Source organism: Rhizobium sp. NFR07 (genome assembly GCF_900111905.1).
GTDB lineage: Bacteria > Pseudomonadota > Alphaproteobacteria > Rhizobiales > Rhizobiaceae > Neorhizobium.
This window is the reverse complement of record NZ_FOKM01000012.1, coordinates 1-56709: the sequence shown is the minus strand read 5'-3', so window position 1 is coordinate 56709 and position 56709 is coordinate 1. Positions and strand designations below refer to the sequence as shown.

The following is a 56709-nucleotide window of genomic DNA, read 5'->3' as shown; positions in this document are numbered from 1 at the left end:
AACACAAGACCACGTTGGTCAGCCTAGCCCCGCAGTTTTAACATTTGACTAAATGTGATCCTCAAATGTGGCCAATCGCGCAAAGGTCGCATTTTTTCGAATTCGCGTGCCTCAAGCCATTGAAAAACAAGGCACTAGTAGAGGCGCGCTCTGCTCAAAAACTGGATAATATGTCGGCCGCTGTGCAGGAATGAGACAACAGATGGACCATTTTGCGAGCCTTTTTCGCTAAATCATTGTCAGTGAAAGGATAGTTCCGTTTGCTCCGACGGCGAGCGTCGCCGAGCCCGAATGGCCGAAAGTCAGCGTATCGCCCTGCTGTAGCTGGGAGATGCCGGATGCCGAGAGCGTTGCGAGCGAACCTGCCGCTCCGTTGGTCGCCAGAAGGGGCTGACTACCATTGCGCGAAACCGTGACGCCGTAGGCGGATGTCGCCGCGGCTACGGACACCGTCAGTGCAATGAAATAAAGCCCGGTCGCGGGGACGACCAATGCATTTCCGCCTGCCGCTGCGGCCGCTCCGAGAGTGAAGCCGCCCTGATTGATCGCGAAGTCGGTCACACCGCTTTGCTGGCCGGCCGCGGGTGTGAAATTGCTGCCGCTGCGATGGACGCGCGCTGCCGGCTGGTTCGGGCGCGTCACCCGGCCTGCGCCGTCGATGGTGAGCCCGGTCTTCCAATCGGTCCCGTTGCTTGTCTTGATGGAGAAATCGTTGTTGCCGGCTAGGCCCATCTCGGCATGGCCTATCCAGCCGGATTGGAAGAGCAGCGTCGCTGTGTCCGCTTGGACGGCCTTGTTGACCTTGATCTGATGGCCGCCGCCGGCATGGCTGAAAAGACTGGCTGGAGAGGAGACCGCGATCCGGTTCGTTGCATCGGCGCTCGTCGAGATGCCAAGGGTCGCGACCTCCGCGTCGTCCGGCAATGACGTGGCGTGCCAGGCTTCGCCGTCGAAGACCTTCAGCGCGCTGCCAGTCTCGAACCATGCGTGCCAGCCCGGATTGGGGCTGGCGAATGCCCAATAGCCATCCTGCCAGATGGCGATGTCGCCCGTATAGCCGCTCCAGGTGCCGGCAGCATCCGCGCCGACGAGATAGCGGCTGCCGGGGGAGGGCTCTGACGGAGGCGACGCGCGCTCGTCGACGATCGAAAGCTGCACGATCGCATCAAGGCGAAGCAGGGCTTCGTTATGGGTCACATGCTTCTGCGCCTGGGACGGCATGAGGAAGGGCATGTCGAGATTTACGGTCCGGTCGTTCATCGCGTTCTCCAGCAATAGCGTTTGCCGAAGTGTAGACGCCGGTTGTCCGGGTGGGGATCAAGTCGAACTTAAGTCATTGATGCTGCTTGCCTCGCGCCGCGTTATGTCCCCGCATTGGGTGTCGCGCCGATGCCTCGCTGTGGACAAGCCTAGCGTCGTGTCGCGAACGGGCCTTTTGATGTCCTGATTGCGCTTGTCCTTTCTCCCGCATATGCGAAGGTGGGGCAAAGAAGAGACGGGAACGGGCATGCGATATTCGGCATATTCGATTTTCAAGCAGGCGCTTTCGGGCAACCGGCTGTGGAAGCCGGCTTGGCGCGAACCGGAGCCCATGCCGCATTACGACGTGATCATCGTCGGCGGTGGCGGGCACGGTCTTTCGACGGCCTATTACCTTGCCAAGGAATTCGGCATCACCAATGTGGCGGTGATCGAGAAGGGCTATATCGGCTCCGGCAATGTCGGCCGCAACACGACGATCATCCGTTCCAACTACATGCTGGAAGGCAACAATCCGTTCTACGAGCTGTCGTTGCAGCTGTGGGAAGGGCTGGAACAGGACTTCAACTACAATGCGATGGTCTCCCAGCGCGGCGTGCTGAACCTTTTCCATTCCGATGGTCAGCGCGATGCCTATGCGCGGCGCGGCAACGGCATGCGGATGCACGGCGTCGATGCCGAACTGCTCGACCGCGAGCAAGTACAACGGCTCGCGCCCTATCTCAACTTCGACCATGCGCGTTTCCCGATCCTGGGCGGGCTGATGCAGAAGCGCGGCGGCACGGTTCGCCATGATGCGGTCGCCTGGGGCTATGCCAGGGGCGCCGACATGCGCGGCGTCGACATCATCCAGCATTGCGAAGTCACCGGCATCCGTCGCGAAAACGGCGTCGTCACCGGCGTCGAGACGACGAAGGGCTTCATCGGCTGCAACAAGCTGGCACTTGCGGCCGCCGGTAACACGACGACGGTCGGCCGCATGGCGGACCTGCGATTGCCGATCGAGACCCATGTCCTGCAGGCCTTCGTTTCCGAAGGGCTGAAGCCGGTGATCGACCAGGTCATCACCTATGGCGCGGGGCACTTTTATATCTCTCAGTCGGACAAGGGCGGCTTGGTCTTCGGCGCGGATATCGACTACTATTCCTCCTATGCCCAGCGCGGCAATCTGGCGACCGTCGAGCATACGATGCAGGAGGGCGTCTCGCTCATTCCGGGGCTTTCGCGCGCAAAGGTGCTGCGCGCCTGGGGCGGGGTGATGGACATGTCGATGGACGGATCTCCCATCATCGACCGTACCTCGATCGACAATCTCTACCTCAATTGCGGCTGGTGCTACGGTGGGTTCAAGGCAACGCCGGCCTCCGGTTTCTGCTTCGCCCATCTGATCGCCAAGAACGAGACCCATCACGTGTCGCGCTTTATGCGGCTCGACCGTTTCGAGCGCGGCTACGTGCTCGACGAGACGGGCAAGGGCGCCCAACCGAACCTGCATTGAAGCCGATTTTTCGCTGAGATATCCCATGGCAAGCCTCATCACCTGCCCCCATTGCGGGACAAGACCCAAGGAAGAGTTCTCCATTCGCGGTGCGGCGCTCAGGCGGCCGGATCCCGCCGCGTCGGACGAGGTCTGGCAGGCCTATGTCTATGTGCGGGACAATCCGAAGGGGCGCTACCAGGAATACTGGCACCACGCCGCCGGCTGCCGCCGCTGGCTGGTGGTCGAGCGCGACAATTTCAGCCACGAGGTTTTTGGCGTGGTCGATGCCGGTGGCGCTGCCGAGACAAAAAGCCAGGCGAGGGCGGGCGAATGACATCCTATCGTCTCGGAGCGCCCGCCGATGGATCGGGCAATGGCCTCAACCGCGCCCACCCGCTGACCTTTACTTTCGACGGCCGGAGCTACAAGGGGTTCGAGGGCGATACACTCGCCTCGGCGCTGCTGGCCAACGACCAGATGCTGATGGGCCGCAGCTTCAAGTATCACCGCCCTCGCGGACCGGTGACGGCAGGCTCCTCCGAGCCCAATGCGCTGATGACGATCGGGACCGGCGCGCGGGGCGAACCGAACGTGCGCGCGACCGTTGCCGAACTCTATGAGGGGCTGACGGCCGTCAGCCAGAACCGTTGGCCATCGCTCTCGACCGATTTCGGCGCGGTCAACGGCCTGTTCGGGCCGCTGCTCGGAGCCGGCTTCTACTACAAGACCTTCATGTGGCCGGCGATGTTCTGGGAAAAGATTTACGAGCCGCTGATCCGCAAGGCGGCCGGCCTCGGCAAGCTTGCCATGCAGGCCGATCCCGACCGCTACGAAAAGGCGTGGGCGCATTGCGACCTGTTGGTCATCGGCTCCGGTCCCGCGGGGCTGATGGCAGCGCTCGCCGCCGGGCGGGCCGGTGCGCGTGTCATCATCGCCGATGAAGGTTTCCAGCTCGGCGGCTCGTTGCTCTCCGAGAGCGTCTCGGTGGGCGGGGTTTCCGCAGCCGATTTCGCCCGCAGCACGGTCGAGGAGCTGACATCGCTTGCCAATGTCACGCTGATGCCGCGCACCACCATTTTCGGCTGGTACGACGACATGGTGTTCGGCGCGGTCGAGCGCGTACAGAAGCATGTGGGAACGCCGTCGCCCGACCTGCCGATGGAACGGCTGTGGCGCATCGCCGCCAAGCGCGCCATCCTCGCTTCGGGTGCAGAAGAGCGGCCGCTGGTCTTCGGCGGCAATGACAAGCCCGGCGTGATGACCGCGAGCGCGATGCGGACCTATCTCAACCGTTACAGCGTATCGGCGGGTACCAAAGTTGCCGTCTTCACCAATGGCGGATCCGGCTACCGGACCGCGGCAGACCTTTCCGCAAGCGGCGTCACGGTCAGCGCGATCATCGATGCGCGGGCGCAGTCGAGTGATGTCGTGCCAGAAGGGGTACGCGTCATTCGCAGCGGCGCCGTCGTCGACACGAAAGGGCGTCTGCGCCTCGACGGACTGATCGCCGAACGGTCCGGCTTCCAGGAACAGATCGAGTGCGATGCACTGGCCATGGCCGGCGGCTGGTCGCCCGTCGTGCACCTCATGTGCCAGCGCGGCGCCAAGCCCGTCTGGTCCGACGACGCGCAGGCCTTCATGGCGCCTGATGTCGGCGCGGCGTTTATTGCGGCCGGCTCGGCTGCCGGATGCGATACGATTGCCGCCTGCCTCAAGGATGGTGCCGAGAAGGGGGCGGCCCTCTGCCTGGCGCTCGGTTTTTCCTCCTATGCGGCCAACATTCCCGAGGTCGAGGGCGATTACGATCCGGCCTTTGCACCGCTCTGGTATGTGCCCGGCGCGAAGGACAAGGCCTTTGTCGATTTCCAGAACGATGTGCATGTGAGCGATCTCGGCATCGCACAGCGCGAAGGCTTTGGCCATATCGAGCATACCAAGCGCTACACGACCGCCGGCATGGCGACCGACCAGGGCAAGCTCGGCAATGTCAACACGATCGGCATCGTCGCCGGCATGCGTGGCGTCTCGCCGGCCGAGATCGGCACGACCACGTTCCGGCCGTTCTATACGCCAGTTTCCTTCGGCGCTCTGGCGGGCACGTCTCGCGGCGAGCATGCCGCGCCAGTCAGGACCTCGCCGCTGCACGACTGGGCGAAAAAGAACGGCGCGACCTTCGTCGAGGCCGGTCTCTGGCATCGCTCGGCCTGGTTCGCCCGCGAAGGCGAAAAGGGGTGGCGCGATAGCGTCGACCGCGAGGTGCTGAATGTCCGGCATAATGCCGGGCTGTGCGATGTCTCGACGCTTGGCAAGATCGAGATTTTTGGCACGGGAGCGGCGGAATTCCTCAACCGTGTCTATTCTAACGCCTTCCTCAAGCTGCCGGTCGGCAAGGCCCGCTACGGCCTGATGCTGCGCGAGGACGGGATGATCTTCGACGATGGCACGACCAGCCGGCTTGCCGAGAACCACTATGTCATGACCACGACGACCGCCTATGCCGGCGAAGTGATGGCGCATCTGGAATTCGCCAGCCAGACCTTCTGGCCGGAGCTCGATGTCCGCTTCGTCTCGGCGACCGACCAGTGGGCGCAGATGTCGCTGGCCGGACCCAAGGCACGCGCGATCATGAGCCGCGTGGTGGAAGACGACATTTCCGACGCCGCCTTCCCCTATCTTGCGGCAAAGACGGTGACATTGCGCGGTGGGTTGAAGGCGCGCCTGTTCCGGATTTCCTTCTCGGGCGAACTGGCCTATGAGCTGGCAGTTCCCGCCGGTTACGGCGAGGCTGTCGCCGATGCGATCATGGAGGCCGGCCGGGACGAGGGGATCTGCGCCTACGGCGTCGAGGCCCTCAACGTGCTGCGCGTCGAGAAAGGCTTCATCACCCATAGCGAGATCGATGGCCGCACCACTGCCGACGACCTTGGCTACGGCAAGATGATGGGCATGAACAAGCCGGATTTCATCGGCAAGCGCCTGTCCAGCCGCTTCGGCCTCACCGCCGCCGACCGGGCGCAGCTCGTCGGCTTGAAGCCGATTGAGGCTGACAAGGAATTCAAGGCAGGCGCCCATCTCCTGAAGGAGGGCGCAAGCCCTTCAATGGCGAGCGACCAGGGCTGGGTGTCCTCCGTCTGCCATTCGCCGACGCTCGGTCATATGATCGGCCTCGCGATGCTGAAGTCCGGCCGAGAGCGCTATGGCGAGAAAATACTCGTTTGGGATGGACTGCGCGGATCCGAGGTGGTGGCGGAGGTCTGCTCGCCGGTCTTCGTCGATCCCGACAACAGAAAACTGCAGGGTTAGGATCGCCATGTCGCTTGCTCTCTTCCATCGGCATGTGCTCGAAGACCATCTCTCCGGCTTCGAAGCCAATGCCAATCCCAACCACCTTTCGGTGGTGCGTCGTCCGGCGATCTTCTCCGTTCTGGCGCATCGCGGGCAGGGCGCCGCCGTCAGGACGGCGCTGTCGTCGGTCGCGGATACGCACATCCGCGATTGCGGGCCCGAAGAATGGCTGCTGGTGTCGCGGACCTCAGGTGCCGCTGCCGTCGAAACGGGCGTCGCAGAGATTGCCGGTGCGTCGCATGTCGACCAGAGCGATGGCCGCGTGCTGATCGAGATCCACGGGCCGAGCGTACGCAGGATTTTGGCGAGATGCGTGGCGCTCGATCTGCATTCCGACGTCTTTGTCATCGGCGCATCGACGAACGCTCTGTGCTGCCACGTGGCGGTCAATCTTGCCCGCACTGGCGACGACAGGTTCGAGATCGTCGCGCCACGCTCGTTCGCCGGTTCGCTCTTCGAGGAACTGATGGAGATGGGACGCGAATTCGCGCTTACCGCCTCCTTCAGCCGCGACTGATCGCGTCGATATCGATGCCTCATCATGCTGGTGCCTTGATCCGGGTGCATGCGGGCTTGCAGTTTCATTCGAAGGGATACGCGGTTTGAAAAGCGCGACCAGATCCGCTGCCGGACGCCCGCCGGCATTGACCGATGAGGCGCGCAAGGCACTGATCCTGCAGGCAGCCGAGCGGGTGTTCGACGAGCTCGGCTACGGCGAGGCGACCATGGAAGAGGTGGCGCGTGCCTGCGGCATGGCGAAGAAAAGCGTCTACAAGCTGTTTCCCGACAAGGCGGCGCTGTTCGGCGCGTTGATCGACAGCCACGACATTCCCAAGCTGAAGGTCTCCGGCCGCGCCCGGCCGGCACAGACGCCGGAAGAGCAGCTGTCGCGTGTCCTGAGTCAGATGTGCGCCTATGTTCTCTCGCCCCGCCAGATCCTGTTGACGCGGTTGGTCATTTCGGAGGCCGGCAAGGCGCCGGAACTGTCCGAGCGCTTCTACCGGGACTGCGTGGTGAAGGGAAAAGCCTTCATCGTCGGCGAACTCGAGCGGCAAGGTTTCAAGCCGCTGGATGACGGGCCGACACCCGACATGCTGGCCGACATGTTTGTCGGCGCGACGCTCGGCACGTTGCATCTGCGTGCCCTCATGCTCGGGGCCGATCCAGGCGAGCTGCAGCGGGAACTCGAACAGCGGGTTGCCTTCGCCGCAGGGATGCTGCCGCGCCTGCTCGCGGCCGGCGGAGCCGAAAACGGGGATGCCGCGCAGGGAACATAGAATGGGCAGTTCGCGACATCAGGCTTCGCAGAACGGACTACTAGGCCCCCGGAATTGCCGTTAGGCTCGCGCCATTCTTGTCCTCAAGGCGCTCGATGTGCCGGCGCCGCAAAGCCGGAGATTTTGAATGAAGAGCCATGCCCGCGTTGTCGTGATTGGCGGCGGTGTCGTCGGATGTTCCATCCTCTATCACCTGACGAAATTCGGCTGGACCGACGTCGTCCTCGTCGAGCGTTCGGAGCTGACATCGGGCTCGACTTGGCATGCGGCGGGCGGCATGCACACGATCAACGGCGACCCGAATGTCGCCAAGCTGCAGAAATACACGGTCGAGCTCTACAAGGAGATCGAGGCCTATTCCGGCCAGGATATCGGCCTGCACATGACGTCCGGCCTGATGCTGGCGGCGACGAACGAACGTTTCGACTGGTTCAAGTCGCTGCTCGCCAAGGGCAAATATGCCGGCGGCGAGGCGCGTCTCGTTTCGGTCGAGGAAGCGCATGAGATGATGCCGCTGCTCGATCCCAAGGAATTCGTCGGCGCCGTCTTCGATCCCCATGAAGGTCATCTCGATCCCTATGGCACGACCCATGCCTATGCGAAGTCGGCGAAGAAGAACGGGGCCGAAATCTATCTCCACACCAAGGTCGAGGAACTGATCCAGCTGCCGGACGGCATGTGGAGGGTGGTCACCGACAAGGGCGAGATCCGCGCCGAGCATGTCGTCAATGCGGCCGGCCTCTGGGCGCGCGAGGTCGGCCGCATGGTCGGGCTGGAGCTGCCGGTGCTCGCCATGGAGCATATGTATCTCATCACCGAGGACATGCCCGAAGTCATCGACTTCAACCAGAAGGCCGGACGCGAGCTGATGCATTGCGTCGATTTCGACGGCGAGATCTATATCCGCCAGGAACGCAACGGCATGCTCATGGGCACCTATGAGAAGGACTGCCGCCCCTGGTCGCCGATCGAGACGCCCTGGACCTTCGGCCACGAACTGCTGGCCGAGGATATCGAGCGCATTTCCGGCGAGCTGGAAGTCGGCTTCTGCCATTTCCCGGCCTTCAACAATGCCGGCATCAAGACGATCATCAACGGCCCCTTCACCTTCTCGCCGGACGGCAATCCGCTGGTCGGGCCGGTGCGCGGCATGACGAATTACTGGTCGGCCTGCGCCGTCATGGCAGGTTTCAGCCAGGGCGGTGGCGTCGGTCTGGCGCTGGCGCAGTGGATCATCAACGGCGATCCGGGCTTCGACGTCTTCGCCATGGATGTTTGCCGCTACGGCGATTACGCGACGCTCGCCTATACCAATGCCAAGGTGCGCGAAAACTATTCCCGTCGCTTCTCGATCCGTTACCCGAACGAGGAATTGCCGGGCGCGCGTCCGCTGCTGACGACGCCGATCTACGACAAGCTGAAGGAGAAGGGCGCCGTGTTCGGCGCGTCCTACGGGCTTGAGACGCCTCTGTGGTTTGCCCCGGAAGGCGTCACGGATGCTTTCTCTTGGCGTCGCTCCACCGATTTCGACTACGTCGGAAACGAGGCCAAGGCGGTGCGCGCCGGCGTCGGCATGATGGAAACCTCGGGCTTCGCCAAATATCTCGTGGCCGGTGAAAGTGCCCGCGAGTGGCTGGACGGCATGCTGGCGGGCAAGGTGCCGCAGCTCGGCCGCATGACGCTGACGCCGATGCTGAACGATGCCGGCAAGCTGATCGGCGACTTCACGCTGGCAGCACTCGAAGACGACGAATTCCTGCTGATCGGTTCCGGCATTGCCGAGGACTATCACATGCGCTGGTTCGAGCAGCATCTGCCCGAGGATGGTTCGGTGGAGATCGACGCGCTCAATCTCGGCCTGCTCGGCCTGTCCATTGCAGGACCGAAAGCCCGCGATGTGCTGCAGAAACTGACCCATCTCGACCTGTCGGATGCGGCATTTCCGTTCATGGCTGTGCGCGAGATCGATCTCGGCATGGCGCCTGTAATCCTCGGCCGCGTCAGCTATACCGGCGACCTCGGCTACGAGATCTGGATGAAGCCGGAATACCAGCGCTACCTGTTCGACGCGATCATGGAGGCCGGCGAGGAATTCGGCATCTCGCTCTTCGGTCTTCGGGCACTCAACGCCCTGCGCGTCGAAAAATCCTTCGGTAGTTGGTCGCGGGAATACCGGCCGCTCTATGGCGCGCAGGAAGCCGGGCTCGGACGCTTCATCGCTTACAGCAAGCCGGCCGACTTCATCGGCAAGCAGGGCGCACTGGAAGAAAAGGCGAGCGGCGGCGAATTGCGGCTGGTCACGCTAATCGTCGATGCAAAGGATGCCGACGTGATCGGTGACGAGCCGATCTCGCTCGATGGCGAGGTGAGGGGATGGGTGACGTCCGGCGGCTACGCTCATGCGTCCGGTGTCTCGGTCGCCATGGGCTACGTTCCGAAGGAGATTGCGGACAGGTCGGATGGGTGGGAGATCGAAATCCTCGGCGAACTTTTCCCGGCCAAGCTCCAGTCGCAGCCGTTGTTCGATGCCAACGGATCGCGGATGCGCTCCTGAAAATTGTAAAACTCTATAGAAATATTTCTACCGGAAGGCGGTGTTATCCACACCGTCTTCCGCACAGATTTTGGCTGTTAAGTGCCGCATTTCTGGCATTTATGGGCGGTTTTACGCCATTTCGAGCAAAAGCTCGTGAAATTTGATTTGCCTCTTTCTTTTGCACTTCACATTTTTAGCGAAACGGATAGGAATCAAAAAAATTGAAGATCCCATAAGGGACATCGAACGAAGAGGTGCGGCCAGCACGGTCCGCATCCCAGGGGAAACTGCATGGAATACTTTATCCAGCAGCTCGTGAACGGGCTGACTCTCGGATCCATCTATGGCCTTGTCGCAATCGGCTACACGATGGTTTACGGCATTATCGGCATGATCAACTTCGCCCATGGCGATATTTTCATGCTCGGCGGCTTTGCCGCTCTCATCATCTTCCTGATCCTCACCTCATTCTTCGTCGGCATTCCGGTAGCGCTTCTGCTGCTGGTCATGCTCATCGTCGGCATGCTGATGACGGGTCTGTGGAACTGGACGATCGAGCGCATCGCCTACAGGCCCTTGCGCGGTTCGTTCCGCCTGGCGCCGCTGATCACTGCCATCGGCATGTCGATCGCGCTGTCCAACTTCATCCAGGTGACGCAGGGCCCGCGTAACAAGCCGATCCCGCAGCTCGTCACGGATGTCTATCACATCGGCGCGCTGACGATCTCGCTCAAGCAGATCCTGATCGTGGTGATCACGGCCATCCTGCTCGCAGCCTTCTGGTTCATCGTCCACAAGACGCCGCTTGGCCGCGCCCAGCGCGCCACGGAGCAGGACCGCAAGATGGCGGCGCTGCTCGGCGTCGACGTCGACCGCACCATCTCGATCACCTTCATCATGGGTGCTGCTCTCGCGGCGGTCGCCGGTGCCATGTACCTGATGTATTATGGCGTGGCCTCCTTCAACGACGGCTTCATCCCTGGCGTGAAGGCCTTCACCGCGGCTGTTCTAGGCGGCATCGGCTCGCTGCCGGGCGCCGTTCTCGGTGGCCTCCTGATCGGCCTCATCGAAAGCCTGTGGTCGGCCTATTTCTCGATCGCCTACAAGGATGTCGCGACCTTCGGCATCCTGGCTTTCGTGCTGATCTTCAAGCCGACCGGCATTCTCGGCCGTCCGGAAGTGGAAAAGGTCTGACATGACGACGCAGTTGGAAAAGAACGAACCCGGCCTCATGGCAAAGGCCGTGAAGGAAGGCGTGTTCGCCGGCCTCATCGCCTTCGGCATGTTTCTCCTGTTTGTCGGCATCGAGACCTATCAGGACATCAACAACCAGCTGGTCTGGCGTACGCGCTGGGGCCTGCTCGCCATCTTCGTGGCCATCGCCGCCATCGGGCGCTTCCTGACGGTCGGCTTCATCAAGCCGCATCTCGACAGCCGCAAGCTCGCCAAGGCCAAGAGCGGCGTGCTCGAGATCTCCGACCAGAAGAGCTTCTTCCACAAGCACTTCCTGAAGATCGCTCTGCTCTTCCTGGTCTGTTATCCGTTCCTCGCGATGCTGATCTTCGGCCGCCAGGGCTCGCTGAAATATGTCGACAATTTCGGCATCCAGATCCTCATCTACGTGATGCTCGCCTGGGGTCTGAACATCGTCGTCGGTCTCGCCGGCCTGTTGGACCTCGGCTACGTCGCTTTCTACGCGGTCGGCGCCTATTCCTACGCGCTGCTTTCGGCGAATTTCGGCTTCTCGTTTTGGCTGCTCCTGCCGCTCGCGGGCATCCTGGCCGGCTTCTGGGGCATTATCCTCGGCTTCCCAGTGTTGCGTCTGAGAGGTGACTACTTGGCAATCGTGACGCTTGCCTTCGGTGAGATCATCCGTCTGGTGCTTATCAACTGGACCGATGTCACCCGCGGCACCTTCGGCATCTCGGGCATCGCCAAGGCTTCGTTCTTCGGCATCTGGTCCTTCGATGTCGGTGCTGCCAACAACTTCAACAAGGCCTGGGGACTGCCGAGCTCGTCGGTCTATTACAAGATCTTCCTGTTCTACGTCATCCTGGCGCTCTGCCTGCTCACCGCCTATGTGACGATCCGCCTGCGCCGCATGCCGATCGGCCGTGCATGGGAAGCGCTGCGCGAGGACGAGATCGCCTGCCGTTCGCTCGGCATCAACACGGTCATGACCAAGCTGACGGCTTTCGCCACGGGCGCCATGTTCGGCGGCTTTGCCGGCTCCTTCTTCGCCGCCCGCCAGGGCTTCGTCTCTCCGGAAAGCTTCGTCTTCCTGGAATCGGCGGTCATCCTGGCGATCGTCGTTCTCGGCGGCATGGGCTCGCTCACCGGCATCGCGATCGCGGCTGTCGTCATGGTTGGCGGCACCGAGCTTCTGCGCGAGATGGAATTCCTCAAGCATGTCTTCGGCCCCGACTTCACGCCTGAACTCTACCGCATGCTGCTCTTCGGTCTGGCGATGATCATCGTCATGCTGTTCAAGCCGCGCGGCTTCGTCGGCTCACGAGAACCGACGGCCTTCCTCAAGGAACGAAAGGCTGTCTCCGGCAGCTTTACCAAGGAAGGTCACGGCTGATGGCGACCGGAACGACGATGACATCCAATACGGCAAGCAACATGGCTGGCGATACGCTGCTCAAGGTCGAACACCTGTCGATGAAGTTCGGTGGCCTTATGGCGATCAACGACTTCTCGTTCGAAGCCAGGCGCGGTGACATCACCGCGCTGATCGGCCCGAACGGCGCGGGCAAGACCACCGTGTTCAACTGCATCACCGGCTTCTACAAGCCGACGATGGGCATGATCACCATGCGGCAGAAGAACGGCGAGGAGCATCTCCTCGAGCGACTGCCGGATTTCGACATTACCAAGAAGGCGAAGGTCGCGCGCACCTTCCAGAACATCCGGCTGTTTTCCGGCCTGACTGTTCTGGAAAACCTGCTGGTCGCGCAGCACAACGTGCTGATGAAGGCTTCGGGCTTCACCATTCTCGGTCTGCTCGGCCTGCCGGCCTATCGGACGGCTGCTGCCGACGCGATCGAGAAGGCACGCTACTGGCTGGAGAAGGCCGATCTGATCGATCGCGCCGACGATCCGGCGGGTGACCTCTCCTACGGCGCCCAGCGTCGCCTGGAAATTGCTCGCGCCATGTGCACCGGGCCGGAGCTGCTCTGCCTGGACGAGCCGGCGGCCGGTCTGAACCCGAAGGAATCGCTGACGCTGAACGCGCTTCTGCGCGGCATTCGCGACGAGGGCACATCGCTGCTCCTGATCGAGCACGACATGTCGGTCGTCATGGAGATCTCCGACCATGTCGTGGTTCTCGAATATGGCCAGAAGATTTCCGACGGCACGCCGGACCATGTGAAGAACGACCCGAAGGTGATTGCTGCCTATCTCGGCGTCGAGGATGATGAAGTTGAAGAAATCGAGGAAAAGCTCGACAAGGGCGTTATCGAAGAGGGGACCGTCTGATGGCCGGTGAAACCCTTCTGAAGGTTCAGGGTGTCGAGACCTATTATGGCAATATCCGTGCACTTGCCGGTGTCGATGTCGACGTCAACAAGGGCGAGATCGTCAGTCTGATCGGCGCCAATGGCGCCGGCAAGTCGACGCTGATGATGACGATCTGCGGCAGCCCCCAGGCGCGCGTCGGCCAGGTCATCTTCGACGGCGAGGACATCACCAAGCTGCCGACCCATCTGATTGCCCGCAAGCGCATCGCCCAATCGCCTGAAGGCCGCCGCATCTTTCCGCGCATGACCGTGCTGGAAAACCTGCAGATGGGCGCCAATCTCGACAACCTCAAATACTTCAAGGAAGACGTCGAGAAGATCTTCGTGATGTTCCCGCGTCTCAAGGAGCGTCAGAGCCAGCGCGGCGGCACGCTTTCGGGCGGCGAGCAGCAGATGCTGTCGATCGGCCGCGCATTGATGGCGCGCCCGAAGCTGCTTCTCCTAGACGAGCCTTCGCTTGGTCTGGCACCCCTGATCGTCAAGGGCATTTTCGAGGCGATCAAGAAGCTCAACAAGGAGGAGGGACTGACCGTCTTCCTCGTCGAGCAGAATGCATTCGCAGCTCTGAAGCTGTCCGACCGCGCCTATGTGATGGTCAACGGCAAGGTGACGATGAGCGGATCGGGCAAAGAACTGCTTGCCAATCCGGAAGTGCGCGCCGCCTATCTCGAAGGAGGCCGGCATTGAGCGCGATCATTCTTATCCTGGCCATCGGGAGACACTGACATGCAGGGCCTGTTCTTCGAAACCGATACGGGCGTTCGCTACTTCCTCCGTGGCATGGTGATGCTGCTCGGCTTCTGGACGGCGTGGCGCGCCGGCAAGGCGGTCGCGGATGGTTGGGGCGGCTACGGGCAAGTCATTGCCTATACGCTGCTGCTCGGCGTCGTGATGCGGTTCATGCATTACGCGCTGTTCCAGGGACCGTTCATCAGCCCCTTCTACTACGTCATCGACGTTGTGCTTCTGGCGGTGTTTTCGTTCAGTGGATTCCGCATTCGCCGCACGCGCCAGATGGTTCAAAACTACTACTGGCTCTACGAATCGACCTCGGCCTTTTCGTGGAAGAAGAAAGATTGACAGCAGGACTTTTCTGACTTCAGATTAGTTTGGGTCGAATAAGAAATACACCAAAGGTGGAACAGTTTTCCGGCGCAGTGATGGTGGGTATTGCGCTGGAGCCCAAATATGCACTCACCTAAAAACTGGGAGTAAATCCATGAAGAAGTCTCTTCTTTCTGCTGTTGCACTGTCGGCCATGGTTGCCTTCAGCGGCAACGCCTGGGCCGATATCGTGATCGGCGTTGGTGGTCCGCTGACCGGCCCTAACGCTGCATTCGGCGCACAGCTTCAGAAGGGTGCCGAACAGGCTATCGCCGACATCAATGCCGCTGGCGGCATCAATGGTGAGAAGCTTTCCATCGCACTCGGCGACGACGTGTCCGACGCCAAGCAGGGCGTTTCCGTCGCCAACAAGTTCGTTGCTGACGGCGTGAAGTACGTGGTTGGTCACTTCAACTCGGGCGTTTCCATTCCGGCTTCGGAAGTCTATGCCGAAAACGGCATCCTGGAAATCACGCCTGCTGCAACCAACCCGGTCTTTACCGAGCGCGGTCTGTGGAACACGTTCCGCACCTGCGGCCGTGACGACCAGCAGGGCGGCGTTGCCGGCAAGTATCTCGCCGACAAGTTCGCTGACGCAAAGATCGCCATCATCGACGACAAGACCCCGTATGGTCAGGGTCTTGCTGATGAAACCGCAAAGGCCTATGCCGCTGCGGGCAAGAAAGAAGTCATTCGCGAAGGCGTCAACACCGGCGACAAGGACTTCTCCGCCCTCATCGCAAAGATGAAGGAAGCCGGCGTTTCGATCATCTACTGGGGTGGCCTCCACACGGAAGCCGGCCTGATCATCCGCCAGGCCAAGGATCAGGGCCTCAAGGCAACGCTCGTTTCGGGTGACGGTATCGTCTCCAACGAACTGGCCTCGATCGCCGGCGACGCTGTCGAAGGCACGCTCAACACCTTCGGTCCGGACCCGACGCTGATCCCGGAAAACAAGGAACTGGTCGAGAAGTTCAAGGCTGCCGGCTTCAACCCGGAAGCCTACACGCTCTACTCCTATGCCGCCGTTCAGGTCATTGCCGAATCCATCAAGGCTGCCGGTAGCGCCGAAGATGCTGAAGCCGTTGCCAAGGCCATGCACGAAGGTACGTTCAAGACCGTTCTCGGCGACATCGCCTTCGACGAGAAGGGCGACCCGAAGCTTCCCGGCTACGTTATGTACGAGTGGAAGAAGGGCCCGGACGGCAAGTACAGCTACTTCCAGCAGGGCAGCTAAGTTCTGCAGCGTGCCATTTCGGATCAGGAGGAGCCCGGTTTTTGCCGGGCTTCTTCGCATCTTGGGGGTGTAATGAGGCAATTGTTCCGATAAAACGTAAGCGCGTATTGGCCATGCAAGAGTTTGCAGGTTAAAACGTGCAATTTACGAAATGCTAATGTTCCAAAATAAGTCGGACTTCAACTTCCGATTACAGGACCAGAATGCCCCTTACCAATGACCAACCGCACGCCGCGCTTCTGCCCGGCGGTATGGGATTCTTCAGTTGGGATCTTGCCGCTGACAAACTCTATGGAGATGCCGTTCTGGCGGACTTTTTCGGCCTCGATCCGGCGGTAGTCGCATTGGGCGTTCCCATCCTGACGGTTATCGAGAAGATCACGGATGAGGATCGCCCCTTGGTGGCGGAATCGATCCATCGGGCGATCACGACCGGCGCGTTGCGCCAGCAGCGCTACCGCATCCGCAACGAGCGCCACGGATTGGTCGATGTGTTTTCGGTCGGTCGCTGTCTGAGGGACGGGCAGGGCACGCCGTCGATCTACAATGGCACCATCATCGATGCGGCGACGGGCGTGGTGAAGCTGGAGTCGGACGCGCTTGAGGAACACTGCCAGTCGGCGCTCGGCATTGCCGAAAGACAAGGCAATGAACTCGCTGCGCGTTACATTTCCTGCGCGCTTCGTGCGATCGGGGGCATTGCCGGCATCACCGGCGCACGCTGAAAAAGCGCGAGCCGCTCGATCAGGCTGGAAACCCTTTCGGCCTTTTCGGACGAGGGGATTTCTGTGGTCGCAGTCTTGCGCTTCAAAGCCTTGACGGCGAGCATGAGTGCGTTGAGCGGGGAGGTGTTGGTGTCGGGTGTCATCGTGCAAACCTGTGGATGCACACGGCTCATAGATGCTTCGTGGTTGCAGCGCAACAAATGCCTGATTGCATTGTCTCATAAGCATATTCTAATTCGAGAATATAGATAGTTAGTCAGTTATTCTGGTCAGCCTCGGCATCTTGGAATTTCCATTTCGAGGGACTACTCTCGTTATTGCTGTTCTCCATGCAGCGCATGGGCTGCCTTGACCGCAGCGGAGGCGCGGTTCTCCACGCCGAGCTTCACATAGATCTGCTCGAGATGCTTGTTCACGGTGCGGGAGGAGAGGCCGAGAATCTCGCCGATGTCACGGTTGGACTTGCCCTTGGCTATCCAGACGAGCACTTCCGATTCCCGCGCGGTCAGCGGAAAATGCCCCTTCAGCACCTCGATATCTGTCCGGCGGCTGTTGACCGTCAGACGAAACAGGAATTCGTCCGCGCCGAGCCCACCAAGATAGGAGAGCTGCAGGCCCTTTTCCTCCGCCTGCGACAAGGCGAATGGCGCCTCGCGGGCGAAATCGGGGCGATCCCGTTCTTTCATCCAGGCCGAAATGCGGGCGGCAACGAGTTCAAGTCCCTCGTCGCTGTTCGTAGCGGCATTGATCAGGCGGGTCGCCTGCGGGGTGGACCACTGGATGCTGCCGTCAGCCCTGACTGCGAGAAGGTGCCGTCCTGCCGCATCGAGAGCCACCCGCGCGCTCTGGGCGGAGCGGGCATTGGAGAGATGGACACGGATGCGTGCGCGCAGCTCGTCGATATTGATCGGCTTGGTGAGATAGTCGACGCCGCCGGCATCTAGCGCGTGGACCACGTGCTCGGTTTCGGTCAGGCCCGTCATGAAGATAACAGGCACCTGCGTCACGCCGCCACTGGTCTTCAGTCTGCGGCAGGTCTCGAAGCCATCCATGCCGGGCATGACCGCGTCAAGCAGAATGAGGTCCGGGGTTATCCGGTCAACGATGTTGAGCGCCGAGGCGCCAGAGGTGGCGATCAGCACGGAGAAGCCGGAGCGTTCGAGCGCTTCGGTCAGGAAGCCGAGTGCTTCCGGGCTGTCGTCGACAAGAAGGACGATATCTCGAGGGAGCGCCTGTTCAACCATTGTGCGTCTCCTCGTTTTCCACTCGCGTCAGGTATTTCATGTATCCCGCCATATCGAAGGCTTTGACAAAGACGCCGAGCTCCTCTGCAAAAGGCCTGTGGTTCTCGTTTGCGGCGAGATCGGCAAGCTTGGCTTCGATGCCGCGGACATAGCCGATCTCGCCCAACCTCAAGAGGTCCTGCAGATGCGTCTTTCCAGGGCTTTTCACGGGCTTTCGCAGCACAGGTGAGGGCGTCGGCGCGGCATCCGTTTCATAAATCCATTCGAGGCCGAGATGGGAGGCGAGCTTGTCCGCAAGGCGCCTTATGTCGACGGGCTTGGCGATCGCATCATTATGGCCGGCATCAGGCGGCACCGCGGCGACGCCGTCGCCGATATTGGCCGACAGCATGAGGACCGGAGCCAACTGGTCCATCTCGCGCAGTTTTGCCACAAGCTGCCAGCCGTTCATGTCCGGCATGGATATGTCGACAAGGAAGAGGTCGGGCGTGGTGCCCTCGATCAGCGTCAGGCAGTCAAGGCCGCCGGTGGCCGTCAGCACGACAAAATCCATCGGTGCCAGCACCTCGCGCATCAGGTCGCGATGGTCCTGGTTGTCGTCGACGACGACGATGGTGCGGCGCGGGCCGGTATAGGAGACGATCTTCTTTTCCGGTGCCGGTGCGGTATTGGGGCGTTCGATCGCCGACAGCATCAGACGCACCCGGAAGGTCGAGCCGACATCCTTGGTGCTGGTCGCGATGATCTCGCCGCCCAGCGTGTTGGTCAGCAGTTGGGTGATGGTGAGGCCGAGGCCGAGGCCGGGCATCGGCCGAAGGCTTTCAGCCTCGCCGCGCTGGAACGGTTCGTAGACGCGGCCGAGATCCTTTTCGGCAATGCCGCGGCCGGTATCGGCGACGGTAAAGGTCGCCACCTGGCTGCGATAGGCGATCTCGAAGCGGACGGTTCCCTCGTCGGTGAACTTGATGGCGTTCGACAGAAGGTTGACGAGGATCTGCCGCAGCCGCTTTTCGTCGGTGCGCACATATTGCGGCAGAAGAGAGGAGCGGATGTGCTCGAAGGCCAGACCCTTCGCCTGGGCCTGCAGCGAGAACATCTCGACGATCTGGTCGAGAAAGTCCTGGATGTTGATCTCGTTGGAATAGACTTGCAGCCGGCCTGCCTCGATCTTCGAAATGTCGAGCAGGCCATCGATCAGGCCCGAAAGATGGTCGGCCGAGCGCTTGATGACCTTGATCGCCGATTGCCGCGGCGCGGGGATCATCTCGTCCCGTTCGAGGATCTGCGCATAGCCGAGTACGGCATTGAGCGGCGTTCGGAGTTCATGGGAAAGGCCGACGACATAACGGCTCTTGGCGCGGTTTGCCGACTCGGCGGTATCCTTGGCGTCCTGCAGGGCGGCGTCGGTCTTCTTGTGGGCGGCGATTTCCTTCAGGAGCAGCGTGTTCTGGCGCGAGGACTCTTCCTCGGCCACCACCCGGCTGTCATGGGCTAGCACATAGAACCACGAAACGATGCCGGCGATGATGGCGAAGACGAAGAAGACGATCGAGATCGTGCCGTAGATGATCTCGGCATTGGCGGGTGCTGCTTCGCCGGCCTGATAGGCGACCATGGCAAGGATCGCGCCCATGATCGAAATCGACGTGACTGCGGTCGCGGCATAACGCCCGAGCCGAGTCGTCAACTTGGCGATGACGTGTTCGGGCAGGAATGAGCGGGCGACGGTTCCGACCTGGGTGTTCAGCCTCGCATTGGGCTTGCACATGTCGTGGCAGCGGCTGTCGAGCGAGCAGCAGAGCGAACAGATCGGCGCCGCATAGGCAGGGCACCACGCCATGTCTTCAGGCTCGAACGGATGCTCGCAGATGGAGCAGGTGATGGAGGTCTGGTTCTTCCAGCTCTGGCGCGGCTTGCGGGCCAAGTAGTATTTGCCTCGTGTCGCGAAGGCGGCCGTCGGCGACAGTACGAAGGCGATCAGCGTGACATAGGTGGCGAGCGATGCCATCAGCGGCCCGAACAGGCCGAAATGGGCGGCGAGCGCCACGGCGGCGGAGCCCAGCATGGAGATCAGCCCGACCGGGTTGATGTCGTAGAGATGGGCCCGCTTGAACTCGATGCCTTCAGGCGCAAGTCCAAGCGGCTTGTTGATGAATAGATCCGCCGAAATGGTGCAGAGCCAGGCCATGGCGATTATCGAGAATATGCCGAGCGTCGCTTCCAGCAGCCGGTAGATGCCAAGCTCCATCAGGAGGAGCGCGATTGCGACGTTGAAGATCAGCCAGACGACGCGGCCCGGATGGCTGTGGGTGAGCCGCGAGAAGAAGTTCGACCAGGCGAGCGACCCGGCATAGGCGTTCATCACGTTGATCTTCAGCTGCGAGACGACGACGAAGGCGGCCATCAAGAGGAGAGCGGCCGTCTCGTTCGGGATCATGTAACCGAAGGCGGCGAGATACATATGCGCGGGATCTGCGGCTTCCCGGATCGGCACGCCGGTCGACAGTGTCAGCACAGCCAGGAAAGAACCTGCGAGCAGTTTCGGCACCCCGACCACGACCCAGCCGGGGCCGGCCAGGAAAACGGCCAGTCGATGGCGCCATTTGCGCTGGCCTTCCGCAGGCAGGAAGCGCAGGAAGTCCACCTGTTCGCCGATCTGCGGCATCAGCGCCAGGATGACGGCGGAGGCTGCGCCGAACTCGACGAGGTCGAAGGGAGCCGCGCCGCCGACCTGCGCATTGGAATGGCCGACGCCGGCAAAGGCACGCCAGAGATCGAACTTGCCCCAGTCGAGGAAGGCGATGAAGACGAACGGAAGGATATTGAGGACGATCCAGAAGGGCTGGGTCAGAAGCTGGAAGCGCGAGATCAGCTGCACGCCGTAGATGACCAGCGGGATCACAACGACGGCGCTGATGATGTAGCCGATCCAGAGCGGAATGCCGAAGGCGAGCTGCAGTGCGCCCGTCATGATCGACGCCTCGATGGCGAACAGCATGAAGGTGAAGCTCGCATAGATCAGCGAGGTGATGGTCGAGCCGATATAGCCGAAGGAGGCGCCGCGGGTGAGCAGGTCGATATCGACGCCGTGGCGGATGGCGTAGCGGCTGATCGGCAGGCCGACCACCAGCATCAGGATGGCGGCCGCGATGATGGCGAAGAAGGCATTGGTCGTGCCGTAGGACAGGGTGATCGCCCCGCCGATCGCTTCCAGCGCCAGGAAGGAGATCGCCCCGATCGCCGTATGGGAAATCCGGCTCGACGAAAAGCGACGCGCGCTCTTGGCGGTGAAGCGCAGCGCATAGTCTTCCAATGTCTGGTTCGCGACCCAGCGATTATAATCTCGCCGGATCGGGATGATCCGTTGCCGCGCTGCCATGCCTGTTTTTTAATCCCCTCTGGGGCGTGATCCCCAAAGAGGCATTTTCCGTGCTGCGCGCGGAATTTGCAACAGAATTGAAGCGTTTAATGCGAGACGGTGTTGGAAAAAATATTGACGACAGCGACGCCCGAAATGATCAGGCCGAGACCGATAATCGCGGCAAGATCAAGCGTCTGGCGGAAGACGATGAGACCGACGGCGGAGATCAGCACGATACCGAGGCCACTCCAGATCGCATAGGCGACGCCGACCGGCAGGACGCGCAGCGTGATCGACAGGAAATAGAAGGCCAGGCCATAGCAAAGCGCCATACCGAGTGTCGGCAGAAGCCGGGTGAACTGCTGGCTCTGTTGCAGCAATGTCGTGCCGACGACTTCAAGCGCGATCGCAACGAACAGCGATCCATAGGTGAAGAGGGCGGGGTTCACGGTGCATCCTTCCAAGTCATGGCGATCAAGCCTTCGATCAGTGCCTCTCGGCTTTCATCCGGGCCGCCGGAATAATCCAGCAGACCGGCAAGCCACAGGCCATCAGCGGCATAGCGGGCGAGCCCTAGCGTCGTGCCGCCATCGGTTTTCGCGTGGCGTGCCAGTCGCTCGGCATACCAGGTTGACCACATCGCTTTCATTTCGGGATCGGTCAGCGAGGATAGGGGCAGGGCGTTCCATTGCTCGCTCGTCCGTTCGCCATCCGCCTTGGCGAAGGCGCGGATATAGGCGCGGGTGAAGCGGCCATGGGGCTCCGCATCGGCCGCGATCAACTGATCGATTTCGGCATCCAGCTGCTCCAGCAGGTCATGGAAGACGGCCTGTACAAGTGCCTGCTTGCTGGGAAAGTGGTGCAACAGGCCGCCCTTGGTGACATGGGCGGCATCGGCCACCGCCTGCAGGGTGACGGCGGGTAATCCCTGTTCGAGCGAGATCCGTGCGGCGCAATCCAGAAGGGCGCGGCGAACGGTTTCGGGTTGTTTCTTGCGTTCGTGAGCTGAGGTCATAGAGTAAACATACCAGATGGTCGGTATGTTTGAAAAGAGGCATTCGCTTGTAGCGCATTCTTAGTCAGCCGCTGAAGGGGAGAGGAGCGGGCGACAGGGGCCAATCCGGCCCGGTTCAGCAGTCATCGTTTTGCCGGATTTGGCTCGAAACTTGTGTGCCGGCTATCAAAAGAGCTGCCTTGTTTAGTCAAGCTTTCAGTCGATTTTTGCAAGTCGTTTGCCGCATAGCATGTCAAACCTGTGACACGACGGGGGCATCCCGCCGCCACGCCTGATCAAGATATCTTAAAGGCTTTTCCCGTGGACAATGTTTCTTCTCCCAATGTTTCCAAGCCCTCGCAGGATTTCGGAACGACCGGCATCGCGCCGATGGACCGTCCGAGCGCCGTCACCCGCTTCTTCATGGGCATCGTCGCCTGGGCGGAAAGGCTGAACTTCAAGCATGCGAGGCTCGGCAATCCGCCGGTTTATGACAACGCGACCTTTCCATGGGCTTCCGATGTCGAGGCCGCGGCGCCGGCCATCCGCGCGGAGCTCGACCGCATCCTTGTGCGCAAGGACGAGCTGCCGACCTTCCAGGATATTTCCACCGACGTGAAGACGATCTCTTCCGATACCGGCTGGAAGACCTTCTTCCTCCTTGGTTTCGGCATCAAGTCGGAGCAGAACGTCAAGGCCTGCCCCGAGACCTGGAAGGCGATGCAGAAGATCCCGGGCCTTACCACGGTAATGTTCTCCATCTTCGAGCCGGGCAAGCATCTTCCGGCCCATCGCGGCCCCTATAATGGCGTGCTGCGCCTGCATCTGGGTCTCATCGTGCCGGAAAACACGGGCGACGACCTCGCCATCCGCGTCAAGGACCAGATCTGCCATTGGGAAGAAGGCAAGGTGCTGATCTTCGACGATGCCTATGAGCACGAGGCCTGGAACCATACCGACAAGACGCGGGTCGTGCTGTTCGTCGATTTCGTCAAGCCGCTGAAATTCCCGGCGCGGCTGGTCAACTGGATGCTGATGCATATGGCGATCTTCACGCCGTTCATCCGCGAAGGTCTCGACAATCACAAGGAATGGGAAAAGAAGTTTTATGCGCAGGCTGAGGCGCTGCGGAATAGGCCGAACTGAAGTCGCGGTACCCCAATCTACAATCGCCGCGCTCTAGCGTTTCCCGGCCGGGCAAAGGTCCTCCGGCCGAAGGGCTTGGAGCTGCGATCGATGCCGGGTGGGCCGCCGATTGGCGCTGGGTTACCTCACCAGCTTCGCGCGGGTTCGGCCGGAAACGGCGACGAACGGGTTCGACAATTCGCGCAGCAGCTTCTTGCGCATCGCCGACGCGTAGTCTCCCGGATCGTTTACCTCCATGGTGAAGCCGCCGGAACCGTGCACGACCTCGCGTTCGTAGTAGCTGGCGAGTTCCTCGTCATCGGCGGTAATCGCCAGCGCATTGATCGTGACACCCATTTGTTTCGCCCGCTGTCTGGCTTGGTAAAGTGTCGCTCCCAGGCGTCGTTTGGGCGCCGTCGTTTCGCGGCCGTCGCCCGAGACGTTGATCATCATGCGATGGGCACACATGTTCGGGGGCGATAGCATCTCCAGCGCCGACCAGAGGCCGTTGCCGATCGCGGTGTCGCCGTAAACACGGCGCTCGCTGGCTTCGACTTCGTCGGCGAAGGCTTCAGAGCCCACGCCCCGGTCGACGATGAACCAGGCGAGCCTCTGCGTCGGAAACTCCCCGTCTCCCCAGAAGACCGCAGACAGGGCGACGGTGCCGGCTTGCCTCAATGCGGACTTGACCGCGCCGTCGCGAAAGGCCGATGCGATTGCTGATTTCTGGAAGCGGTATTCGCCATCGGTAACGCTGCCGGATCCGTCGATTGCCAGCACGAGCGCAAGATCCGGGCAGACCGGCTGTGCTGCGGCTTCGCCATTGCAGGCGAATGCAAGCAGCGCCAGCGACGCTGCCATTCCCCATCCCCGCATTTCCTCCGGCCCCCATCCGCTTCTTTAAGATGACAGATGATCGTAATTTTGCGCGATACTAGGTCTCTTCCACCTGGCGCTGGTCATACAATTCCGTTGGTAAGCCTTCGGGCGTGCAGAAAGCCCGCTTCCCAGCGGAACCGGGTGCAGCGGGACCTGCCGGCAATTCTCGGCATCGAAAGGCTTATGGCCGCGCCGCGCTGCTTCGCGCCTGTGCATCTCTCCCCGGCATTACGTCATTTTACGTATGTGGTTTTGCACCGCAGCGGCCGATAGTCCGCTTAAGCAACGGTTAAGGTCTTCGTTGCTGAGCGAACAAGAAGAGGGGTTCGACCAATGAATTTCAGAACGAAACTGGGCGGCGCATTGCTGGCCGCCGCACTCTCCACCACCGCTTTCCATGGCGCTTTCGCAGCCGACGACACGATAAAAATCGGCGTCCTGCACTCGCTTTCCGGCACGATGGCGATTTCCGAGACGACGCTCAAAGACGCCATGCTGATGATGGTGGAAGAGCAGAACAAGAAGGGCGGCGTTCTCGGCAAGAAGCTCGAGGCCGTCGTTGTCGATCCGGCCTCCGACTGGCCGCTGTTTGCCGAAAAGGCCCGCCAGCTGATCTCCCAGGACAAGGTCGCGGCCGTGTTCGGCTGCTGGACGTCGTCCTCGCGCAAGTCCGTCCTGCCGGTCTTCGAGGAGCTGAACTCGATCCTCTTCTATCCGGTCCAGTACGAGGGTGAGGAATCCTCGCGCAACATCTTCTACACGGGGGCTGCCCCGAACCAGCAGGCCATTCCGGCCGTCGACTATCTCGCCAATACCGAAGGCGTCGAGCGCTGGGTGCTTGCCGGTACCGACTATGTCTATCCGCAGACGACGAACAAGATCCTGAAGGCCTACCTGATGTCGAAGGGCGTCAAGGAAGAGGACATCATGATCAACTACACGCCGTTCGGTCATTCCGACTGGCAGACGATCGTCTCCGACATCAAGAAGTTCGGCTCCGCTGGCAAAAAGACCGCCGTCGTCTCCACCATCAACGGCGACGCCAACGTTCCCTTCTACAAGGAACTCGGCAACCAGGGCATCAAGGCTGAAGACATTCCGGTCGTCGCCTTCTCCGTCGGTGAGGAAGAGCTCGCCGGCCTGGATACCACGCCGCTTGTCGGCCATCTCGCCGCCTGGAACTACTTCCAGTCTGTCGATGCCGAGGTCAATGCCGAGTTCATCAAGACCTGGCATGCCTTCACCAAGAACGACAAGCGCGTCACCAACGATCCGATGGAAGCCGCCTATATCGGCTTCAACGCCTGGGTTAAGGCCGTCGAGGCTGCCGGCACGACCGACACGGACGCGGTTCTCGACTCGATCATCGGTGTCTCGGTTCCGAACCTCTCGGGCGGCACCTCCACCGTCATGCCGAACCACCACATCACCAAGCCGGTGCTGATCGGTGAAATCCAGGCCGACGGTCAGTTCGAAGTCGTGCAGGAAACTGCAGCCGTGGTCGGCGACGAATGGTCGGACTACCTGCCGGATTCGAAGGATCTGATCTCCGATTGGCGCAAGCCGATGTCCTGCGGCAACTTCAACGTCGCCACCGGCAAGTGCGGCGGCAAGGGCAGCTGATAAGGTCCGGCTATACATGAGAGGAGAGAGGGAGCGAGTTTTCGGCCCTCTCTCCCTCATCCCTGTGCTTGTCACAGGGATCCAGCAGCGTCGCGTCTGCGACGCGTGAGAGTCTTTTCGACCCAAGGACTTGGGTCGGCTGGATTCCTGTGACGAGCACAGGAATGAGGAGTGCCCTGCCACCCTCCAATTCGCCAATACCCGCATCGATAAGGGGCGATATCGTGACAACAACGAGCTTCATTAGAGCGGTTATAGCTGTTCTTTTCTTCGCGTTCAGTGGCCCCGCCTTCGCGCAGGGCACGGACCCCAGGCCGCTGTTCAATCAGCTGGCCGACGCCAATTTCAACGAAGCCGAAAAGCTTGTCGGCGAGATCGCGACCACCGGCGATCCGCGCGTGGTCCCGGCGCTGAACGCCTTTTCCGAAGGCGATCTCTATTTCCGCAAGTCGGACAAAGCGGTGTTTGCCGCCAAACCCGTCGGCTTGCAGCTGGAACTCATCGATCCGGTGACCGGCGAGAGCGCCGGGCAGGTCGCCAAGGGCGCTGTCACCAAGGTCAAGGTCAACAACAATCTGCGCCGTGCCATCCGCGCGGCTCTCGGCGGCCTGACGCTGATGAGCCCGGATCGTGGCGCGCGCCTTTCCGCTGCCGATGCGATCCTGCGCTCGCCGAGCGCCGAGACACTCGAACTGGTGGAGACGGCGCTTGCGAAGGAAACCGATGCGGAAGTGAAAGCCCGCATGGAAGAGGCACGTGCGGTGTCGCTCCTCTCCTCCGACCGTTCCGTCGAGGACAAGCGTGCTGCCATCGAAACGATCGCCAACCTCGGCGGTCGCGAGGCGATGCGCATCTTCTCGACCATTTCGTCCTCGATCGACGAAAGCCTGAAACCGGATGTCGACAAGGCCATCGCAAAAATTCAGGGCCAGCTGCAGCTCTGGGATCTTGCCCAGAACGTCTGGTACGGCATGTCGCTCGGTTCCGTCCTGTTGCTCGCGGCGATCGGGCTTGCGATCACCTTCGGCGTGATGGGCATCATCAACATGGCGCATGGCGAGATGGTTATGCTCGGCGCCTATTCCACCTTCATGGTGCAGGAGGTGATCCGCGACAATGCGCCTGGCCTGTTCGACTGGTCGCTGGCAATAGCGCTTCCCGTCGCCTTCCTCGTTACCGGCCTCGTCGGCTTCGTCATCGAGCGCGGCGTCATCCGCTTTCTCTACGGCCGGCCGCTTGAAACCCTGCTTGCCACCTGGGGCGTGTCGCTCATCCTGCAGCAGGCGATCCGCACGATCTTCGGCCCGACCAACCAGGAAGTCGGCAATCCGTCCTGGATGTCCGGTTCCTTCCCGCTCGGCGGCATGACGATCACCTATAACCGCATGTGGATCATCGTCTTCTCGCTGACGATCTTTTTTGCGCTGCTCTTCGTGATGAAGAAGACCGCCTACGGCCTCAACATGCGCGCCGTGACGCAGAACCGCCGCATGGCATCCTCGATGGGCATTCGCACGCCCTGGGTCGACGCGCTCACCTTCGCGCTCGGATCGGGCATCGCCGGGATCGCCGGCGTGGCGCTGTCCCAGATCGACAACGTCTCGCCCAATCTCGGCCAGAGCTACATCATCGACAGTTTCATGGTCGTGGTCTTCGGCGGGGTCGGTAATCTCTGGGGCACGCTGGTCGGGGCGCTTTCGCTCGGCATCCTCAACAAGTTCCTCGAACCGTCGGTCGGGGCCGTGCTCGGAAAGATCCTCGTGCTCGTCCTCATCATCCTCTTCATCCAGAAACGTCCGCGCGGTCTCTTCGCGCTCAAGGGAAGGGCGGTGGAAGCATGATTACCGGCTTCATTTTACGCGCTCTCGAAGGCAAGATCGTCGTCGCCGTCGGTATTCTGCTCGCCGTCGCCATCATCGTTCCGGCGCTCAACCTGCTGACGCCGCCGGATAGCGCCCTGCATATCCCGACCTATGCCATGGCGCTGATGGGTAAGTATCTCTGCTACGCGCTGCTGGCCTTGGCACTCGATCTCGTCTGGGGCTATTGCGGCATCCTCTCGCTTGGCCACGGCGCCTTCTTCGCGCTCGGCGGTTATGCGATGGGCATGTATCTGATGCGTCAGATCGGCTCTCGCGGCGTCTACGGCAATCCCGACCTGCCGGATTTCATGGTCTTCCTCAACTGGAAGGAACTGCCGTGGTTCTGGTACGGGTTCGACATGTTCCCGTTTGCCATGGCCATGGTGCTGATCGTGCCCGGCCTGCTCGCCTTCGTCTTCGGCTGGTTCGCCTTCCGGTCCCGCGTCAACGGCGTCTATCTGTCGATCATCACCCAGGCGATGACCTATGCGCTGATGCTCGCCTTCTTCCGCAACGACATGGGTTTCGGCGGCAATAACGGCTTGACGGATTTTAAAGATATCCTCGGCTTCCAGGTTCAGGCCGGCGGGACACGCGCGGTTCTCTTCGCCATGTCGGCGATCATGCTGGCGCTCTGCCTGATCGTCGCCTCGGCGATCACCCGCTCGAAATTCGGCAAAGTGCTGGTCGGCGTGCGCGATGCGGAAAGCCGGGTGCGCTTCCTCGGTTTCCGCGTGGAGAACATAAAACTCTTCACCTTCGTCGTCTCGGCCATGTTTGCCGGCATAGCCGGTGCGCTCTTCGTGCCGCAGGTCGGCATCATCAATCCGGGCGAATTCGCCCCGGCCAATTCGATCGAAGTCGTCGTCTGGACGGCGGTCGGTGGTCGCGGCACGCTGATCGGCCCGATCATCGGCGCCATCCTCGTCAATGCGGGCAAGAGCTATTTCACCGGCGCCTTCCCGGAATTCTGGCTCTTTGCGCTCGGCGGCCTTTTCATCGCCGTCACGCTGTTCCTGCCCAAGGGCATTGTCGGCACGATCCAGCACGGCTGGAACGCCCGCAAGGCGCTCAAGGCGGCAGCGGATGCGGAAAAGGGCAGGGATGCCGGTGCGCTACCTGCCGCGCAACAGGCTCAGGCCGCGGAGTGAACCCATGAACACAATTGCTGAAACTCGCGCCAAAAGCCTGCTCTATCTCGAAGACGTCTCCGTCTCGTTCGACGGTTTCAAGGCGATCAATTCGCTGTCGCTGGTGGTGGAACCCGGTGAGCTTCGCGCCATCATCGGCCCGAACGGCGCCGGCAAGACGACGATGATGGACATCATCACCGGCAAGACACGGCCGGACACGGGCAAGGTGATCTTCGAGGAGATGATCGACCTGACGAAAAAGGACGAGGCCGACATCGCCCAGCTCGGTATCGGCCGCAAGTTCCAGAAGCCGACCGTGTTCGAAAGCCATACCGTCTGGGACAATCTGGAACTGGCGCTCAACCGCTCCCGCGGCGTCTTCGCCACGCTGTTCTACACGCTGACGGCGGAGGACAAGGCACGCATCGAGGAGATCCTGACGACGATCCGTCTGACACATCGCAAGGACGAGTATGCCGCCAACCTCTCCCACGGGCAGAAGCAGTGGCTCGAGATCGGCATGCTGCTCGCCCAGGAGCCGAAGCTGCTTCTGGTCGACGAGCCGGTGGCCGGCATGACCGACGCGGAGACGGCCGAGACGGCTGTGTTGCTGCGCGAGATCGCCAAGACGCGATCCGTCGTCGTCGTCGAACACGACATGGGCTTCGTCCGCGATCTCGGCGTGAAGGTGACGTGCCTAGCGGAAGGCTCGGTGCTCGCCGAAGGTTCGATCGATTTTGTGTCCAGCGATCCGAAGGTGATCGAGAATTATCTGGGGCGGTGATGGTGAGCTCAATGGTCGTGATACCCCCCTCTGGCCTGCAGGCCATCTCCCCCACAGGGGGGGAGATCAGCTGGGCGCATCCATGCTGCCCCAAACAAGCATCATTTCCGGATGCTCGGATTTCGACGCAGGACGCTATCTGGCCTCCACGCAATCTTAAATGGGAGGCGAGCGCTCTCCTCCTTCTGATCTCCCCCCTTGTGGGGGAGATGGCCGGCAGGCCAGAGGGGGGTAGCGCCGCCCTCCCGAGAAAACAGGGAGGCACCTCATGCTGACAGTCGACAACGTCAATCTCCACTACGGCGCCGCCCAGGCCCTGCGCGGGGTCTCCATCACTGCCGAAATGGGCAAGATCACCTGCGTGCTCGGCCGCAACGGCGTCGGCAAGTCGTCGTTGCTGCGCGCCGTCACCGGCCAGCATCCGGTCTCCGCCGGCAAGATCAGTTTTCGGAACGAGACGCTGAACGGCTTGGCACCCTACGCCCGCGCCAAGCATGGCATCGGATACGTGCCGCAGGGCCGCGAAATCTTTCCGCTGCTCACCGTTCAGGAAAACCTGCAGAGCGGCTATGCGCCGCTCGCCCGCAAGGACCGCTATATCCCCGACGAGATCTTCTCGCTGTTTCCGGTCCTGAAAACCATGCTCGGCCGGCGTGGCGGCGACCTGTCCGGCGGCCAGCAGCAGCAGCTGGCGATCGGCCGCGCCATGGTCACGCGGCCGAAGATCCTTGTCCTGGACGAGCCGACCGAGGGCATCCAGCCGTCGATCATCAAGGATATCGGCCGGGCGATCCGCTACCTGAGGGATTCGACCGGCATGGCGATCCTGCTCGTCGAGCAGTATCTCGACTTCTGCCGCGAGCTTGCCGACCAGGTCTACATCATGGATCGTGGCGAGATTGTGCACGAAGGGGCTGCAGAAACCCTGGATACGGCAGAAGCAAGGCGGCATCTAACAGTTTAATGGTCAATGTTTGCATAGCTTCTATTCGTTCAAACTGTATCAATACCTGAACCTGTATGCTAGATGAACGGCAGATGAACGACATCTCCGAACATCCTTGACAACCCGCACCCCATGATGAGGCGCTGATGGTCTTTGCATGCACTTTTGGTCACCGTTCCCGTTCCGCTCTTGTTCGCCTGACCGCGACCGGAGCCTTTTTCTTGGCCGCAGGTGCAGCCTTCGCCGGCTGCGGCCAGCCGATGGAAGCCGGCCGCCATGCGCTGACGATCGAGGCTGATGGCATCACGCGCCAGGCCGTCTATTACGTCCCGTCGTCCTATACCGGCAACGACAAGGTGCCGGTCGTGTTCGATTTCCACGGCAGCAACAGCAATCCTACCGGGCAGCTGAACCGCTCCTCCTGGGACAAGGTCGCCGAGAAGAACGGCTTCATCGCGATCGCGCTGCAGGGCAGCCTGCCGGGCAAGACGCCGGGAACCTTCGCCTGGAACGTGCCGCATGTCGAAGTCAGCAAGGCCATCATTCCGACCGGAGGCAAGGGCGGTCTCGACGAGATCTCCTTCATCCGCGAAGCCGTCGACGAGGTGAAGGAAGATTTCTGCGTCGATCCGAACCGCATTTTCGCCTCCGGCTATTCCGGCGGAGGCCGCATGCTGTCGGCCTATCTCTGCTCAGGCGGCGAGGGCTTCACGGGCGCCGGTTTCGTCAACTCGCTGCGTGCCGGTCGTCCGGTCGAAACCGACGGAAAATGGGGTCCGGACAAGGAAAACTGCAGCCCGGCCAAGCCGATCTCGATCATGGCGTTTGCCGGCATCAAGGACAGGCAGAACCCCTATGCGGGCGGTGGCGCGGCCTACTGGCAGTACAGCTTCAAGACTGCGATCCAGCGCTGGACCGATCTCGACGGCTGCAAGGGCAATGACAATTCCAAGACGGTCGATGACGTGACCTTCAGCATGTACGGCACCTGCAAGAACGGCGCCCGCATCGCATCCTACGTGTTTGCCAACGGCACGCATGACTGGCCGAAGCCGGTTGCCGCCAAGCAGGCTGTGATCGCCGCCGCCAAGGACGGCGCCGCGAGCGTCACCAAGGTCGCGGCTGTCGCTTCGTCGGCCAAGGCTGCGTTCGACACCAATGTTGATCCTGCTTTCCGCATGTGGGACTTCTTCGGCAAGGCCGACTCGACGGATGTCGTCGCGACGGCGGCTCCCGCCAAGTCGAAGGCCGGCGCGAAGTCTGGCACGTCCGTTGCTTCTGACTGCGCGATACAGGCAGAAATCGAAGGTACGTCGTGCAGCAGCTCCCAGCCGATCAATATGCGCCGCAGCGGGCAAGGGGTTCAGGACGCCTTGTAACCAAGGCTTTCGGCGGGCGGACGAGGCTCGACGAATTCTACCAGGAAGGCTGCGCAAAAATACGCCTTCCAGAAACATTTTCGCCTGAAATGGAGGCGATCCTCATCAACACGTCAGGGGGACTGACGGGCGGCGACGTGATCGAATGGTCCGTCGCCGCTGCGCCTTCCACAAGGCTCTCGGTCACCACCCAGGCTAACGAGAAGATCTACAAGGCCGCCTCCGACACGGCCTCGGTCTCCACCGACATCACCGTCGCCGAAGGCGCTTCGGTCCATTGGCTTCCCCAGGAAACGATCCTTTTCGACCAGGCCTCGCTGACGCGGCGCCTCGATATCGATCTTGCCGACGACGCGGAATTCCTCGCCGTAGAGGCGGTGCTGCTCGGCCGCAAGGCGATGGGCGAGGCGGTTGGCCGGGGCTTCTTCCGCGATCGCTGGCGGGTGCGGCGGAACGGGCAGCTCATTCATGCGGAAGAACTGCGTTTCGAGGGCGAGATCGAGCGGCTGACCCAGGCCGCCGCTGTGCTCTCCGGCCAGGTCGCTTTCGCCACTCTCTTCTATACAGGCCCGCTCTGCGAAGCGCTGCTGCCGCGCCTGCGGGAATGCCTCGACGGCACGCCCGGCGGTGCAAGCTATTGGAACGGCAAGCTGATCGCCCGGATTGCCGCGCCGACTGGCTTCGACTTGAGAAAAATCCTGGTACCGGCAATTTCCGTATTGCGTAACGGGGCGCCAGTGCCGAAAGTCTGGGACATCTGATTTGCCGATTGCGACGATTATTGCGGGAAGCCCATGAACCTGACGCCAAGAGAAAAAGACAAGCTGCTGATTTCCATGGCCGCGATGGTCGCGCGGCGCCGCCTTGAGCGCGGGGTCAAGCTGAACTATCCCGAAGCGATCGCGCTGATCACCGACTATGTCGTCGAGGGCGCACGCGACGGCCGCTCCGTCGCCGACCTCATGGAGGCGGGCGCCCATGTCATCACCCGCGGCCAGGTGATGGAAGGCATTCCGGAAATGATCCATGACGTGCAGGTGGAAGCGACTTTTCCCGACGGAACCAAGCTCGTCACCGTGCACGAACCGATCCGCTGAGGACATCGCCATGGCACTCGAACTGCGCCCCAACTGCGAATGCTGCGACAAGGACCTAGCTCCAGATAGTCGCGAGGCGATGATCTGCACGTTCGAATGCACCTATTGCGCCGACTGCGCCACCGGCGTGCTTGCCGGCATCTGCCCGAACTGCTCCGGCGAACTTGTGCGTCGCCCAATCCGCCCGGCAGCCGCCTTGGCGCGTAACCCGGCATCGACGGTGCGCGTTCTGAAGGCCGAGGGCTGCAAGCCACAAATCGCTTTAAGCGCCTGAGGAGGTGATTCATGATACCCGGTGAAGTCATTGCCGCTACAGGCGAAATCGAACTCAATGTCGGCGCGCCGACGATTTCGATCGAGGTTTCCAATACCGGCGACCGGCCGGTGCAGGTGGGCAGCCACTACCATTTCTTCGAGACCAATAACGGGCTATCCTTCGAGCGCGACAAGGCGCGGGGCATGCGGCTCGATATCCCGGCCGGCACGGCGGTGCGTTTCGAGCCCGGCCAGACCCGCTCCGTGACGCTCATTCCGCTTTCCGGCGCGCGCCGGGTTTTCGGTTTCCAGCAGAAGATCATGGGAGAGCTCTGACATGGCGACGAAACATTATCTCGGCAGCTGCCAGTGCGGCGCGGTTTCCTTCGAGGCGGATGTCGATCTGGATCAGACGATCACCTGCAACTGCTCGCGCTGCCAGCGGCTCGGCTCGGTGCTGGCCTTTGCGCCGCGCGACAAGTTCGTGTTGAAATCGGGCGAGGACAATCTCACCGAATATCTGTTCAACACGAAGAAGCTGCAGCACCTGTTCTGCAAGACCTGTGGCATCGAGAGTTTTGCCTACGGCGCGTCTCCGGCAGATGGTTCGCCGATGGTGGCGGTCAACGCCAACTGCCTGGAGGGTGTCGATCCAAGGGCGCTGACCTCCCATCACTTCGACGGCGCCGCAGCCTAACCCCCGGAGAAGACATGCTGAAAATCGCGCTTTTGCCGATGCTCTGCGGATGTGTGCTGCTGGTGGATGCTCCGACTTCGAACGGACAGGAGCCTGACGTCGACTGCAGCAACGCACAGACCCAGATGGCCATGAATATCTGCGCCGGCCGCGACTTCGATGAAGCCGACGCGGAACTCAATGCACAATACAAACTGTCCCGCGACGAAATGCGCAAGGCGGACAAGGGCGCAAGCCAGGCGACGGCCGGTGCCGAGGATGCGCTGGTCAAGGCTCAGCGCGCCTGGGTTACCTATCGCGATGCGCAATGTGCGTCCTATGGTTTTCAGGCGCGCGGCGGCTCGATGGAGCCGATGCTGATTTCCGGATGCCAGGCCGATCTGACGCGCAAGCGTACCCAAGAACTGAAGGAGCTGACGGAAAACTCGGGCAACTGAACCTGTCCCCGTCACTCTCCCGCGACCAAAGTTGTCGAACTCCAGAGGTAGTCCATGTCCTTCAAGATGTCCCGCGCCGCCTATGCCTCCATGTTCGGTCCGACGACCGGCGACAAGGTGCGGCTGGCCGACACCGAACTGTTCATCGAGGTGGAGAAGGATTTCACCACCTATGGCGAAGAGGTGAAGTTCGGTGGCGGCAAGGTCATCCGAGACGGCATGGGCCAGAGCCAGGCGACGCGCGGCGAAGGTGCGGTCGATACGGTCATCACCAATGCGCTGATCGTCGACCATAGCGGCATCTACAAGGCGGATGTGGGTCTGAAGGACGGCCGCATCCATGCGATCGGCAAGGCGGGCAATCCCGATACGCAGCCGGGCGTGACGATCATCGTCGGTCCCTCCACGGAAGCCATAGCAGGCGAGGGCAAGATCCTGACGGCTGGCGGCATGGACGCGCATATCCATTACATCTGCCCGCAGCAGATCGAGGAAGCGCTGATGAGCGGCGTCACGACCATGCTCGGCGGCGGTTCCGGCCCGGCGCATGGGACGCTTGCCACCACCTGCACCGGCGCCTGGCATATCGAGCGGATGATCGAAAGCTTCGATGCCTTCCCGATGAACCTGGCGCTTGCCGGCAAGGGAAATGCCTCGCTGCCGGCGCCGCTGGAAGAGATGATCCTCGCGGGAGCCTCGTCGCTGAAACTGCATGAGGACTGGGGCACGACGCCGGCCGCGATCGACAACTGCCTGACGGTTGCCGATGCCTTCGACGTGCAGGTTATGATCCACACCGACACGTTGAACGAAAGCGGCTTCGTCGAGGATACGGTCGCCGCCATCCGTGGCCGCACCATACATGCGTTCCATACGGAAGGGGCAGGCGGTGGCCACGCGCCCGACATCATTAAGGTCTGCGGCAATCCGAACGTCATTCCGTCGTCCACCAACCCGACGCGGCCCTACACGGTCAACACGCTGGCAGAACATCTCGACATGCTGATGGTCTGTCACCACCTGTCGCCGTCGATCCCGGAAGACATCGCATTCGCCGAAAGCCGCATCCGCAAAGAGACGATCGCGGCGGAAGACATTCTCCACGATATCGGCGCCTTCTCGATTATCTCTTCCGACAGCCAGGCCATGGGCCGCGTCGGCGAAGTGGCGATCCGCACCTGGCAGACGGCCGACAAGATGAAGCGCCAGCGCGGCCAGTTGGCCCAGGAAACCGGCGACAACGACAATTTCCGCGTCAAGCGCTACATCGCCAAATACACCATCAACCCGGCCATCGCCCATGGCGTGTCCCACGAGATCGGCTCTGTCGAAGTCGGCAAGCGCGCCGACCTCGTGCTGTGGAACCCGGCCTTCTTCGGCGTGAAGCCGGAAATGGTGCTGCTCGGCGGCTCGATCGCGGCGGCTCCGATGGGCGATCCCAACGCCTCGATCCCCACGCCACAGCCAATGCATTACCGACCGATGTTCGCGGCCTACGGCAAGCTGCGCACCAATTCGTCGGTCACCTTCGTCTCCCAGGCCTCGCTCGATGCCGGTCTGTCGCACAAGCTCGGTGTCGCCAAGAAGCTGGTGGCGGTGAAGAATGTCCGCAGCGGCATCGGCAAGGCATCGATGATCCACAACTCGGCGACGCCGCATGTGGAGGTCGATCCGGAAACCTACGAGGTGCGCGCCGATGGCGAGCTGCTCACCTGCCAGCCGGCCACTGTGCTGCCAATGGCACAGCGGTATTTCCTGTTCTAGACGGCGGGATCGGCGGTGGCGCATGCTGTCCGGCGATGTGAGGTTGCGGATATCGCCGAATGGGCGTGTCTGCGGCATGCGCTCTGGCCGGACGGATCCGTCGAGGAACATGCAACTGAAATCGCGGCGGCGCTGCCGGGCGCTTGGTTGCGCGGTTATCTCGCCTTGAGCGGGGAGGGCGAGGCGATCGGTTTTGCCGAGATTTCCATTCGTCGCTACGCCAACGGCAGCACGCAATCGCCCGTGCCGTTTCTGGAGGGCATCTGGGTTTCGGCGGAATACCGTCGCCATGGTATCGGCCTATTGCTGGTCGAGAGGATTTCGGCGGATTGTGCGGAAGAAGGTTTCGTCGAACTCTGCTCGGACGCGGAGATCGACAATCTGGTATCTCATCATGCCCATCAAAGCTGGGGCTTTGCCGAGACAGAGCGGGTCGTCTATTTCCGGAAACCTCTTTGAGATGTCCCGACCATGAGATCTGCTTTCCGCGTATTGCTTTCCATTATCGCCGTCATCGTGCTTGCAGTAGCGGCCGGAACCTTTGTTCCGCGCCCGCTGTCTGGATCCGGACCGTCCGGAGAGGCCGTGGAGACACGGCGCATCCTTGTTCTGTCCAATCCCATCCACACCGATATCGCCATTCCGCTCGATGCGGAGACCCGGGAGGCCTATGGGTTTCTTCAGGCTTCCGGCGTTCCCGTCACCGAGCCGGGGGCCGAATGGGTGATCATCGGCTGGGGAGGGCGGGCCTTCTATCTGGAAACGCCCACCTGGGCCGACCTGAAACCCACGCCGCTGTTTCGGGCACTGACGATCGACAGTTCGGTCATGCATGTGGACGTGGCAGGGCCGATCGATGAAGGGCACCCGTCAGTCAGGGCCTTCGATCTCGAGGCTGCCGAATTTCGGGGACTGTCCGAGTTCATACAGGCGAGCTTCGTACGCGAAGACGGTGACGTCGTCGTCATTCCCGATGCAGGCTACAGGCTCTCCGACCGGTTCTTCGAGGCGCATGGTTCGTTCAACGCTTTCGTCGGCTGCAACACCTGGACAGCGCGCGCCCTGCGTGCCGCCGGTATCCGGACCGGCTGGTGGAATCCCCTGCCGCAGACGCTGCGCGTGTCGCTCGATCTCTTCAATTGAATGACGGAGCCGATTTGGGCGATCCATTCCGCCCAATGGCTTTCGGAGCGCTGGGGTGGACTCTCAGTCACAACGGCGTACACTGCATCCACTGTCACCAACCGATCATGTAGGCGGTGACGGCCGAGAGTTGTATATGCTCCCGCCTGCAAAAGGAGGGATGCGTAATGAACCGTTTTCCCAGCCGTAATTTGCAGCAGCTTTTGGAAGACCGCGCCTCGCTGTACAGCGGGAGCCGGGCCGTGCGAATCGACCTTGTCACACGCACGCTGCTCGCCGTGGCCGAACTTGACGTGGGACTTACCTCCGACATCGAGGAAGACCTCTTTCTGCTGATGGACCGCATCGCCAGCAATGACGAAATACAGTGCGGGATCATCTGATCCGGAGCAACAACGTAAGTCTGGCTGGTAAAGCAGACCGGATAGGTCTCCTGCGCGGCGATCGCGCTTTGGACGACCCGCGTGGCAGCCTAAATAAGCCTGATGGGTTACCTCTTCAGAATATCTTGTCTGGCAGACGATCTTTGACAAAGATCGTAGTCGAAGCGCTGTGTGCGCTTCTTGCCCACTCGGCAAAGGGGGACGATGGAAGATCCCTGCTCAGCCCATCCCGGCGGGGGGCTTCCTCGGTAGCGTCAGATGGTACGGCCGCGCTATCGACTATCTGCCACCGTGCGAAAACGGCGGCCGAGCCGGAGGAGTTCAACGGGATACTCCTCAAACCGTATTGCCGGTAATCGGTGACATGTTCGAGAGCCTTGCTCTCTTGTGGGCATCCCCACCAAAGCCCTGCTTCCTGTGAATAGCTGCTCTGCAGAACCGGTTTTTATCAAGAACTTTGCTGCACTGCAGAAAAAGTGCCGCTATGAAGGCGCATCTGCCTCTGGACGGGGCGAATGTTCATTCTCATGGAGGCATTGATGCTCGGCAAGCGAGTTCCCCAGGTCACTTTCCGCACCCGCGTACGCGACGAAGCCGTCGGCGGTCCGAACCCTTTCCGCTGGCAGGACGTCACCTCGGCCGATTATTTCGCAGGCAAGCGCGTCGTGCTGTTCTCGCTGCCAGGCGCTTTCACGCCGACCTGCTCGACCTACCAGCTGCCCGATTTCGAAAAGCTCTTCCCTGATTTCCAGGCCGAAGGCATCGACGCGATCTACTGCATGTCGGTCAATGACGCCTTCGTCATGAACGCCTGGGCCAAGAGCCAGAATCTTGCAAACGTTTCCGTTATTCCGGACGGTTCGGGTGAGTTCACCCGCAAGATGGGCATGCTCGTCGCCAAGGACAATCTCGGCTTCGGCATGCGCTCCTGGCGCTATGCCGCCATCATCAACGATGGCACCGTCGAGCAGTGGTTCGAGGAAGAAGGCTATTCGGACAACTGCGAGACCGATCCCTACGGCGCGTCCTCGCCGCAGAACATTCTCGACAGCCTCAAGGCCGTCAAAATCGCTGCCGAATAAGGCATCCCGATCATAGACCCGCTTAAAGCCCGGCCCTTTGAATGAAGGGGCCGGGCTTTTTTGTGGCTGCCTGCATGTTGCGCTTGTGCTCGGCGCGGCGGACGGCGATGATGGCCGAACCGCCGCAATTCAAAGAGTTCATCATGCAGCATATCCATTCCTATCGCCCGGCCGGCGAGGTCTCCGATCCACCGATCGACACGGTCAGCCTGCCGCATGACCTGCGCCACCTGCGCCGCAAGCTGCTGCATCTGTCGAATGGCGACATGGTGATGCTGGATCTGAAAGAAGCGGTGCTCTTCCATCACGGCGACCGCCTGGTTCTCGACAATGGCGATACGGTCGAGGTGCAAGCAGCGCCGGAAAAGCTGTTCGAGGTCAAAGCACGCGACACGCTGCACTTGATCGAACTCGCCTGGCATCTCGGCAACCGGCATCTCTCGGCGCAAATCGAGGAAGGCCGCATCCTGATCCTGCGCGACCACGTTATTCGCGCGATGCTGCAGGGTCTCGGCGCGACGGTGACGGATGTCGAGGAAGGCTTTCAGCCGGCGCGCGGCGCCTATCACTCGCATGGCTCCCATTCCCACGGTCATGATCACCACGACCATGGCCATCACGGGCACGACCATGGCGACGGCCATCACCATCACGACTGATCCGCGCGTGGACGGGAAGCAAGCGTCGGCAGGGCTGCCGATCAATGGCATGTCGGAGACTTCGTTCGACACGCGGGCGTTGCTGCGGCTGATGGCATGGCTCTCGCCGGCCTTTCCGATCGGTGGGTTCGCGTGGTCTGGCGGGCTGGAACGAGCGGTTGCCGATGGCCTGGTGAAGACGGCCGACGATCTGCGGGGCTGGCTTGAAACGGTGCTGGCACACGGTTCGCTGTGGAACGATGCGGTGCTGTTTTCCGAGGCCTGGCGGCAGGCAGGAAATGAGGCAGCGCTTCATGATGTTTCGGCGCTGGGGCTGGCGCTTGCCGGTTCGGCCGAGCGGTTCAATGAGACGCTATCGCTGGGAAAGGCTTTCGCGACGGCAGCAGCGGCCTGGCCGCATCCCGTGTTGGAACGGCTGCCGGGGGATCTGCCGTTTCCGGTTGCGGTTGGTGCGGTGGCTGCAGGGCACGGCGTGCCGTTGTCTCAGGCGCTTGCCGCCTATCTGCACGCTGCCGTGTCACAGGCCGTTTCCGCAGGCATCCGGCTAAGTGTGGCCGGGCAGGCGCAGGGCGTGGCGATCCTCGCGGCGCTGGAGGGACGGGTTGAAGAGGTGTCACGGCGAGCGGCGCAGGCGGGCCTCGACGATCTCGGGACTTCGGCGGTGCAGGCAGAGATCGCGGCGCTCAGACACGAAACACAGCATTCGCGGCTTTTCCGCTCCTGACGGCGGAACTAGGCTGCTGCGAGAATCGAAAGGACATACGTATGAAATCGGCAAACGGACCCCTGAGGGTCGGCATCGGCGGGCCGGTTGGGTCGGGCAAGACGGCACTGACGGAAAAGCTCTGCAAGGCGATGCGCGACGACTATTCCGTCGCCGTCGTCACCAACGACATCTACACAAAGGAAGATGCCGATGCGCTGGTGCGCATGCAGGCATTGTCGTCGGACCGCATCGTCGGTGTCGAGACGGGCGGTTGCCCGCATACGGCGATCCGCGAGGATGCGACGATCAATCTGCAGGCGATCGCAGGGCTAAACCAGCGTATCCCGGATCTTGACGTCGTTTTTATCGAATCGGGCGGCGACAATCTCGCCGCGACCTTCTCGCCGGATCTCGCCGACATCACCATCTACGTGATCTCGACCTGCCAGGGCGAGGAGATCCCGCGCAAGGGCGGACCGGGCATCACCCGCTCGGACCTTCTCGTGATCAACAAGAAGGATCTGGCGCCCTATGTCGACGTCGATATCGATGTGATGGATCGCGACGCGGCCCGTATGCGCGAGATGAAGCCGCATGTCTTTACCGACCTCAAGCGCGGCGAGGGGGTCGGCCACATCGTCGAATTCCTGCGCCGCCAGGGCGGGCTCTGAGACAAAAAAGCCGGCAGCTTGTCGCTGCCGGCCAACGCCTGTTGCTGGACACCCCTGTCGCAACACGCGTGGATCAAGGACCCGCTCTGTCTATCGTGTCCTCGAAGCGTCGGATTCTCGCAGAGCTTGTACATCACCGACTTGGATGATTCGACCGCGGACGGTCACGCCCGCCTTGCGCAGGCTGGAAAAGGCGCGTGACAGGGCTTCCGGTGCAAGGCCCAGCATGCCGGCGAGCAGGTTCTTCTGGAACGGCAGGCGGATTGAGGCCGGGCCGACCTCGGCCGGGCAGCGGCTGACGATGTAATTTGCGACGCGCTGCGGCGCGGTGAACAGACGATCGTTGGTGATGCAGTCGATCGTGTCCTGCAGATTGCGCGATATGGAAGCGATGACGGCCTTGGCGATCTCCGGTTCCTGTTGGGCAAGCTCACGCACGGCCTGCATGTCGAAACGGGCCAGCGTCGTCGGTTCTGCTGTGAGCGCATTGTAGCGATAGGCGTTTTCGCCGAAGAGCAGGCATTGGGCAAAGGTATCGCCCGGCGCGCAGACCATGATGTCGGCCTCGCGGCCTTCGCGGCTCAGCCTGAAGAGACGGACATAGCCGCTCAAGACGCAATAGAACGCGTCGGCGGGTTCTCCCTCCCGCGCCACGAATTTGCGGGCGGGAAGTGTGCTTACCGTCATCGCCGACATCAGGCGGACCAGGATCTCCTGGCTCAAGCCTGCCAGGAAAGGCGCCTTGAGAAGCACGGCCCGGTCTCGATTGTTGAGCTTCAGGTTGCTGTTCATGTCCGCCATCTCTTCCCTATGCGACTGCTGTAACCACCCATGGTGGTACAATAGCGTTTGCTGAAGAGAGGGATTTGATATTGATCAAATCGCCATGCATTTCGTCCAGAGGCACGAGCAACTGACGAGGTGGAAACGGCCGCCTGTCCGGCGGCCGTAGATGACTATCGCATTCCTCGCTGGGCGCCGATGCCGCGAGTGCCGGTCTCCTGCTCGATCTGGGCCATTCGCTCTTCGAGATCGGAGAGGCCGCGATCGTTGCTGTGCGTCCGCCGCGTGAGTTCTTCCGGCGACAGGACTTCCTCGTCGTCTTCTTTCTTGCCGACGAAGCGGCCGAAGAGCTTTCCGAGGAGGCGCGACAGGTCGTCCATGATGAGGAAGAAGGAGGGCACGACGACGAGCGACAGCACGGTCGAGACGATGATGCCGCCGATAACGGCGATCGCCATCGGTGCGCGGAACGAGCCGCCTTCGCCGACGCCCATGGCCGACGGCAGCATGCCGGCGGACATGGCGATCGAGGTCATGATGATTGGGCGGGCACGCTTGCGACCGGCTTCGACCATGGCGTGAACCCGTTCCAGCCCGTGCCGCTTCATCTCGATGGCGAAGTCGACGAGCAGGATGGCGTTCTTGGTGACGATGCCCATCAGCATCAGGATGCCGATCAGGACGGGCATGGAGAGCGCGTTCTGGGTAACGATCAGCGCGACTGCGACGCCGCCGATGGCAAGCGGCAGCGAGAAGAGGATGGTGAAGGGCTGAATGACATCCTTGAATAGCAGGATCAGCACGACGAGCACCAGCATCAGGCCAAGCAGCATGGCATTGCCGAAGCTCTGCTGCATTTCGGCCTGGACCTTGGCGTCACCGCTTTCGGCGAGCCGCACCGTCGAAGGAAGGTCGGTCTCGTCGACGATGCGCTTGAACTCGGCGGTCGAGGAATCGAGCGCGGTGCCGAAGGGCACGTCGGAGCCGATCGCGACGACGCGGTTGCGGTCGTTGCGCTTGATCGAGCTTGGACCTTCCGCATAGTCGATATCGGCGACGCTGGTGAGGGGCACCATGGAGCCCGATGCGGTCTTGACCTTGAGATTGCGGATCGCCTGCAGGTCGCGGCGCACGTCGAGCGAGGTCTGGACGCGGATCGGGATCTGCCGGCTGTCGAGCGAGATCTTTGCGAGGTTTGCGTCGATATCGCCGATCGTCGCGACGCGGACGGTTTCCGAGATCTGCTGCGGCGTGATGCCGAGGCGCGAGGCTTCAGCCATGCGCGGGCGGATCTGCAGTTCCGGGCGGGGCAGGGCGCCGTCGGAGGAGACGTTGACCAGGATGTTGGAGGCGCGCAGGCGCGATTCCAAGAGGCTGACGGCCTCGTTCAGGTCGTCCTCGTTGGAGGAGAGGAAGTTGAACGAGAGTTCGCGTTCGGCGCGGTCGTTGACCTTGGAAATGCGGACGTCGGGGATGGAGTGGACGGCAGCGAAGATATCCTTCTCCACGTCCCATTGCGGCCGGGTGCGGCCGTTTTCCGGTAGTTTCGGCAGGTAGCCGCCGATCAGCGGCAGGCCGCCGAGGCCCTTGTTGACCAGCGTCTTGACCAGTGAATGGTCGATATTCTTCAGGATGACGCGGACCGTCGAGCGGCGCAGTTCGAGATCGCCCTTGGGCGAGGCGCCGCCTAGTGTGAAGACGCTCTCGACGCCATCGATATGGCGCACCGCCTCGAAGACCTGGGCGCTGACGACATCCGTCTCATCAAGCGTCGCATTCGGCGGCAGTTCGACCGACAGCACGACGCGGGACGAGTCGTCCGGCGGCAGGAAGGAGCCGGGAACCTTGCTGAGCAGGACCATCGAACCGAAGAGGAAGGCGATCGCGGCGATCAGGGTGGCGTAGCGCCAGTACCATTTGCGCGTCGTGCCGGTGACGAGGCGGGTATAGGCCCGCATCATCCAGCCGTCATTATCCTCGTGGTCGTCCATCGCGTCTTCGGCACGCATCAGATAGGCGGCCATGAGTGGCGTGATCAGGCGCGCCACCGCGAGCGAGAAGAACACCGAGAAGGCGACGGTGAGGCCGAACTGGATGAAATACTGGCCCGGAATGCCCGGCATGAAGGAGACCGGCACGAAGACGGCGATGATGGTGAAGCTGGTCGCGATCACCGCGAGGCCGATTTCGTCGGCAGCTTCGAGGGCCGCGCGATAGGGCGTCTTGCCCATCTTGATATGCCGGGCGATGTTCTCGATCTCAACGATCGCATCGTCGACGAGGATGCCGGTCGCGAGTGTCAGCGCCAGGAAGCTCACGAGGTTCAGCGAGAACCCCATGATGTCCATGATCCAGAAGGTTGGGATGGCCGACAGCGGCAATGCCACGGCGGCGATCAGTGTCGCGCGCCAGTTGCGCAGGAACAGGAAGACGACGATTACGGCGAGGATCGAGCCTTCCATCAGCGTATGGAGCGCCGCCTCGTAATTGCCGTAGGTGAAGTAGACGCTGTCGTCGACCATTTCGATCGCGACGTCCGGATGGGCCTTGCGGATGACGTCGAGGCTTTCCGCAACGGTCTCGGCAACCGAGACTTCGCTGGCGCCCTTGGCGCGGAACACGGCGAAGGTGACGGCCGGTGTGCCGTTGAAGCGCGAGAAGGATTTCGGCTCCTCATAGGTATCGGTGACGCGGCCGAGCTCGGACAGCTTGACGAAGCGGCCGTTGGGAAGCGCGATCGAGGTGTCGGCAAGCTGCGCCACGTCGCGGGCGTCGCCCAGCGTGCGGATCGACTGTTCATTGCCGGCCACCTGGCCGCGGCCCGAGCCGAGGTCCACGTTGGTGCCGCGCATCTGCGTGTTCACGTCGGCGGCGGTAATGCCATAGGCGTCGAGCTTGGCCGGGTTGAGCGAGACCCGCACTTCACGGTCGGCGCCGCCGTAACGATCGACGCGGCCGATGCCGGGCTCGCCCTGCAATTCGCGGGTGATCGTGTCGTCGACGAACCAGGAGAGTTCTTCCAGCGTCATGTTGGGCGAAGAGACGGCGAAGGTCTGGATCGCCTGGCCTTCGACATCGACCTTGGTGACAATCGGTTCCTCGATGCCGGCCGGCAGGTCGCCGCGGATCTTGTCGATCGCGTCCTTGGTGTCCTGCACGGCTTCGGCCGTCGGCTTCTCGATGCGGAAGACGACCGTCGTCAGCGACTGGCCGTCGGTGACGGTCGACTGGATCTCATCGATGCCGCTGATCGAGGCGACCGCGTCTTCGATCTCCTTCGTCACCTGCATTTCGAGTTCGGACGGCGAGGCGCCGCTCTGCGCCACCGTGACGGAGACGACGGGGACGTCGATATTGGGGAAGCGGGTGATCGGCAGCGCATAGAAGGACTGGATGCCGACGACCATCAGCAGCACGAAACCGAGCAGCGGTGCGATCGGGTTCTTGATCGACCAGGCGGAGAAATTCATTGGGAATTCTCCGTCGCCTTGTCAGTCGCAGCCTTGTCTTCCGGAACGGGGGTGATGTGGTCTCCGTCGCGCACGAAGGCGCCGGCCTTGGCGACCACGACGTCGCCGGCCTCGATGCCGCTGACGACCTGGATGAAGCCGCCATCCTGGAAACCGGTGACGATCTCGGCCTGCTTGACGACGCCGTCCTGCACCTTGCGGGTGGTCGCGCCCTGGCGACCGACGGTCACGGCGGACAAGGGGAGGGCGAGCGCTTCTGTTTCTTCGACGATGATGGATGCACGGCCATACATGCCGGCGCGCGCGCCGCTATCGGCATCGATCTCGACATGGACGAGGCCGAGCCTTGTGGTCGGGTCAACGGTTGGGGAAACGAGGCGCACGCGGCCCTCGACTTCCTTGGCGCCGCCGGCAATCGCTACCACGGCCTTCTGGCCGATCTTGGCCTTCTGGATGTCTGTCTCGGAAATATCGGCGACCAGTTCGATCGCGCCATCGCGGATGACGGTGAACAGCGGATCGCCATTGCCTGAGGCGATGGCGCCGACCTTGGCATTCTTGACCGAGACGACACCATCGACCGGGCTTTTCACGCCGGTGCGGGCAAGCTGCAGCTCGACATCGGCAAGCTGGGCCTCGATAACGCGGACATCGGACTGGGCGACGGTGACAGACTGCCTTGCCGCATTGAGACGGGCGCGGGCGACCTGAACCTGCGCATTGGCCTGTTCGAGCTGCGAGACCGTGCTGGTGCCGTTCTCGCTGAGTTTCTCCGTCCGGTCGCGCCGGCGCACCATGTCATCCTGATTGGCTTCGGCTTCGATGACCTGCGCCTCGTATTGGGCGACCGATGCCTCCGCCTTGGCCTTGTTGGCCTGATACTGGCTCTTCTGCAAAATCAGCGCGTCGTCGTTCAGTGTCGCGAGTACCTGGTCGGCCTTGACCTCATCGCCGACATCGACATTGAGCTGCTTGACCGAAAGGCCCTCGACGAGGGGCTGGACCTGGATTTCGTCGACCGGGCGGATCGTGCCGGTCGCGACGATGCGGTCCGTCAGCGGGCGCTTGACCGCTTCCGTCACGACGATTGCCGGGAGCTTTGCCTGGGGTGCGGCCGAAGGATTGGCTTCCTGCGCCGCAAGTGGAGAGGCGGCAAGCAAAGCAATCAGCGGCAGGATCGAATTCGATAGGCGGTAAGGCATGCAGCAAATCCAATGTTCGGAGAAGCAGGTCCACACGACCGACATAGTCGCATCGCCATACCTCCTCCCTGTATGACGCGCAGCGAACTCTGCATCCGACAATTACTTCCGGCATAAGGCGGAAAAATTATCTGCATGTTCTGGCGCCACTTTTACGTGTTCGTCGTCTCACGATCAATCCGTCGCCGGCCGATCAGATGACACGCGCTGATGGCAAAAAAATGCCCGGTTTGTTGCCGGGCATGAAGAATATCGAATGCATTTGTTGCCGGATTATTTCAGTGCGGCTTCCGTAACATCGGCGGTATAGGCGCCTTCCGGCGCTTTGCTGATGATCTTCTGGTCGGTGAGCGCCTTCACGGTGCGCTCGTAGGTTCCCATGTCCAGCTTGCCGTCGCCGATCAGCTTGGCCACTTCGCCCATCATCCGCTTCTGGTGGTTCTCGTCCTGGCCGCCATTGTCCATGACGATCTCGGCGGCTTCATCCGGATTGTCGATCGCGTATTTCCAACCCTTCATCGAGGCGCGGACGAATTTGACCATGTTTTCCTTGAACTTCGGATCAGCAAGCTTGGTTTCGAGCGCATAGAGGCCGTCTTCGAGCAGGTCATTGCCGAGGGCGGTATAGTTGAAGACGACGAGGTCTTCGGCCTTGAAGCCGGCGTCGATCGCCTGCCAGTATTCGTTATAGGTCATGACCGAGATGCAGTCCGCCTGCTTCTGGACGAGCGGCTGCACGTCGAAACTCTGCTTCAGCACGGTCACGGCGTCTCCGCCGCCTTCGGTCTTGAGGCCGAGCTTGTTCATCCAGGCGAAGAACGGATATTCGTTGCCGAAGAACCAGACGCCGAGGGTCTTGCCCTTGAAATCGGCTTCAGTCTTGACCGGGCCGTCCTTCGGGCAGATCAGTTCGAGGCCGGATTTCTGGAACGGCTGAGCGATATTGACGAGCGGTACGCCCTTTTCACGGGCAACCAATGCGCCGCCCATCCAGTCGACGATCACGTCGGCGCCGCCGCCGGCAATGACCTGCTCGGGCGCGATATCCGGGCCGCCCGGCTTGATCGTCACGTCGAGGCCTTCCTCTTCGTAGAAGCCCTTGTCCTTGGCGACGAAATAACCGCCGAACTGGCCCTGGGCCACCCATTTCAGCTGCAGGGTCACCTTGTCGGCAGCCATTGCCTGGGCTGCAGCCAGGGACATCGCCCCGGCCATCAATGCCATCATGATCTTTTTCATTATCGTTGCCCTCTGTTTTCCGCCCCTGCGATGTTACGCGGGCGGTTCGTTGCGCCTAACCCCCACGGTTAGACGGATGCCAGAATGTGGTCGCTCTCTCCCCGAGCGCCACGAGACCATAAAAGACCGAGCCGACCAGCGCCGCAACGGCGATTTCGGCCCAGACCATGTCGACATTCATGCGGCCGATCTCGGTGGAGATCCTGAACCCCATGCCGACGATCGGGGTGCCGAAGAATTCCGCCACGATCGCGCCGATCAGCGCCAGTGTCGAGTTGATCTTCAAAGCGTTGAAGATGAAGGGCATGGCGGCCGGCAGGCGCAGCTTCATCAGCGTCTGCCAGTAATCCGAGGCATAGGAGCGCATCAGGTCGCGTTCCATGCTGCCTGCTGCCGAAAGGCCGGCGATGGTGTTCACCAGCATGGGGAAGAAGGTCATGACGATGACGACGGCCGCCTTGGACTGCCAGTCGAAGCCGAACCACATGACCATGATCGGGGCGACGCCGATGATCGGCAGGGCCGACATGAGGTTGGCGATGGGCAGCAGTCCGTGACGGAAGAAGGCGACGCGGTCTGCGAGGATCGCCACCGCAAAGCCCGATGCGCAGCCGACCACATAGCCGAAGACGACGGCCTTGAAGACGGTCTGCTGGACGTCCGCCCAGAGCGTCGGCACGGAGGTCATGAGGCGGGCGCCGATGGCCGAGGGTGGCGGCAGGATGATGAAGGGGATGCCGAGGCCACGGGTAAGGGCCTCCCAGAGGATCAGGATCCAGGCACCGAAGATCGCCGGGATGATTAGGCGCAGCAGGGCGTCGAACGTGCTGGATCGGGTTCTGATCGCCGAAAGCAGGCTGACGCAGCGCCAGGCGAGCAGCCAATTGGCGGCGAGAACGAGGAAGAAGGCGACGGAACCGCTGCCTTCGTTGCCGGTGAGCCGAGAGAGAAGCAGGCCGGTGGAAAAATGGCTGCAGACGAGGAGAACTGCCGCGAGGAACAGGCCGGGAAGCGGCAGAAGGGAGGTGATGGCACCGCCGATCGCAAGAACGTAGACGGAAAACATCCGCGCCGGGACGTATGGGACCGGAATGTCGGAAATGCCGAGCGGGAATGTGGCGAGTGCTGCAAGGGCGAGCGCCAGCGCAAGCCAGGATTGCCAAGCACGGGTAAAGATGCTCATGCCGGTCTCCCCATCGGCTTCGAACCCATGGCGCGATCGGCGACCTTGCCGGCCAGCGCGACGATCGCGACCAGCAGTGCAGCCAGTACCGAGCCTGCGATCAGCGCCGCCCAGATATCGATCGTCTGGCTGTAATAGGCGCCGGCGAGCAGTTTCGAGCCGATACCGGCCACCGCCCCCGTCGGCAGTTCGCCGACGATGGCGCCGACGACGCTCGCGGCGATGGCGACCTTCATCGAGGTGAAGAGGAAGGGGATGGAAGCGGGCACGCGCAGCTTCCAGAAGGTTTGGGCGCCGCTCGCGTTATAGGTGCGCATCAGGTCGAGCTGGATCAGTTCCGGCGAGCGCAGGCCCTTCACCATGCCGACGGTCACGGGGAAGAAGGACAGATAGGTCGAGATCAGCGCCTTGGGCAGGAGGCCGGTGATGTTGATGGCGCCCAGCACGACGATGACCATGGGTGCCACGGCGAGGATCGGCACCATCTGCGAGGCGATGATCCAGGGCATCAGGCTGCGCTCCAGCGCCCTGACATGGACGATGCCGACGGCGATCAGGATGCCGAGAAGCGTGCCGAGCGTGAAGCCGACGACGGTGGAGGAGAGGGTGACCCCGGCGTGGTAGACGAGGCTGCGGTTCGAAGTGACACGGCGCAGGAATGTGTTTTCGAAGACGTTCTGCGCCACCTGATGCGGTGCCGGCAGCGTCGGCTTCGGCTGCGCCATGGTCTTTTCGAAAAATTCGAGTGACGTCGAGGTGACGTTGCCGCGCCGGTCGAGATCGCGCTGGAAGGGTGCGTTCATGAAGTATGCGCCGGCGTACCAGATCGCGATGATGACGAGCACGATGGTCGCGACGGGCAGGATGCGGTGCTGGAATAGCTTTTCTCGGTGCATCAGCTTTTCGCTCCCATCGGAAACAGCATCAGCACCATGGCCGCGACGCCGAGGCCGACGCCGGCGAGCTGGGTGGAACTCAGTTTTTCGCCGAAAATGAAGACGGCGATGACGTTGATTAGCAGCAATTGCGCAATCGCCGAGGCCGAGATCGCCAGTCCCAGCCCACCCTCGCGCATCAGCTTCACCATCATCAGGTTTCCGACGCAGTAGAGCGTCAGCGAAAACAGCAGCAGGAGCATGTTGCTGGTGGCGATATAGGCCCGCGACGCGGTGGCGGCGGCGAGGAAAACGGCCATGGCACCGGCCAGCCAGAGGAGGAAGGCGGGGTTCATGGGGCCGGTTCCATGTGAAGGAATGGCGACACGTGTTGCTCGATCGTGATGAAGACGTAGTCCGGTCCGTCGAGGACCTGAAGATTGTCGAACCTCAGAATGGTAAAGCCTTGGCTTCGCATGAACGTATCGCGCCTCTGGTCATGCTTGCGGCCATGATCGGTCTCATGGCTATCGCCATCGACTTCAACGACGATGCGCGCCGACAGCCAGGCAAAATCGGCGATGTATGGGCCGATCGGCGTTTCTCTCCTAAAGCGGGCACCAAGAGGTCGGAGGTCCCGTAACATGCTCCACATGGCGGTTTCGGCCTTGGTCAGCTCCCGCCGCAACCGCTTGGCGCGAGTTCGGGTTCTCGGATCGATATTGGAATGCGGCATGCATATTCCTCCTCGATCGCTGGCGGAAAAAACCCCTCCCCAACCCCTCCCCACAAGGGGGAGGGGCTTAACCTGCCTCGCCCTCCGTGCGCCTATCGTAGTCATCGGGATGGAGCGGGTGGGCTGCCGCGGGTGTTCTCCCCCCTTGTGGGGGAGATGGCCGGCAGGCCAGAGGGGGACTTGGCCCCACGTTTCGCAACTATTCCTCATAACTGTGCCCCGCTCTCAACCCCTCTCGCACGCGGTGGGCGATCGCCAGAAACTCCGGGCTCTCGCGGATTTCCAGCGGGCGCTCTTTCGGCAACGTCGATTCGATCACATCGGTGACCCGGCCGGGGCGGGGGGACATGACGACGATCTTGGTCGACAGGTAGACCGCCTCGGGGATCGAGTGGGTGACGAAGCAAATGGTCTTTTGCGTCCGCGCCCAGAGTTTCAGCAGCTGTTCGTTCAGATGATCGCGGACGATCTCGTCGAGCGCGCCGAAGGGTTCGTCCATCAGGAGCAGGTCGGCATCGAAGGCCAGCGCGCGGGCGATCGAGGCGCGCTGCTGCATGCCGCCGGAGAGCTGCCAGGGGTATTTCTTGCCGAAGCCGGCAAGGTTGACGAGGTCGAGCGTGCGCTCGATGCGTTCTTTCCGCTCGGCTGCCGTGTAGTTCATGATCTCCAGCGGCAGCGCGATGTTCTTTTCGATCGTGCGCCAGGGATAGAGTGCAGGCGCCTGGAAGACATAGCCGTAGGAGCGCGACTTTCGGGCGTCTTCCGGCGTCATGCCGTTGACGGTGATGTCTCCCGCAGTTGCCGTTTCGAGATCGGCGATGACGCGCAGAAACGTCGTCTTGCCACAGCCGGACGGGCCGATGAAGGAGACGAAATCGCCTCGTCTCACCTCCAGGTCGACATCAGACAGGGCGTGGACGGGGCCATCTCCGGTCTCGAAGGTCAGGCCGAGTTTTCTGGCCGAAACGACCGAATAGGAAGTATCACTCAGCGGCATTTCGGCATGGGTCCCATTGTCGTGCCATCCGGAAAGCTCACGGTATAGCCATTTGCAGATTTCCTCAGCGTCGCGGTCTGTTCCGGCCCGGTTTCACCCTCCGCATCGCATTGCGCCCTGATGGTAAAACCATCCTTCGTTCTGGTGGCCGCACCCTTGAACTCGCAGAAGGAGAAGGCGGTCGTCAGCTGCGCGTCGGTGAGAAGCAGGAAATCCTCGGCACCGGAAGATTCGCCCGTCTTTGCGTAGATACAGCCTTCCTTGCTTCCATAGGGGCCATCGAGAAATTTAGCGGCCTGGGCCGTCCCGGCACAGCCGGCAGTGGCGATCAATATCGTCGGCAGGCAAAGCCGCGTGACGGATGTAATGAAATGTCCGAGGCGCAAGTGCGAGCCTCTGTGGTAAAGTCCGGTGTCATTCCGCTGCGAGGAGAACACCTGCCATGGATAGCGTGTCAAAGCCCACCTGCCGCATCGTGAAGCCCGGTTCTCCCTTCGAGGGGAAGCAGGGGCTGAGTTATTTCGAGGGCATTTCGGCCCAGAGCGTAGGATCTGCCGGTATCTGCATGCACCTGCTGACCATGCCGCCGGGAGCGCGCGCCAAGGCGCATCTGCATCAATCCCACGAAACGGCCATCTACGTTCTCACCGGTTCCGCCCATACGTGGTACGGAGACAGGCTCGAGAACCATGTCGTGCTGCATGCCGGAGAGATGATGTACATCCCGGCCGGAATTCCCCATCTGCCCGCCAATGCCTCCGACAGTCCGACCACGGCGGTCATCGCCCGGACCGATCCCAACGAACAGGAAAGCGTGGTGCTGCTGCCCGAACTGGACGGTCTGGTGCCGGGGTGACGGCAGGCATATGCTCAAGACGGCAGGACGGGCCGTGCGAAATGGCTCCACGTCACACACCACTCGCCGGGATGCCTGACCGTTCCACCTTGCGCGGCGCGGTCAGTTCTTTCCAGGTAGACAGAGCCGTGTTGACGGCGGGGTAGGGCTCGCGGGCGACGAACTGGCCGTGACCCTCGCGGCTCTTCATCTCGCCATCCTCGACGGCGACGATGCCGCGGGTCAGCGTATAGCGCGGCAGCCCGGTCACCTCTTTGCCTTCGAAAACGTTGTAGTCGATCGCCGATTGCTGGGTCTTTGCCGAAATCGTCTTCGACTTCTTCGGATCGAGCACGACGATATCTGCATCGGCGCCGACGAGGATCGCGCCCTTCCTCGGATAGACGTTGAGGATCTTGGCGATATTGGTGGAGGTGACGGCGACGAATTCGTTCATGGTGATGCGGCCGGTCGCCACACCATAGGTCCAGAGCATCGGCAGGCGATCTTCCAGCCCGCCGGTGCCGTTCGGGATCTTGCGAAAATCGCCCAGTCCGGTGCGCTTCTGGTCGGTGGTGAAGGCGCAGTGGTCGGTCGCCACGACCTGCAGCGAGCCCGACGACAGGCCGGCCCAGAGTGAGTCCTGATGCTGCTTGTTGCGGAAGGGCGGGGACATGACGCGGCGGGCGGAATGATCCCAGTCCTTGTCGAAATATTCGCTCTCGTCGAGAGTCAGGTGCTGGATCAGCGGCTCGCCATAGACCCGCATGCCGTTCTGCCGCGCCCGGCGGATCGCCTCATGGGCCTGTTCGCAGGACGTATGGACGACATAGAGCGGCACGCCCGCCATGTCGGCGATAATGATGGCGCGGTTGGTGGCTTCGCCCTCGACGGAAGCGGGTCGCGAATAGGCATGGGCTTCAGGCCCATTATTGCCTTCGTCCATCAGCTTCTGCTGCATGGCGGCGACGACGTCGCCGTTCTCTGCATGGACGAGCGGCAGGGCGCCGAGTTCGGCGCAGCGGGAGAACGAGGCGAACATCTCGTCGTCATTCACCATCAGCGCGCCCTTATAGGCCATGAAATGCTTGAAGGTGTTGATGCCCTTCTCCTGAACGACCGTCTTCATGTCGCTGAACACCTGTTCACCCCACCAGGTGACGGCCATGTGGAAGGAATAGTCGCAATGCGCACGGGTCGCCTTGTTGTCCCAGCGCTTCAGCGCGTCGAGCAACGATTGGCCCGGGTCAGGCAGGCAGAAATCGACGACCATGGTCGTGCCGCCGGCAAGCGCCGCGCGGGTGCCTGAGTCGAAATCATCGGCGGAATAGGTGCCCATGAAAGGCATTTCGAGATGGACATGCGGGTCGATGCCGCCCGGCATGACATAACAGCCGGAGGCATCGAGAACCTCGTCGCCCTTCAGGTCAGGACCGATCTCGACGATCTTCCCCCCGTCGATCTTCACGTCCGCCCTGTAGGTCAGGTCGGCGGTGACGATTGTTCCGTTCTTGATTACCGTGGCCATGGTTGTTCCCCTTATCGTGTGCCGCAGTCAATCTCCCGAGACGTCTGGTCTCAGGGACTGAACATCTCGGATGGTGATCGTCTTATTTTCGGTTTCGATGCGAAGAAGGCGCTCATTCGGCAGCCTCCCGCTGTTTAAGATCCTTCGTCATGAACAGGCTGTGCGGATTTTCCTCGTAATCCGCAAACGGGCCGCAGACGCAGTAACCGAGCGCCTCATACATCCGGACGGCCTCGACGTTCAGAGGGCCGGTTTCGAGAAAAAGCCGGGTGACATTTCGTGCGATTGCCAGCGTTTCCAGTTCGGCCATGATCTTCCGGCCGACGCCGTGGCCGCGTGCTTCGTCATGGACGAAGATGCGTTTCAGCTCGGCGCCGCCATCTCCAAACCATTTGATGCCGCCGCAGCCGACTGCCTTGCCGTGCAATCTTGCAACGAGAAACGAAATATCCGGCTGTGACAGGGCATCGAGATCGACCGCGAAATTGCCTTCGGGCGGATAAAGCGAGGCCATGTAGGCGTCGGAAAGCTCGATCAGGGCGACGACATCAGGCTGCTTCGGCTGCTCTATGGCAATCGTGACGGTCACTCCACAATCTCCGCCGTCTCCACAACCGCATGGAAGAGCACGTCGCAGCCGGCGGTGGCCCATTCCCTGGAAATCTCTTCCGCTTCGTTATGCGAAAGCCCGCCGACGCAGGGGCAGAAGATCATCGTCGAAGGCGCGACCTTCGATGCCCAGCAGGCATCGTGGCCGGCGCCGGAGATGATGTCCATATGCGAATAACCGAGCTTTTCGGCAGCATCGCGTACCCGGCCGACCAGTGTCGGGTCGAAGGTAACCGGGTCGAAATGGCCGACGGCTTCCACCGAACAGCCGACGCCGAGCGCGTCGCAGATCTCCTTCGCGCCGGTCTCCACCTTGGCCCGCATGCGGTCGAGTTTCTCCTGGCTCGGTGTGCGCATGTCGACGGTGAAGACGACCTTGCCGGGGAGGACGTTGCGGGAATTGGGCGAGAAGAATGCCTGGCCGACGCCGGCGACCGCGCCGGGCTGCTCGGCCATCGCCACGTCCTGCACCATTTCCAGGACGCGGCCGAAGGCGAGACCGGCATTGACGCGCATGTCCATCGGCGTCGAGCCGGTATGGGCCTCCTTGCCGGTCAGGGTGAATTCCAGCCACCAGAGACCCTGGCAATGGGTGACCACACCGATCTGCTTGTTCTCGGCTTCGAGGATCGGCCCCTGTTCGATGTGATATTCGAAATAGGCGTGCATCTTGCGGGCGCCGACCTCTTCCTCGCCCAGCCAGCCGATCCGTTTCAGCTCGTCGCCATAGGTCTTGCCGTCGGGATCCTTGCGGCCATAGGCATAATCGAGCGTGTGAATGCCGGCGAAGACGCCAGAGGCGAGCATGGCGGGGGCGAAGCGGGCGCCTTCCTCGTTTGCCCAGTTGGTCACGACGATCGGGTGCTTTGTCTTTATGCCGAGGTCGTTCATCGAACGCACGACTTCCAGTCCTGCGAGTACGCCGAGGACACCGTCATATTTGCCGCCGGTCGGCTGGGTGTCGAGATGCGAGCCGACATAGACGGGCAAGGCATCCGGGTCGGTGCCGGGGCGGGTGGCAAACATCGTGCCCATCTTGTCGGTGGCCACCGTCATGCCGGCCGCCTCGCACCATTTCTGGAAGATATGGCGGCCTTCGCCATCCGCATCCGTCAGGGTCTGGCGATTGTTGCCGCCGGCAATGCCGGGGCCGATCTTCGCCATATCCATCAGCAAGTCCCAGAGACGGTCGCCATTGACGCGCAGATTCTCGCCTGGTGCTGCCACCATTCGTCAGTCCTCACCTGTTTTCACGCTCTGCCGTGACGGCAGCATGCTTGTTGTTCCCGATGGTCTTTCCCGTCGGCCTCAGGTGCTTCGCCCTGCTGGCGTCGGAGATCGGCATTGCCTTTGATTGGCTTGTCGCAGATAATTTGACCGGTTGGTAAAAGCTTACAATGTCCGTGGCATCACTCAAGTCGAAAATCGGCAAAGAGACAGATGTTTTCTAATATTCTGCGGACAGGATGAGGAAGGGCGAAAAGACGAATGGCCATCCCGAGGGCGGCTCAGACGCAGCGGCGCACCCGCATTCAGGAGGAGAAGGAAGAGCGCATCCTTGAAGCCGCGCTCGACGTGTTCTCGGCCAACGGTTTTCGCGGTTCGACGATCGACCAGATCGCCGAGGCGGCGGGCATGTCGAAGCCCAATCTTCTCTATTATTTCCGCACAAAAGACGCGATGCACCGGCAGTTGATCGACCGGGTGCTGTCCACATGGTTGGAACCCTTGAGGGCGCTCGATGCGGAGGGAAATCCCGAGGCGGAGATCCGCTCCTATATCCGCCGCAAGCTGGAGATGGCGCGCGACTTTCCGCGCGAAAGCCGGCTCTTCGCCAACGAAGTGCTGCAGGGCGCGCCGCATATCGAGGACGAGCTGAAAGGTCCGCTGAAAGAGCTTGTCGACGAGAAGGCCGAGGTGATCCGCAGCTGGACGCGAACCGGCAAGATCGCTAAATGTGATCCCTACCACCTGATCTTCTCGATCTGGTCAACGACCCAGCATTATGCCGATTTTGACGTACAGGTGCGGGCGGTGCTCGGCCAGGCCTATGCGGGAGAGGGGCGGTTCGAGGACGCGGCGCGGTTTCTGGAGCAGTTGTTCATGGGTGGGTTGCTGCCGCGGTAGGCACAGGGCGACGTTTCCCCTCACTTGCGATTTCTAAGACTTAGCTGCGCTAAGATCTTGAAATCGCTTTCTCTCCCACAAGGGGAGAGGTTACAAAATCAAGTTCTTAGCGTAGCTAAGTCTTAGATTTTGTTGGTGAGGGGATCGCTCGGAAACGGCATGCCGAAACGATCACCACCATCACCGCAAAAAAACGCCGGCGCTGAGGCCGGCGTTTTCCGTCTTGGGAGACTGGCAGCCTATCAGGCGGCTGCGGACTTTGCGGTCGGGACTTCCGAAATCGTCTTCAGAACCTGGGAAGCGATCTGGTAGGGGCAGCCCTGCGAGTTCGGACGACGGTCTTCGAGGTAACCCTTGTAGCCGTTGTTCACGAAGGAGTGCGGAACGCGGATCGAAGCGCCGCGGTCGGCAAC

Annotated in this window: 56 protein-coding genes and 1 pseudogene; 36 read left to right on the top strand and 21 right to left on the bottom strand. The window is 61.7% G+C overall.

Going from position 1 to position 56709, the window contains the following annotated elements; genetic code table 11:
• Positions 1-228: 228 nt before the first annotated feature.
• Positions 229-1260, bottom strand: coding sequence for a DUF2793 domain-containing protein (locus BM216_RS22745; RefSeq protein WP_093001512.1), 1032 nt, complete (start codon positions 1258-1260; stop codon positions 229-231).
• A 247-nt stretch (positions 1261-1507) separates the two neighbouring features.
• On the opposite strand from BM216_RS22745, the gene BM216_RS22740 reads away from it, so the two are divergent.
• From BM216_RS22740 to BM216_RS22680, 13 genes are all read left to right on the top strand, one after another.
• A complete protein-coding gene (locus BM216_RS22740) occupies positions 1508-2758 on the top strand; it encodes a sarcosine oxidase subunit beta family protein (protein ID WP_093001511.1) in 1251 nt (416 codons plus the stop codon).
• A gap of 25 nt (positions 2759-2783) precedes the next feature.
• Entirely contained in the window at positions 2784-3074 is a 291-nt protein-coding gene (locus tag BM216_RS22735) for a sarcosine oxidase subunit delta (RefSeq protein WP_093001510.1), read from the top strand.
• The gene (locus BM216_RS22730; protein WP_093001509.1) at positions 3071-6043 is read left to right on the top strand and encodes a sarcosine oxidase subunit alpha family protein; all 2973 of its coding nucleotides are present in this window, start codon (positions 3071-3073) and stop codon (positions 6041-6043) included. Before BM216_RS22735 ends, BM216_RS22730 begins: the two co-directional genes overlap by 4 nt.
• A 7-nt stretch (positions 6044-6050) precedes the next feature.
• Positions 6051-6602, top strand: coding sequence for a sarcosine oxidase subunit gamma (locus BM216_RS22725; RefSeq protein ID WP_093001508.1), 552 nt, complete (start codon positions 6051-6053; stop codon positions 6600-6602).
• An 85-nt stretch (positions 6603-6687) separates the two neighbouring features.
• The gene (locus BM216_RS22720) at positions 6688-7362 is read left to right on the top strand and encodes a TetR/AcrR family transcriptional regulator (protein ID WP_177230875.1); all 675 of its coding nucleotides are present in this window, start codon (positions 6688-6690) and stop codon (positions 7360-7362) included.
• A gap of 127 nt (positions 7363-7489) precedes the next feature.
• The gene (locus BM216_RS22715; RefSeq protein ID WP_093001506.1) at positions 7490-9916 is read left to right on the top strand and encodes a GcvT family protein; all 2427 of its coding nucleotides are present in this window, start codon (positions 7490-7492) and stop codon (positions 9914-9916) included.
• A gap of 273 nt (positions 9917-10189) precedes the next feature.
• Positions 10190-11092, top strand: a complete 903-nt coding sequence (locus tag BM216_RS22710) for a branched-chain amino acid ABC transporter permease (RefSeq protein ID WP_093001505.1) — start codon at positions 10190-10192, stop codon at positions 11090-11092.
• 1 nt (position 11093) lies between these two features.
• Positions 11094-12482, top strand: a complete 1389-nt coding sequence (gene livM / locus BM216_RS22705; protein ID WP_093001504.1) for a high-affinity branched-chain amino acid ABC transporter permease LivM — start codon at positions 11094-11096, stop codon at positions 12480-12482.
• Entirely contained in the window at positions 12482-13381 is a 900-nt protein-coding gene (locus BM216_RS22700) for an ABC transporter ATP-binding protein (protein WP_093001503.1), read from the top strand. The genes livM and BM216_RS22700 overlap by 1 nt, the downstream gene beginning before the upstream one ends.
• The gene (locus BM216_RS22695; protein ID WP_093001502.1) at positions 13381-14109 is read left to right on the top strand and encodes an ABC transporter ATP-binding protein; all 729 of its coding nucleotides are present in this window, start codon (positions 13381-13383) and stop codon (positions 14107-14109) included. Before BM216_RS22700 ends, BM216_RS22695 begins: the two co-directional genes overlap by 1 nt.
• Before the next feature lie 39 nt (positions 14110-14148).
• The gene (locus BM216_RS22690; RefSeq protein WP_093001501.1) at positions 14149-14502 is read left to right on the top strand and encodes a DUF6867 family protein; all 354 of its coding nucleotides are present in this window, start codon (positions 14149-14151) and stop codon (positions 14500-14502) included.
• A gap of 139 nt (positions 14503-14641) precedes the next feature.
• Positions 14642-15763 (top strand): branched-chain amino acid ABC transporter substrate-binding protein, encoded by a 1122-nt coding sequence (locus BM216_RS22685; protein ID WP_093001500.1) that lies wholly within the window; start codon positions 14642-14644, stop codon positions 15761-15763.
• 203 nt (positions 15764-15966) lie between these two features.
• Positions 15967-16488 (top strand): PAS domain-containing protein, encoded by a 522-nt coding sequence (locus tag BM216_RS22680; protein WP_093001499.1) that lies wholly within the window; start codon positions 15967-15969, stop codon positions 16486-16488.
• A 314-nt stretch (positions 16489-16802) separates the two neighbouring features.
• Here the strand turns inward: BM216_RS22680 and BM216_RS22675 are convergent, their stop codons facing one another.
• From BM216_RS22675 to BM216_RS22660, 4 genes are all read right to left on the bottom strand, one after another.
• Positions 16803-17732 (bottom strand): response regulator transcription factor, encoded by a 930-nt coding sequence (locus BM216_RS22675; RefSeq protein ID WP_093001498.1) that lies wholly within the window; start codon positions 17730-17732, stop codon positions 16803-16805.
• A complete protein-coding gene (locus BM216_RS22670; protein WP_093001497.1) occupies positions 17725-21111 on the bottom strand; it encodes a hybrid sensor histidine kinase/response regulator in 3387 nt (1128 codons plus the stop codon). Before BM216_RS22670 ends, BM216_RS22675 begins: the two co-directional genes overlap by 8 nt.
• An 86-nt stretch (positions 21112-21197) precedes the next feature.
• Positions 21198-21542 (bottom strand): DMT family transporter, encoded by a 345-nt coding sequence (locus BM216_RS22665; protein WP_093001496.1) that lies wholly within the window; start codon positions 21540-21542, stop codon positions 21198-21200.
• Positions 21539-22108 (bottom strand): TetR/AcrR family transcriptional regulator, encoded by a 570-nt coding sequence (locus BM216_RS22660; protein WP_093001495.1) that lies wholly within the window; start codon positions 22106-22108, stop codon positions 21539-21541. Before BM216_RS22660 ends, BM216_RS22665 begins: the two co-directional genes overlap by 4 nt.
• Before the next feature lie 300 nt (positions 22109-22408).
• On the opposite strand from BM216_RS22660, the gene BM216_RS22655 reads away from it, so the two are divergent.
• Positions 22409-23233, top strand: a complete 825-nt coding sequence (locus BM216_RS22655; protein WP_244530273.1) for an ornithine lipid ester-linked acyl 2-hydroxylase OlsC — start codon at positions 22409-22411, stop codon at positions 23231-23233.
• Between the two features lie 120 nt (positions 23234-23353).
• Here the strand turns inward: BM216_RS22655 and BM216_RS22650 are convergent, their stop codons facing one another.
• Entirely contained in the window at positions 23354-24073 is a 720-nt protein-coding gene (locus BM216_RS22650; RefSeq protein ID WP_177230874.1) for a DUF1194 domain-containing protein, read from the bottom strand.
• 351 nt (positions 24074-24424) lie between these two features.
• Between BM216_RS22650 and urtA the strand changes: the two genes are divergently transcribed.
• The 17 genes from urtA to BM216_RS22560 all read left to right on the top strand — a co-directional run bounded on the left by urtA (position 24425) and on the right by BM216_RS22560 (position 38676).
• Complete coding sequence (gene urtA, locus BM216_RS22645) at positions 24425-25714, top strand: urea ABC transporter substrate-binding protein (RefSeq protein ID WP_093001493.1); 1290 nt, start codon at positions 24425-24427, stop codon at positions 25712-25714.
• Between the two features lie 254 nt (positions 25715-25968).
• Positions 25969-27555, top strand: coding sequence for an urea ABC transporter permease subunit UrtB (gene urtB / locus BM216_RS22635; protein ID WP_244530286.1), 1587 nt, complete (start codon positions 25969-25971; stop codon positions 27553-27555).
• The gene (gene urtC / locus BM216_RS22630) at positions 27552-28727 is read left to right on the top strand and encodes an urea ABC transporter permease subunit UrtC (RefSeq protein WP_093001491.1); all 1176 of its coding nucleotides are present in this window, start codon (positions 27552-27554) and stop codon (positions 28725-28727) included. Before urtB ends, urtC begins: the two co-directional genes overlap by 4 nt.
• A 4-nt stretch (positions 28728-28731) precedes the next feature.
• Positions 28732-29493, top strand: coding sequence for an urea ABC transporter ATP-binding protein UrtD (urtD, locus tag BM216_RS22625; protein ID WP_093001703.1), 762 nt, complete (start codon positions 28732-28734; stop codon positions 29491-29493).
• A gap of 268 nt (positions 29494-29761) precedes the next feature.
• Entirely contained in the window at positions 29762-30457 is a 696-nt protein-coding gene (gene urtE / locus BM216_RS22620) for an urea ABC transporter ATP-binding subunit UrtE (protein ID WP_093001490.1), read from the top strand.
• Positions 30458-30660: 203 nt separating this feature from the next.
• Positions 30661-31818 (top strand): CE1 family esterase, encoded by a 1158-nt coding sequence (locus BM216_RS22615; RefSeq protein WP_143102830.1) that lies wholly within the window; start codon positions 30661-30663, stop codon positions 31816-31818.
• Positions 31755-32579 carry an urease accessory protein UreD gene (locus tag BM216_RS22610; protein ID WP_093001488.1) on the top strand — a complete coding sequence of 275 codons (825 nt, stop codon included), beginning with the start codon at positions 31755-31757 and terminating at the stop codon, positions 32577-32579. The genes BM216_RS22615 and BM216_RS22610 overlap by 64 nt, the downstream gene beginning before the upstream one ends.
• A 33-nt stretch (positions 32580-32612) precedes the next feature.
• A complete protein-coding gene (locus tag BM216_RS22605; protein WP_093001487.1) occupies positions 32613-32915 on the top strand; it encodes an urease subunit gamma in 303 nt (100 codons plus the stop codon).
• Between the two features lie 10 nt (positions 32916-32925).
• On the top strand, positions 32926-33189 hold the full coding sequence (locus tag BM216_RS22600) for a DUF1272 domain-containing protein (RefSeq protein WP_093001486.1): 264 nt from the start codon (positions 32926-32928) through the stop codon (positions 33187-33189).
• A gap of 11 nt (positions 33190-33200) precedes the next feature.
• Complete coding sequence (locus BM216_RS22595) at positions 33201-33506, top strand: urease subunit beta (RefSeq protein WP_093001485.1); 306 nt, start codon at positions 33201-33203, stop codon at positions 33504-33506.
• 1 nt (position 33507) lies between these two features.
• Complete coding sequence (locus BM216_RS22590; RefSeq protein ID WP_093001484.1) at positions 33508-33867, top strand: GFA family protein; 360 nt, start codon at positions 33508-33510, stop codon at positions 33865-33867.
• Positions 33868-33881: 14 nt separating this feature from the next.
• Positions 33882-34304, top strand: coding sequence for a lysozyme inhibitor LprI family protein (locus tag BM216_RS22585; RefSeq protein ID WP_093001483.1), 423 nt, complete (start codon positions 33882-33884; stop codon positions 34302-34304).
• Positions 34305-34358: 54 nt separating this feature from the next.
• The gene (ureC, locus tag BM216_RS22580) at positions 34359-36068 is read left to right on the top strand and encodes an urease subunit alpha (protein WP_093001482.1); all 1710 of its coding nucleotides are present in this window, start codon (positions 34359-34361) and stop codon (positions 36066-36068) included.
• 15 nt (positions 36069-36083) lie between these two features.
• Positions 36084-36527: a GNAT family N-acetyltransferase gene (locus tag BM216_RS22575; protein ID WP_093001481.1), complete on the top strand. Its 444-nt coding sequence runs from the start codon at positions 36084-36086 to the stop codon at positions 36525-36527.
• A gap of 12 nt (positions 36528-36539) precedes the next feature.
• Entirely contained in the window at positions 36540-37211 is a 672-nt protein-coding gene (locus BM216_RS22570; RefSeq protein WP_093001480.1) for a TIGR02117 family protein, read from the top strand.
• 167 nt (positions 37212-37378) lie between these two features.
• Positions 37379-37594, top strand: coding sequence for a hypothetical protein (locus BM216_RS22565; RefSeq protein WP_093001479.1), 216 nt, complete (start codon positions 37379-37381; stop codon positions 37592-37594).
• A 539-nt stretch (positions 37595-38133) separates the two neighbouring features.
• Entirely contained in the window at positions 38134-38676 is a 543-nt protein-coding gene (locus BM216_RS22560; protein WP_093001702.1) for a peroxiredoxin, read from the top strand.
• Between the two features lie 22 nt (positions 38677-38698).
• On the opposite strand, the gene BM216_RS35070 is transcribed toward BM216_RS22560, so the two are convergent.
• Positions 38699-38821 carry a hypothetical protein gene (locus BM216_RS35070; RefSeq protein ID WP_280141699.1) on the bottom strand — a complete coding sequence of 41 codons (123 nt, stop codon included), beginning with the start codon at positions 38819-38821 and terminating at the stop codon, positions 38699-38701.
• Here BM216_RS35070 and ureE point away from each other — a divergent pair.
• Genes ureE through ureG form a run of 3 tightly spaced genes read left to right on the top strand, consistent with a single transcriptional unit; the run spans position 38820 to position 40712 of the window.
• Positions 38820-39335 (top strand): urease accessory protein UreE, encoded by a 516-nt coding sequence (ureE, locus tag BM216_RS22555; RefSeq protein WP_093001700.1) that lies wholly within the window; start codon positions 38820-38822, stop codon positions 39333-39335. The two genes, BM216_RS35070 and ureE, sit on opposite strands and share 2 nt — an antisense overlap.
• A gap of 49 nt (positions 39336-39384) precedes the next feature.
• A complete protein-coding gene (locus tag BM216_RS22550) occupies positions 39385-40059 on the top strand; it encodes an urease accessory protein UreF (RefSeq protein ID WP_093001701.1) in 675 nt (224 codons plus the stop codon).
• Positions 40060-40100: 41 nt separating this feature from the next.
• Positions 40101-40712, top strand: a complete 612-nt coding sequence (gene ureG / locus BM216_RS22545) for an urease accessory protein UreG (protein WP_093001478.1) — start codon at positions 40101-40103, stop codon at positions 40710-40712.
• Positions 40713-40802: 90 nt separating this feature from the next.
• Here ureG and BM216_RS22540 read toward each other — a convergent pair whose 3' ends face one another.
• The 10 genes from BM216_RS22540 to BM216_RS22495 form a co-directional block, all read right to left on the bottom strand.
• A complete protein-coding gene (locus tag BM216_RS22540) occupies positions 40803-41504 on the bottom strand; it encodes a Crp/Fnr family transcriptional regulator (RefSeq protein ID WP_177230873.1) in 702 nt (233 codons plus the stop codon).
• 164 nt (positions 41505-41668) lie between these two features.
• Positions 41669-44965 carry an efflux RND transporter permease subunit gene (locus BM216_RS22535; RefSeq protein WP_093001476.1) on the bottom strand — a complete coding sequence of 1099 codons (3297 nt, stop codon included), beginning with the start codon at positions 44963-44965 and terminating at the stop codon, positions 41669-41671.
• Entirely contained in the window at positions 44962-46167 is a 1206-nt protein-coding gene (locus tag BM216_RS22530; RefSeq protein WP_093001699.1) for an efflux RND transporter periplasmic adaptor subunit, read from the bottom strand. The genes BM216_RS22535 and BM216_RS22530 overlap by 4 nt, the downstream gene beginning before the upstream one ends.
• Positions 46168-46440: 273 nt before the next feature.
• On the bottom strand, positions 46441-47406 hold the full coding sequence (locus BM216_RS22525; RefSeq protein WP_093001475.1) for an ABC transporter substrate-binding protein: 966 nt from the start codon (positions 47404-47406) through the stop codon (positions 46441-46443).
• 55 nt (positions 47407-47461) lie between these two features.
• On the bottom strand, positions 47462-48589 hold the full coding sequence (locus tag BM216_RS22520; protein WP_093001474.1) for an ABC transporter permease: 1128 nt from the start codon (positions 48587-48589) through the stop codon (positions 47462-47464).
• Positions 48586-49485 carry an ABC transporter permease gene (locus BM216_RS22515; protein WP_093001473.1) on the bottom strand — a complete coding sequence of 300 codons (900 nt, stop codon included), beginning with the start codon at positions 49483-49485 and terminating at the stop codon, positions 48586-48588. The genes BM216_RS22520 and BM216_RS22515 overlap by 4 nt, the downstream gene beginning before the upstream one ends.
• A complete protein-coding gene (locus tag BM216_RS22510) occupies positions 49485-49820 on the bottom strand; it encodes a hypothetical protein (protein ID WP_093001472.1) in 336 nt (111 codons plus the stop codon). Before BM216_RS22510 ends, BM216_RS22515 begins: the two co-directional genes overlap by 1 nt.
• Positions 49817-50200, bottom strand: a complete 384-nt coding sequence (locus tag BM216_RS22505) for an endonuclease domain-containing protein (RefSeq protein ID WP_093001471.1) — start codon at positions 50198-50200, stop codon at positions 49817-49819. Before BM216_RS22505 ends, BM216_RS22510 begins: the two co-directional genes overlap by 4 nt.
• Positions 50201-50399: 199 nt before the next feature.
• Positions 50400-51197 (bottom strand): ABC transporter ATP-binding protein, encoded by a 798-nt coding sequence (locus BM216_RS22500; protein WP_177230872.1) that lies wholly within the window; start codon positions 51195-51197, stop codon positions 50400-50402.
• On the bottom strand, positions 51188-51583 hold the full coding sequence (locus BM216_RS22495; RefSeq protein ID WP_093001470.1) for a hypothetical protein: 396 nt from the start codon (positions 51581-51583) through the stop codon (positions 51188-51190). Before BM216_RS22495 ends, BM216_RS22500 begins: the two co-directional genes overlap by 10 nt.
• 56 nt (positions 51584-51639) lie before the next feature.
• Here BM216_RS22495 and BM216_RS22490 point away from each other — a divergent pair, with 56 nt between their 5' ends.
• Positions 51640-52053 carry a cupin domain-containing protein gene (locus tag BM216_RS22490; protein WP_093001469.1) on the top strand — a complete coding sequence of 138 codons (414 nt, stop codon included), beginning with the start codon at positions 51640-51642 and terminating at the stop codon, positions 52051-52053.
• A gap of 52 nt (positions 52054-52105) precedes the next feature.
• Here BM216_RS22490 and hydA read toward each other — a convergent pair whose 3' ends face one another.
• From hydA to BM216_RS22475, 3 genes are all read right to left on the bottom strand, one after another.
• The gene (gene hydA / locus BM216_RS22485; RefSeq protein WP_093001468.1) at positions 52106-53560 is read right to left on the bottom strand and encodes a dihydropyrimidinase; all 1455 of its coding nucleotides are present in this window, start codon (positions 53558-53560) and stop codon (positions 52106-52108) included.
• Between the two features lie 112 nt (positions 53561-53672).
• On the bottom strand, positions 53673-54149 hold the full coding sequence (locus tag BM216_RS22480) for a GNAT family N-acetyltransferase (RefSeq protein ID WP_244530272.1): 477 nt from the start codon (positions 54147-54149) through the stop codon (positions 53673-53675).
• Positions 54146-55399: a Zn-dependent hydrolase gene (locus tag BM216_RS22475; protein WP_093001466.1), complete on the bottom strand. Its 1254-nt coding sequence runs from the start codon at positions 55397-55399 to the stop codon at positions 54146-54148. Before BM216_RS22475 ends, BM216_RS22480 begins: the two co-directional genes overlap by 4 nt.
• 258 nt (positions 55400-55657) lie before the next feature.
• Between BM216_RS22475 and BM216_RS22470 the strand changes: the two genes are divergently transcribed.
• A complete protein-coding gene (locus tag BM216_RS22470; RefSeq protein WP_093001465.1) occupies positions 55658-56296 on the top strand; it encodes a TetR family transcriptional regulator C-terminal domain-containing protein in 639 nt (212 codons plus the stop codon).
• A 242-nt stretch (positions 56297-56538) separates the two neighbouring features.
• Here BM216_RS22470 and BM216_RS33610 read toward each other — a convergent pair.
• Positions 56539-56709, bottom strand: a pseudogene (locus tag BM216_RS33610) (glutamine synthetase); the annotation flags it as partial.

Coding starts and splice junctions, on each gene's coding strand:
- BM216_RS22745 (WP_093001512.1), bottom strand. CDS start 1,260: ATGAACGACCGGACCGTAAATCTCGACATGCCCTTCCTCATGCCGTCC.
- BM216_RS22740 (WP_093001511.1), top strand. CDS start 1,508: ATGCGATATTCGGCATATTCGATTTTCAAGCAGGCGCTTTCGGGCAAC.
- BM216_RS22735 (WP_093001510.1), top strand. CDS start 2,784: ATGGCAAGCCTCATCACCTGCCCCCATTGCGGGACAAGACCCAAGGAA.
- BM216_RS22730 (WP_093001509.1), top strand. CDS start 3,071: ATGACATCCTATCGTCTCGGAGCGCCCGCCGATGGATCGGGCAATGGC.
- BM216_RS22725 (WP_093001508.1), top strand. CDS start 6,051: ATGTCGCTTGCTCTCTTCCATCGGCATGTGCTCGAAGACCATCTCTCC.
- BM216_RS22715 (WP_093001506.1), top strand. CDS start 7,490: ATGAAGAGCCATGCCCGCGTTGTCGTGATTGGCGGCGGTGTCGTCGGA.
- BM216_RS22710 (WP_093001505.1), top strand. CDS start 10,190: ATGGAATACTTTATCCAGCAGCTCGTGAACGGGCTGACTCTCGGATCC.
- livM (WP_093001504.1), top strand. CDS start 11,094: ATGACGACGCAGTTGGAAAAGAACGAACCCGGCCTCATGGCAAAGGCC.
- BM216_RS22700 (WP_093001503.1), top strand. CDS start 12,482: ATGGCGACCGGAACGACGATGACATCCAATACGGCAAGCAACATGGCT.
- BM216_RS22695 (WP_093001502.1), top strand. CDS start 13,381: ATGGCCGGTGAAACCCTTCTGAAGGTTCAGGGTGTCGAGACCTATTAT.
- BM216_RS22690 (WP_093001501.1), top strand. CDS start 14,149: ATGCAGGGCCTGTTCTTCGAAACCGATACGGGCGTTCGCTACTTCCTC.
- BM216_RS22685 (WP_093001500.1), top strand. CDS start 14,642: ATGAAGAAGTCTCTTCTTTCTGCTGTTGCACTGTCGGCCATGGTTGCC.
- BM216_RS22680 (WP_093001499.1), top strand. CDS start 15,967: ATGCCCCTTACCAATGACCAACCGCACGCCGCGCTTCTGCCCGGCGGT.
- BM216_RS22675 (WP_093001498.1), bottom strand. CDS start 17,732: ATGGTTGAACAGGCGCTCCCTCGAGATATCGTCCTTCTTGTCGACGAC.
- BM216_RS22670 (WP_093001497.1), bottom strand. CDS start 21,111: ATGGCAGCGCGGCAACGGATCATCCCGATCCGGCGAGATTATAATCGC.
- BM216_RS22660 (WP_093001495.1), bottom strand. CDS start 22,108: ATGACCTCAGCTCACGAACGCAAGAAACAACCCGAAACCGTTCGCCGC.
- BM216_RS22650 (WP_177230874.1), bottom strand. CDS start 24,073: ATGGCAGCGTCGCTGGCGCTGCTTGCATTCGCCTGCAATGGCGAAGCC.
- urtA (WP_093001493.1), top strand. CDS start 24,425: ATGAATTTCAGAACGAAACTGGGCGGCGCATTGCTGGCCGCCGCACTC.
- urtC (WP_093001491.1), top strand. CDS start 27,552: ATGATTACCGGCTTCATTTTACGCGCTCTCGAAGGCAAGATCGTCGTC.
- urtD (WP_093001703.1), top strand. CDS start 28,732: ATGAACACAATTGCTGAAACTCGCGCCAAAAGCCTGCTCTATCTCGAA.
- urtE (WP_093001490.1), top strand. CDS start 29,762: ATGCTGACAGTCGACAACGTCAATCTCCACTACGGCGCCGCCCAGGCC.
- BM216_RS22605 (WP_093001487.1), top strand. CDS start 32,613: ATGAACCTGACGCCAAGAGAAAAAGACAAGCTGCTGATTTCCATGGCC.
- BM216_RS22600 (WP_093001486.1), top strand. CDS start 32,926: ATGGCACTCGAACTGCGCCCCAACTGCGAATGCTGCGACAAGGACCTA.
- BM216_RS22595 (WP_093001485.1), top strand. CDS start 33,201: ATGATACCCGGTGAAGTCATTGCCGCTACAGGCGAAATCGAACTCAAT.
- BM216_RS22590 (WP_093001484.1), top strand. CDS start 33,508: ATGGCGACGAAACATTATCTCGGCAGCTGCCAGTGCGGCGCGGTTTCC.
- BM216_RS22585 (WP_093001483.1), top strand. CDS start 33,882: ATGCTGAAAATCGCGCTTTTGCCGATGCTCTGCGGATGTGTGCTGCTG.
- ureC (WP_093001482.1), top strand. CDS start 34,359: ATGTCCTTCAAGATGTCCCGCGCCGCCTATGCCTCCATGTTCGGTCCG.
- BM216_RS22570 (WP_093001480.1), top strand. CDS start 36,540: ATGAGATCTGCTTTCCGCGTATTGCTTTCCATTATCGCCGTCATCGTG.
- BM216_RS22565 (WP_093001479.1), top strand. CDS start 37,379: ATGAACCGTTTTCCCAGCCGTAATTTGCAGCAGCTTTTGGAAGACCGC.
- BM216_RS22560 (WP_093001702.1), top strand. CDS start 38,134: ATGCTCGGCAAGCGAGTTCCCCAGGTCACTTTCCGCACCCGCGTACGC.
- ureE (WP_093001700.1), top strand. CDS start 38,820: ATGCAGCATATCCATTCCTATCGCCCGGCCGGCGAGGTCTCCGATCCA.
- BM216_RS35070 (WP_280141699.1), bottom strand. CDS start 38,821: ATGATGAACTCTTTGAATTGCGGCGGTTCGGCCATCATCGCCGTCCGC.
- BM216_RS22550 (WP_093001701.1), top strand. CDS start 39,385: ATGTCGGAGACTTCGTTCGACACGCGGGCGTTGCTGCGGCTGATGGCA.
- ureG (WP_093001478.1), top strand. CDS start 40,101: ATGAAATCGGCAAACGGACCCCTGAGGGTCGGCATCGGCGGGCCGGTT.
- BM216_RS22540 (WP_177230873.1), bottom strand. CDS start 41,504: ATGAACAGCAACCTGAAGCTCAACAATCGAGACCGGGCCGTGCTTCTC.
- BM216_RS22535 (WP_093001476.1), bottom strand. CDS start 44,965: ATGAATTTCTCCGCCTGGTCGATCAAGAACCCGATCGCACCGCTGCTC.
- BM216_RS22530 (WP_093001699.1), bottom strand. CDS start 46,167: ATGCCTTACCGCCTATCGAATTCGATCCTGCCGCTGATTGCTTTGCTT.
- BM216_RS22525 (WP_093001475.1), bottom strand. CDS start 47,406: ATGAAAAAGATCATGATGGCATTGATGGCCGGGGCGATGTCCCTGGCT.
- BM216_RS22520 (WP_093001474.1), bottom strand. CDS start 48,589: ATGAGCATCTTTACCCGTGCTTGGCAATCCTGGCTTGCGCTGGCGCTC.
- BM216_RS22515 (WP_093001473.1), bottom strand. CDS start 49,485: ATGCACCGAGAAAAGCTATTCCAGCACCGCATCCTGCCCGTCGCGACC.
- BM216_RS22510 (WP_093001472.1), bottom strand. CDS start 49,820: ATGAACCCCGCCTTCCTCCTCTGGCTGGCCGGTGCCATGGCCGTTTTC.
- BM216_RS22505 (WP_093001471.1), bottom strand. CDS start 50,200: ATGCCGCATTCCAATATCGATCCGAGAACCCGAACTCGCGCCAAGCGG.
- BM216_RS22500 (WP_177230872.1), bottom strand. CDS start 51,197: ATGCCGCTGAGTGATACTTCCTATTCGGTCGTTTCGGCCAGAAAACTC.
- BM216_RS22490 (WP_093001469.1), top strand. CDS start 51,640: ATGGATAGCGTGTCAAAGCCCACCTGCCGCATCGTGAAGCCCGGTTCT.
- hydA (WP_093001468.1), bottom strand. CDS start 53,560: ATGGCCACGGTAATCAAGAACGGAACAATCGTCACCGCCGACCTGACC.
- BM216_RS22475 (WP_093001466.1), bottom strand. CDS start 55,399: ATGGTGGCAGCACCAGGCGAGAATCTGCGCGTCAATGGCGACCGTCTC.
- BM216_RS22470 (WP_093001465.1), top strand. CDS start 55,658: ATGGCCATCCCGAGGGCGGCTCAGACGCAGCGGCGCACCCGCATTCAG.